Source organism: Paenibacillus radicis (ex Xue et al. 2023) (assembly GCF_024722015.1).
Classification (GTDB): domain Bacteria; phylum Bacillota; class Bacilli; order Paenibacillales; family NBRC-103111; genus Paenibacillus_S.
The window spans coordinates 1-57671 of the sequence record NZ_JANQBD010000012.1; the positions used below are offsets into that span (position 1 = coordinate 1).

General features: G+C 44.5%; 43 protein-coding genes and 2 pseudogenes (1 of these 45 running past the window's edge). 15 read left to right on the top strand and 30 right to left on the bottom strand.

Annotated elements, in window-relative coordinates; genetic code table 11:
• Positions 1 to 200, top strand: a pseudogene (locus NV381_RS16895) (IS256 family transposase); the annotation flags it as partial.
• Between the two features lie 566 nt (positions 201 to 766).
• On the opposite strand, the gene NV381_RS16900 reads toward NV381_RS16895, so the two are convergent.
• From NV381_RS16900 to NV381_RS16960, 13 genes are all read right to left on the bottom strand, one after another.
• A complete protein-coding gene (locus NV381_RS16900) occupies positions 767 to 1645 on the bottom strand; it encodes a carbohydrate ABC transporter permease (RefSeq protein ID WP_258214467.1) in 879 nt (292 codons plus the stop codon).
• A 55-nt stretch (positions 1646 to 1700) separates the two neighbouring features.
• Positions 1701 to 2666: an ABC transporter permease gene (locus NV381_RS16905; protein ID WP_419182277.1), complete on the bottom strand. Its 966-nt coding sequence runs from the start codon at positions 2664 to 2666 to the stop codon at positions 1701 to 1703.
• Positions 2667 to 2761: 95 nt separating this feature from the next.
• The gene (locus NV381_RS16910) at positions 2762 to 4267 is read right to left on the bottom strand and encodes an extracellular solute-binding protein (protein ID WP_258214469.1); all 1506 of its coding nucleotides are present in this window, start codon (positions 4265 to 4267) and stop codon (positions 2762 to 2764) included.
• Positions 4268 to 4306: 39 nt separating this feature from the next.
• Entirely contained in the window at positions 4307 to 5335 is a 1029-nt protein-coding gene (locus NV381_RS16915) for an Ldh family oxidoreductase (RefSeq protein ID WP_258214470.1), read from the bottom strand.
• A 12-nt stretch (positions 5336 to 5347) separates the two neighbouring features.
• On the bottom strand, positions 5348 to 6631 hold the full coding sequence (locus NV381_RS16920; RefSeq protein ID WP_258214471.1) for a hypothetical protein: 1284 nt from the start codon (positions 6629 to 6631) through the stop codon (positions 5348 to 5350).
• A gap of 36 nt (positions 6632 to 6667) precedes the next feature.
• On the bottom strand, positions 6668 to 7720 hold the full coding sequence (locus tag NV381_RS16925) for an amidohydrolase family protein (protein ID WP_258214472.1): 1053 nt from the start codon (positions 7718 to 7720) through the stop codon (positions 6668 to 6670).
• Between the two features lie 29 nt (positions 7721 to 7749).
• On the bottom strand, positions 7750 to 8160 hold the full coding sequence (locus NV381_RS16930; RefSeq protein WP_258214473.1) for a Rieske (2Fe-2S) protein: 411 nt from the start codon (positions 8158 to 8160) through the stop codon (positions 7750 to 7752).
• Between the two features lie 35 nt (positions 8161 to 8195).
• Positions 8196 to 9296 carry an amidohydrolase family protein gene (locus NV381_RS16935; protein WP_258214474.1) on the bottom strand — a complete coding sequence of 367 codons (1101 nt, stop codon included), beginning with the start codon at positions 9294 to 9296 and terminating at the stop codon, positions 8196 to 8198.
• A gap of 31 nt (positions 9297 to 9327) precedes the next feature.
• On the bottom strand, positions 9328 to 10161 hold the full coding sequence (locus NV381_RS16940) for a phytanoyl-CoA dioxygenase family protein (RefSeq protein WP_258214475.1): 834 nt from the start codon (positions 10159 to 10161) through the stop codon (positions 9328 to 9330).
• A gap of 163 nt (positions 10162 to 10324) precedes the next feature.
• Entirely contained in the window at positions 10325 to 11104 is a 780-nt protein-coding gene (locus tag NV381_RS16945; protein WP_258214476.1) for an AraC family transcriptional regulator, read from the bottom strand.
• Positions 11105 to 11139: 35 nt separating this feature from the next.
• Positions 11140 to 12669: an extracellular solute-binding protein gene (locus tag NV381_RS16950; RefSeq protein WP_258214477.1), complete on the bottom strand. Its 1530-nt coding sequence runs from the start codon at positions 12667 to 12669 to the stop codon at positions 11140 to 11142.
• A gap of 97 nt (positions 12670 to 12766) precedes the next feature.
• The gene (locus tag NV381_RS16955) at positions 12767 to 14602 is read right to left on the bottom strand and encodes a sensor histidine kinase (protein WP_258214478.1); all 1836 of its coding nucleotides are present in this window, start codon (positions 14600 to 14602) and stop codon (positions 12767 to 12769) included.
• Positions 14603 to 14604: 2 nt separating this feature from the next.
• Complete coding sequence (locus NV381_RS16960; RefSeq protein WP_258214479.1) at positions 14605 to 16083, bottom strand: response regulator transcription factor; 1479 nt, start codon at positions 16081 to 16083, stop codon at positions 14605 to 14607.
• Between the two features lie 221 nt (positions 16084 to 16304).
• On the opposite strand from NV381_RS16960, the gene NV381_RS16965 reads away from it, so the two are divergent.
• Positions 16305 to 17441, top strand: coding sequence for a Gfo/Idh/MocA family protein (locus NV381_RS16965; RefSeq protein ID WP_258214480.1), 1137 nt, complete (start codon positions 16305 to 16307; stop codon positions 17439 to 17441).
• Positions 17442 to 17502: 61 nt separating this feature from the next.
• On the opposite strand, the gene NV381_RS16970 is transcribed toward NV381_RS16965, so the two are convergent.
• Both NV381_RS16970 and NV381_RS16975 read right to left on the bottom strand, forming a co-directional pair.
• Complete coding sequence (locus tag NV381_RS16970) at positions 17503 to 18597, bottom strand: phosphotransferase (RefSeq protein ID WP_258214481.1); 1095 nt, start codon at positions 18595 to 18597, stop codon at positions 17503 to 17505.
• Positions 18569 to 19141 carry a serine/threonine protein kinase gene (locus NV381_RS16975; RefSeq protein ID WP_258214482.1) on the bottom strand — a complete coding sequence of 191 codons (573 nt, stop codon included), beginning with the start codon at positions 19139 to 19141 and terminating at the stop codon, positions 18569 to 18571. The genes NV381_RS16970 and NV381_RS16975 overlap by 29 nt, the downstream gene beginning before the upstream one ends.
• A gap of 196 nt (positions 19142 to 19337) precedes the next feature.
• Here NV381_RS16975 and NV381_RS16980 point away from each other — a divergent pair, with 196 nt between their 5' ends.
• The 3 genes from NV381_RS16980 to NV381_RS16990 are packed head-to-tail and all read left to right on the top strand — an operon-like array spanning position 19338 to position 23853.
• Positions 19338 to 20636: a glycosyltransferase gene (locus NV381_RS16980; protein ID WP_258214483.1), complete on the top strand. Its 1299-nt coding sequence runs from the start codon at positions 19338 to 19340 to the stop codon at positions 20634 to 20636.
• A 33-nt stretch (positions 20637 to 20669) separates the two neighbouring features.
• Positions 20670 to 22691 (top strand): CotS family spore coat protein, encoded by a 2022-nt coding sequence (locus tag NV381_RS16985; protein WP_258214484.1) that lies wholly within the window; start codon positions 20670 to 20672, stop codon positions 22689 to 22691.
• 19 nt (positions 22692 to 22710) lie between these two features.
• Positions 22711 to 23853 (top strand): glycosyltransferase family 4 protein, encoded by a 1143-nt coding sequence (locus tag NV381_RS16990; protein ID WP_258214485.1) that lies wholly within the window; start codon positions 22711 to 22713, stop codon positions 23851 to 23853.
• Between the two features lie 187 nt (positions 23854 to 24040).
• On the opposite strand, the gene NV381_RS16995 is transcribed toward NV381_RS16990, so the two are convergent.
• Positions 24041 to 24562 carry a hypothetical protein gene (locus NV381_RS16995; RefSeq protein WP_258214486.1) on the bottom strand — a complete coding sequence of 174 codons (522 nt, stop codon included), beginning with the start codon at positions 24560 to 24562 and terminating at the stop codon, positions 24041 to 24043.
• A 242-nt stretch (positions 24563 to 24804) separates the two neighbouring features.
• Here NV381_RS16995 and NV381_RS17000 point away from each other — a divergent pair, with 242 nt between their 5' ends.
• Genes NV381_RS17000 through NV381_RS17010 form a run of 3 tightly spaced genes read left to right on the top strand, consistent with a single transcriptional unit; the run spans position 24805 to position 28030 of the window.
• The gene (locus NV381_RS17000; protein WP_258214487.1) at positions 24805 to 25788 is read left to right on the top strand and encodes a sugar phosphate nucleotidyltransferase; all 984 of its coding nucleotides are present in this window, start codon (positions 24805 to 24807) and stop codon (positions 25786 to 25788) included.
• Positions 25785 to 27083, top strand: coding sequence for a UDP-glucose dehydrogenase family protein (locus NV381_RS17005; RefSeq protein WP_258214488.1), 1299 nt, complete (start codon positions 25785 to 25787; stop codon positions 27081 to 27083). The genes NV381_RS17000 and NV381_RS17005 overlap by 4 nt, the downstream gene beginning before the upstream one ends.
• Entirely contained in the window at positions 27080 to 28030 is a 951-nt protein-coding gene (locus NV381_RS17010; RefSeq protein WP_258214489.1) for an NAD-dependent epimerase/dehydratase family protein, read from the top strand. Before NV381_RS17005 ends, NV381_RS17010 begins: the two co-directional genes overlap by 4 nt.
• Before the next feature lie 165 nt (positions 28031 to 28195).
• Here the strand turns inward: NV381_RS17010 and NV381_RS17015 are convergent, their stop codons facing one another.
• Positions 28196 to 29560, bottom strand: a complete 1365-nt coding sequence (locus NV381_RS17015) for an MATE family efflux transporter (RefSeq protein ID WP_258214490.1) — start codon at positions 29558 to 29560, stop codon at positions 28196 to 28198.
• 327 nt (positions 29561 to 29887) lie between these two features.
• On the opposite strand from NV381_RS17015, the gene NV381_RS17020 reads away from it, so the two are divergent.
• The gene (locus NV381_RS17020) at positions 29888 to 30790 is read left to right on the top strand and encodes a right-handed parallel beta-helix repeat-containing protein (protein ID WP_258214491.1); all 903 of its coding nucleotides are present in this window, start codon (positions 29888 to 29890) and stop codon (positions 30788 to 30790) included.
• Between the two features lie 88 nt (positions 30791 to 30878).
• Here the strand turns inward: NV381_RS17020 and NV381_RS17025 are convergent, their stop codons facing one another.
• The gene (locus tag NV381_RS17025; RefSeq protein ID WP_258214492.1) at positions 30879 to 32408 is read right to left on the bottom strand and encodes a glycosyltransferase; all 1530 of its coding nucleotides are present in this window, start codon (positions 32406 to 32408) and stop codon (positions 30879 to 30881) included.
• A gap of 559 nt (positions 32409 to 32967) precedes the next feature.
• Here NV381_RS17025 and NV381_RS17030 point away from each other — a divergent pair.
• Complete coding sequence (locus NV381_RS17030) at positions 32968 to 33831, top strand: glycosyltransferase family 2 protein (RefSeq protein ID WP_258214493.1); 864 nt, start codon at positions 32968 to 32970, stop codon at positions 33829 to 33831.
• 154 nt (positions 33832 to 33985) lie between these two features.
• Here the strand turns inward: NV381_RS17030 and NV381_RS17035 are convergent, their stop codons facing one another.
• On the bottom strand, positions 33986 to 36343 hold the full coding sequence (locus tag NV381_RS17035) for an exosporium glycoprotein BclB-related protein (RefSeq protein WP_258214494.1): 2358 nt from the start codon (positions 36341 to 36343) through the stop codon (positions 33986 to 33988).
• A 67-nt stretch (positions 36344 to 36410) separates the two neighbouring features.
• On the bottom strand, positions 36411 to 36596 hold the full coding sequence (locus tag NV381_RS17040; RefSeq protein ID WP_258214495.1) for a hypothetical protein: 186 nt from the start codon (positions 36594 to 36596) through the stop codon (positions 36411 to 36413).
• A 503-nt stretch (positions 36597 to 37099) separates the two neighbouring features.
• Between NV381_RS17040 and NV381_RS17045 the strand changes: the two genes are divergently transcribed.
• On the top strand, positions 37100 to 37561 hold the full coding sequence (locus NV381_RS17045) for a DinB family protein (RefSeq protein WP_258214496.1): 462 nt from the start codon (positions 37100 to 37102) through the stop codon (positions 37559 to 37561).
• Positions 37562 to 37658: 97 nt separating this feature from the next.
• Here NV381_RS17045 and NV381_RS17050 read toward each other — a convergent pair whose 3' ends face one another.
• The gene (locus NV381_RS17050) at positions 37659 to 38168 is read right to left on the bottom strand and encodes a hypothetical protein (protein ID WP_258214650.1); all 510 of its coding nucleotides are present in this window, start codon (positions 38166 to 38168) and stop codon (positions 37659 to 37661) included.
• 57 nt (positions 38169 to 38225) lie between these two features.
• Positions 38226 to 38587 (bottom strand): annotated as a pseudogene (locus NV381_RS17055) (aromatic acid exporter family protein); the annotation flags it as partial.
• Positions 38588 to 38781: 194 nt separating this feature from the next.
• Here NV381_RS17055 and NV381_RS17060 point away from each other — a divergent pair.
• The 4 genes from NV381_RS17060 (at position 38782) to NV381_RS17075 (ending at position 41760) form a co-directional block, all read left to right on the top strand.
• Positions 38782 to 39354: a chromate transporter gene (locus NV381_RS17060; RefSeq protein ID WP_258214497.1), complete on the top strand. Its 573-nt coding sequence runs from the start codon at positions 38782 to 38784 to the stop codon at positions 39352 to 39354.
• The gene (locus NV381_RS17065) at positions 39354 to 39893 is read left to right on the top strand and encodes a chromate transporter (protein WP_258214651.1); all 540 of its coding nucleotides are present in this window, start codon (positions 39354 to 39356) and stop codon (positions 39891 to 39893) included. Before NV381_RS17060 ends, NV381_RS17065 begins: the two co-directional genes overlap by 1 nt.
• A 13-nt stretch (positions 39894 to 39906) precedes the next feature.
• Positions 39907 to 40506 carry an AAA family ATPase gene (locus NV381_RS17070; RefSeq protein WP_258214498.1) on the top strand — a complete coding sequence of 200 codons (600 nt, stop codon included), beginning with the start codon at positions 39907 to 39909 and terminating at the stop codon, positions 40504 to 40506.
• 255 nt (positions 40507 to 40761) lie between these two features.
• Positions 40762 to 41760, top strand: coding sequence for a hypothetical protein (locus tag NV381_RS17075; RefSeq protein ID WP_258214499.1), 999 nt, complete (start codon positions 40762 to 40764; stop codon positions 41758 to 41760).
• Positions 41761 to 41854: 94 nt separating this feature from the next.
• Here NV381_RS17075 and NV381_RS17080 read toward each other — a convergent pair whose 3' ends face one another.
• From NV381_RS17080 to NV381_RS17115, 8 genes are all read right to left on the bottom strand, one after another.
• Entirely contained in the window at positions 41855 to 49027 is a 7173-nt protein-coding gene (locus NV381_RS17080; protein ID WP_258214500.1) for an Ig-like domain-containing protein, read from the bottom strand.
• Between the two features lie 201 nt (positions 49028 to 49228).
• The gene (locus NV381_RS17085; RefSeq protein ID WP_258214501.1) at positions 49229 to 50794 is read right to left on the bottom strand and encodes a response regulator; all 1566 of its coding nucleotides are present in this window, start codon (positions 50792 to 50794) and stop codon (positions 49229 to 49231) included.
• A 52-nt stretch (positions 50795 to 50846) separates the two neighbouring features.
• A complete protein-coding gene (locus NV381_RS17090) occupies positions 50847 to 52553 on the bottom strand; it encodes a sensor histidine kinase (RefSeq protein ID WP_258214502.1) in 1707 nt (568 codons plus the stop codon).
• Positions 52554 to 52735: 182 nt separating this feature from the next.
• Positions 52736 to 54091, bottom strand: coding sequence for an ABC transporter substrate-binding protein (locus NV381_RS17095; RefSeq protein ID WP_258214503.1), 1356 nt, complete (start codon positions 54089 to 54091; stop codon positions 52736 to 52738).
• Positions 54092 to 54201: 110 nt separating this feature from the next.
• A complete protein-coding gene (locus NV381_RS17100) occupies positions 54202 to 55038 on the bottom strand; it encodes a carbohydrate ABC transporter permease (RefSeq protein WP_258214504.1) in 837 nt (278 codons plus the stop codon).
• A gap of 22 nt (positions 55039 to 55060) precedes the next feature.
• Positions 55061 to 55990 (bottom strand): carbohydrate ABC transporter permease, encoded by a 930-nt coding sequence (locus tag NV381_RS17105; protein WP_258214505.1) that lies wholly within the window; start codon positions 55988 to 55990, stop codon positions 55061 to 55063.
• A gap of 186 nt (positions 55991 to 56176) precedes the next feature.
• Positions 56177 to 57085, bottom strand: a complete 909-nt coding sequence (gene murQ, locus NV381_RS17110) for an N-acetylmuramic acid 6-phosphate etherase (RefSeq protein WP_258214506.1) — start codon at positions 57083 to 57085, stop codon at positions 56177 to 56179.
• Positions 57042 to 57671, bottom strand: the 3' portion of a protein-coding gene (locus NV381_RS17115) for an N-acetylglucosamine kinase (RefSeq protein WP_258214507.1). 417 nt of this gene lie beyond the right edge of the window; 630 of the gene's 1047 nt are visible here — the last part of the coding sequence; its start codon lies off the right edge, out of view; its stop codon occupies positions 57042 to 57044. Before NV381_RS17115 ends, murQ begins: the two co-directional genes overlap by 44 nt.

The following is a 57671-nucleotide window of genomic DNA, read 5'->3' on the forward strand; positions in this document are numbered from 1 at the left end:
AGTTCCGCAAGCGGTTAAAACCAATGAACAGTCTAACCAATATAGACGCTGCAGAAAAGATTGTTTATTTAGACACAATCGATTATAACGAAAGATTCGCAGATCGAGTCATCCGAGGATTTGGAGACCTTGAAGTCAAGAAGAAATTGACGGAGCTTTTTGAAGAACGCTATCCATCCTCCACACCTGAGGTGGAATAAAAAACCAGCTCCCGCGCCTTCGCTTGGGCTGCACCCTCACCCTTTATAACGTCTGAATATTCAAACAACTAACTTTTCTTATCCATCGTCCCGATGGATAAACCTACCTTACACAAACTTCTTGACGCTACCGCCTGAAATCAATCTAACTGGAAAAACTAACTCTAATAGAGGTGAAATGGTGGATATCAGCCAAAATACGTAGAATTAGCATGAGGAATTCCAGCTATAAGACTTGGAACGCTATTTTCGGAGTAACTAACTTGACATTTTCCTGATAATTGCACGAAGTGCGCCAGACTTCCATACAATGCCGTAACCGAACCCCGAACCCGGTACCCGCGATGAGTACGCGCCGGAAAGCGACCTCATCCTATTTATCACTAAGAATACACAAGAATGTGCAAAAAAAGCCTTCAATTATTAAAGTGGAATTGAGGGCTCTTTTGCTACCATCTATTCAGGATAAAATGGTGGAGGAGTTGTCTCAAAATGACTTTTGGGACAGCCCCTTATTTTTATTCACCGTCCAAATCTTTACCGTATTAGTGTCCACTATCTCAAACCTAGCCCTTTACAGAGCCGATCATAACTCCCTTGGCAAAATGCTTTTGCAGAAATGGATAGACGACAAGAATTGGCAATATGGAAAGAATAATCGAAGCTGAACGAACGGTTTCCGACGGCGGAGACGCATCGCCTATAGATGCTTCCATCCCAACGGTTTTGGCGCTATTATCAAGAACTAAAGATTTAACCAAAACCTGGAGCGTCCACTTCTTGGCGTCGGTTAAATACAGCAGTGCATTGAAATAAGTATTCCAATGAGATACGGCGAAAAACAGCACGAAGGCTGCCAGAGCGGGTTTGGATAAAGGCAGAATGATTCGGAAAAAGACGCCAAGCTCCGTACAGCCATCCATTTTGGCCGATTCGATCACCTCTGCCGGCAAGGAATCCATAAAGCTTTTTACAACGATCAAGCTCCACGCATTAGTGAGCGTTGGGATGATCAATGCCCAATAGGAGTTCATTAAGCTTAATTCCTTAACAAGCAGGAAGCTCGGAATAATGCCGGCACTGAATACGAGTGAAAACACAACAAGCCCATAAATCCATCTACGGTGAGGCAATTTGCGTTCCGTCAGTCCATAGGCCATCGTAAAAGTAAAGGCAACATTTAATAAGGTCCCTACAGCCGTAATGAATACGGTGCTCTGCAATGCGTTCTCAAAGCTGTTGGAGGACAAAATATAAGTGTATGCTCCGAGCGACCATTTTTCCGGGAACAGCTGCAGTGCATATGGAATATACACCGACCTGTGGGTTAATGATACGCTCAACACATAAAGAAATGGAAACAAGCACATCGCCGAGATGATTGCCAGCAGCGTGTAGTTGATGACATCAAATGCAGTAACCTTTTTCTGGTGTACAAAGCTCACGGGTTTACTCCTCCTAAGAACTTTGCTTTAGCAAAGTTTACTTCGTAAGCATTACTTAGTAAATGCCCTCATGTCCCATCTTTTTGACAACGTAATTGGAAGCCATCACAAGCGCCAGGCCGACGAGACCTTTGAAAAATCCTACTGCAACGCCCACACTGTACATTCCCCGTAAAATACCGTTGTTATATACATACGTGTCAAAAACATCTCCCACATCTCGCACCAGTGGATTCATCATCAGCAGAACCTGCTCGAAATTGACATCCGTCATATGCCCCAGCCGAAGAATGAGTAGAATGACGATGGTTGGCCGTATGGCCGGCAAAGTAACATGCCAGATTTGTCTGAAGCGGTTCGCCCCGTCCACAACTGCTGCCTCGTATCTTTCCGTATTCACGCCGGCGATGGCCGCCAAGAAGATAATGGTCCCCCAGCCCGCATCCTTCCATATGCTCTGAGCAGTCAGCAAGCCCCAAAATAAATTCACATCATTCAGGAAGGAATACGGCTCCAGACCGAAAAGCCGAATGAGCTTGTTGAGCAGACCTACATCAACCGATAAAATAAAAAAAGTAAGACTCGCAATGACTACCCAAGATAAAAAATGCGGCATATAGACCAAGGATTGATTAATCCGTTTAAAAACTTCATGCCGCACCTCATTCAACATGATCGCCAACAAAATAGGCAGCGGGAAGAAAAACACCAGCCCGAATATGTTGATCAGCAGCGTATTCCGCAGCATGATATAGAAATGCTCATCGGCAAACATCTCGTTAAAAAACTTCAAGCCTACCCAGGGACTCTCAGCAAACCCAACAATCGGATTGTAATCCTTAAAGGCGATGAGCAATCCCCACATCGGTACGAGCTTAAAGACGGCGAAATAAAGAAAGCCAGGAATAACAAGCAGATACATGTAGCGATATTTAACATAGTCCGACCAAAACGAGCGAGTACGTGTATGCGGTCGCTCTTTGACTACATGGCTATTCAAAACGGCCTCTTCCGTTTTCATTCGCATGCTCCTTTCATTGAGAAAATAGCGAGGGTCAACCCGCACAAGGCTACAGCCGCCCGTACAGGTTGACTTGTTGTTCCACAGGCTTCCAATTATTTGCCGAAATACTCCTTATAGCTTTGCGTTTGCTCCATAAAAGCTTTCTTGAGAGCTGCATTGTTTCTTAGCCCATCAACATATTTCTTGTAATCGTCCATACTGATTTTTCCCATAATGGCTTCGGTTCTCTTCTTTTCGAATTCATCCGAATATTTCGGCCATTCCGCCGTCCAGGTAGCCGAACGAATGATTCGGAAAGGATCGACCGTCAGCGTATCGTACACTACCTTCACTTTCTCGCGATTTGCTTTATCGACTTCAACAGGTGCGAGCGGACTGTCTACTTTATCCCATTCATTTCTTTTGATCGTAAAAGGGTCATTCGTAAAGCTTTGAATTTCTTTCAAACCGACGTCGGTCATAATGTATTTGCCATTTTCAACTTTATGATGCACACCTTCGTATCCATAAAACAGTGCCTTCGAATTGTCATCTCCAGCAGCAGTGTTGAATACCTCCAGTATCTTCTTCAGTTTATCCTCCGGAACGCTTTTCGGAATAAAGAGCCCTCCCGTAAAGCCTGGCTCCAGGTAGGCCGCCGCACCTCCCGGCCCTTTAATGAAGGGAACAATCTCTACTTGCGCATTGGGCTTCAGCTTTTTATTTTCTTGCTCCATCCGGTATTGATGCCAGTAATTTTTCGTGTGGAACACCGTTTTGCCTGCAGCGAAGAAATTATCCGGCTCTGCCCCCTTCACTGCTGAGAATTCCGGAGACATTAGACCGTCCTTGAATAATTTGCGGTACCAGTCCACCATGTTGGTGTAGGCATCCGATAAGATATTTCTGTAAAGACCTCCTTCAGCGTTATACTGCGGAGTGAAGGAACCGAAGGCGGAGGCCATGTTATCGAAGAAGAGAGTCCCAATCAGCTTGCCGCTCGTATCCTTGGCCTTGATTTGCTTGAGTGCGTTGTACAGCTCATCGGTAGTTTTGGGCATAGCTAATCCTGCCTCGTCCAGTAAATCTTTGCGGATCAAGAAACCCGTATTAATCTGTGACCTCGCTCGCGGGATAAAGTAATAGGTCCCTTTATATTTGGAATATTTCCAGGCTGCTTCGGGCACATTTTTTTTCAAATTCGGATACTTGCTCAAATCACCCAGAAACGGCCCCAAATCCCAGAACACGCCTTTGTCAACTGCATTCATCGTGTTAACATCATGAGGATTTTGTGCTGAAACTACGTCAGGCAGCTGCCCAGAGGCAATCGCTAAATTCAATTTCGTTTGAAACTCAGGATCGGGAATCCACTGAACATCCATCTCCAAATTATTTTCCTTTTGAAAGCGCGACCAGAACTGATTTTTCATATCCGGAACTTCGGCGAAAGTAGATACCATCGTGCTGTATTTAAAAGGTTTATTAGTCGCCGCCGGAGCATCCGTGCTGCCCTTCCCGTCACTGGCCGGCTGCGACCCCGAACATGCACTAACTACGGATGACATTAAAGCAACGGCAAGCAATGGAGCTGTTTTTCTAAAACCGTTTATTTGCATCCCATTCATCTCCTTATGGTTATCATCTTCCCCGGATTATTAGCATAGTGGAGCAATACCAAGCTTACCGGACCACTCATTGAGTTTAGCGACCAATTCTTCCTTTAAGTCAATAGCGCCCGCGCTAATGATCTCATTTCTGCTCCTGGCGGATCGCTGTCCTGGAAGCTGCAAGCCAGCCGCTCTGGCCTCCATCCTGTCTGCCATTTCAGTCGTCCGCTGCCTGAATTTCCGCTGACCGAGAAGTCCGTCCGCCTTGATGCATATTGCGGTATGCGAGGGAATGCCCACTAGACCGCTGCCTGCCTGCGGTTCATCAATGATTTGCCCCTCTGCAAGTATTCCGGTGATGACTTCGCCCAGTATCGTAAGCCCGAAGCCTTTATGAGCACCTACAGGAAGACGGGTTCCCTTGGATATTGCGGCCGGGTCACCGGTTGCTCTTCCCTGCGAGTCCAGCCCCCAATACGGAGGGACGCTTTCCCCCGCCGCCACTTTCTCAGCCAGCACCCCATTGGATGCATACGCGAGACAAGCATCGAACATGATGTGATAATCGTTGTCGGTAGGTATCGCATAACCCATTGGGCTAGTGCCAATCACCTTCTCTTTTCTGCCGGGAGCCCCCATGGTTGGTGCTCCCCTCGTTACGATATAGCTGATATAGCCATGCTCCGCAGCAGTCTCCACATAGGGCGTTGAAGCTAACAGATGATGGCTATTGCGTATCGCACACAGACCGATCCCATGCTCATCAGCCAATTGCTCCGCTCTTCTCATAATGAACATACCGCAAAGCTCCCCTAATCCGTTATCCCCCTCATAATTTTCCAAAGCACCGAACTTGTTAATCCGTGTAATGGATGGATTGGCCTTCACCTTGCCGGCAGCAAGACCGGCTAAACGCCCAGGGAGCTCATTCACATCATGGTGATTGACACCACGGTAAGTGGCCCTCATGAATACATCAGCTGCAATAGCCGCATTATCTTCAGTTAATCCCGATGCTTGAAGCAATTGAACCGTTATTCGTTCCAACTCCGTCAAAGATATACGTAAACCAGCCAAGCAGAGCCCCCCTCAATAAAGCAGCATTTCCGATTCTTCCATCCCCGCCTTCACCGCTTGCAGCCTGGAAAGTGTAGCTTCGTCGTAATGTCCCAAAGATAAACCATCGACCCCAAGGTTGCTAATCAGCTTTACGCTGCGCTTAATGATGTCTTCATTACTCTCTCCTTTGACACTCGGCCTTACATCGATTGCAGCAATGACATCCTTGTCGTAACCTATTCCACTGCGTATTTTCAGAATTTTCTGTCTTTTGGCAGCAAGCTGTTCCGTTGTTCCCCACATTTCCGAGTAATCGGATTCGCGAATGGAATCGATATAATCCCGAATGGCTGCAAAATCAAGTCCGGACAGTTCCGGATATTTCAAGTAAGTATTATAACGGAACTCGACTCGCGGGTTAGCCGACTTGACGGCCTGATGGATATCCTTGAATAAGGAGGTTATACTTTTTTGCCGGAATTCCAGCCATTGATACAAAGACGGCACCTGCAGCAGCAATGCTGTCGCCGATAAATTACTTTGCTCCAGCAATTTTTTTCCTAAGCCGTCACTCAATTCCACACCATTGCGAATTCTGGTCAGCTGCTGCAGATCCGAGACAATTCGGTCCCAGTCATACCCCATAGCCATTGCTTTAGCACTGCAAGCTCCGCAAAAGCAACCGGCATCGACCGTACTCAGGAGCACATGCAGTTCCTTTTCATCAGCAACGGCATGATTGTTCCAGCCCATCTTCCCTCCCTCAGCAAATAGGATGAGGCAGCTTTGAATAAAATCAATATCATGCTGCTTGACCGAGCTGTGGAACAGTCCTCGAATATATTCTCGAACATGCTCATGGTTAGGACATAGCAACGATAGCAGAGAACCGTCTATTTTACGCTGCAGCAGGTAAGGAAAATCTCGCTTTGCAATCGATGCATCAAAAATCGTGTGAGAAATCTCAACACCGACCTTCTTCTTTCTGCTTCTGGCGCTTTCGATCAGCACATCGAGCCAATCCGTATCCTTGAGAAAATCTACAGAACTGTAAATGGGTTTTAACGGTGTATTCGCAAAATCCGCTTGATCCAGCCTATAGTACACACAGCTATCTTCCGGCATATAAAATTTACGTTTTGGATTATGCGGATAATACAGCCCTCTGAGCGGGCGTTTCTCCTTGTGCATAATACCTACCAGATACACGCTGTTGACGTTGGCATGCTCCGCTAATGTATCGATACAATGATCAGCGCCCTCGTCATGAATGTCCCATGAATACAGGCTTGCCGCTACTTCTTTAATGAACATCCCTATCTCCCCCTCCCTAACAATTCCTTTAGCCTACTACAGTCTATACAATGCTCTTGCATTATCCGAAAATATGGATTTATGCAGCGCTTCCGGCAGCTTGGGAAAAGCAAACCGCGGTGAATCGAAATCCCAATGCGGATAATCACTGGAAAACATCAAGATATGCTCCGCGTCCATCATCTCAAGCGTTTGGAGTAAAAACTTATCCGGCTCCGGTCTCTCCAATGGCTGGGAGGTAAGCCTCACATGCTCGCGAAGGTATTCGCTTGGCCTCTTCTTCAACCATGGCACTTCAAATCGCAGTGCCTTATACTCGGCGTCAAGCCTCCACATCAATGCCGGCAGCCAGGCCACTCCACCCTCAACCAGCACGATTTTCAAACCGGGAAATCGTTCGAACACGCCTTCGGTAAGCAAGCTGACCAGATGCGCTTGAAAGCCTAGCGACAAACAGGTATGCCACTCAATATAGTGGGTAGGATATCCTGGTGTTGGCTGAATATTGATACCCATCCCATCCGTACCGGGATGAATCGCCAAAGGAAGTCCATACCTCTCACATGCTTCGTAGATAGGATAGTATTGTCTCTGCCCAAAAGGCGCCCTCGCACCCGAGTCGGTCATAACTTGAACAAAATGTGGATGATCGGCCCAGCGCTCAATTTCTGCAGCCGCCGCCGCAGGATCCTGATGAGCAATTGTAATGGACCCCTTGAACACGCCATCGCTGTTATACTTGCTTAGCCATGTTGCTGCAAGCCATTCATTGTAGGCAGCAGCAATGGCTGTTCCAAAATCAGGGTCGGGATGCAGGTTGCAAAAAGCGCGCGGCAATAAGATACAATGGTCGATTCCGAATTTGTTAATATGCTGTTCTCTCAGAAAATCAGGATCGGAGCCGCCAGGGCCTCCGCCGGGAGGACGGGAGTCCAGTCTCTCGCCATGGACCGGGTTTCCAAAAAAACCTCTGCCGCCGCTGCTGTACCTATCCTTCCAAGGCTGACTCAAGAAGGCTTTAATCTCATCCTTGTCCTTGGGATAGGGATGTACATCACAATCGATAATGCCTTGTTTGGTCTGTGACAATGGTACGCGACCTCCTTCAAGCTTGCCGTTTATCTGTTAATAGATACGATCACTTGCTCTTCTTCCACATTGACGGGATACGTTTCCAGCTTCGGAGGCTCCACTTCTGCTTGCCCCACTTCAACCTCGTACGTCTTCACCCAGCAGCGGTTGGGATCAAAGAGGGAATGACCGTTGGTCAAGTCGAACTCCCAGCCATGCCAAGGGCATCTCAATATTTCCCCCTCTCGTCCGTACAGAAACTCGCCTGGCTTGGACGGAAGCGTTGTACCCGATACTTTTCCCACACATAATGGAGCCTGCTGGTGCGGACAGCTGTTTTTCACAGCGTAATATTTGCCATGTACGTTAAAAACACCGATTGAAAGGCCCTCCAGCGATACGATTTTTTTATGCCCCGGTAAAATTTCATTTGTATTCCCAACAATATGTTTAGCCATAAGCCTTCCTCCCTCCTTAATTCAAGCCGGATGATTTACTTCAAGCCGTAGAACTCCTCCGCATTTTCGAAAAAGATGCGGTTATACAGCTTCTCCGGAAGCTTGGGGAAGGTCAGCTTCGGATTATCAAAGTCCCAGTGCGGATAGTCGCTGGAGAACATCAGCAGATGCTCGGCATCCATCATCCGAAGCATATGCAGCATATCCTCATCGTTATCCGGCCGTTCCAGCGGCTGTGAAGTAAGGCGAATATGGTCACGCAAATATTCGCTAGGGCGCTTCTTCACCCATGGAATCTCAACCCGAAGCGCCTTGTATTCCATGTCAAGCCGCCACATTAAAGGAACGAGCCATGTGGAGCTGCCCTCCACAAGCACGATCCGTAAATCCGGATAGCGCTCGAAGGTTCCTTCGGTGAGCAGGCTGACCAGATGCGCCTGAAAGCTGAGCGACATACAGGTATGCCATTCGATATAATGGCTCGGATTACCAGGCGACGGAAGAATATTAATGCCGATTCCGTCTAATCCAGGATGCAGCGCGAGCGGCAAGTTATGGCGGCAGCAAGCCTCGAAGATCGGGTGAAAATTCCGGTGGCCCATCAGAAATCTGGCGCCGGAATCGGTCGTTACCTGAATGTTGTGCTTGTGATCAGCCCAACGGTCGATTTCCTTGGCAGCATTAACCGGATCGCTATGATTGATGACAATTGATGATTTGAACACCCCATCATAATTATCCGGCCCGATCCAAGTATCGGCGATCCACTCGTTATAGGCGGAGGCTATCGCATTTCCGTAGTCCAGATCCGGGAATTGACAGCTGTTTTCCCGGGGGATCAGAATAGCCGTCTTAATATTGTTTTCTTCTATTAATTGTTTCCTGACAAAGCTTGGATCGGAGCCGGCCGGACCTCCACCCGGCGGATGCGAATCCTGGCGCATGCCATGGAATGGATTGCCATAGAACAACCCTCTCCCGCCTCCACGGAAACGGTCCCTCCAGTATTTAGGCATATACGGTTTAATTTGATCCAAACTTTTGGGAATGGGGTGCACATCACAATCGATAATTCCCGGCTTCGTCCGCTTCTTCTGTCCTGCCTCCGGATTTACAGTTTCTTCATTGATGGACATCTACTACACCTCCTTTGCCTTATATTCACCATTATTTCACCTGACTGGGTGAATACTCCTTAAGCCATTCTCTCAGCGGAACATCCTCTTCGGTAGGTGTATAATACCCGTTGCAATTCGTTCCCGCTCCCAGCAGCTGACGGCGAATCGGATCGGCTTTGGACCATAGGCTTTGAACCGTCATATCATCCTTCGTCCGGATCCAACGATAGCCGTAGCCGTAGAAGAGCACTTTCCGAGTAATTTCCGACCAGTTCGGACTTGCCGAATGCCATAGGCGCCGATCAAAAAATACGGCTGTACCAGGCTTCACACAAACCGGAATCGCCCCTTCCAGCTGACCGAATCCGCTTTCCGGACGGCTCATCGAATTTTTCAGATGACTGTTCGGCACGATCCAGAAATTGCCTCGTCCCGCCTCTGACAGATCGGAGAGGAAGTAAGCTACCTTAATCGACATACGCGGGCGCGGCTCCGACTCCATTTCCACATTCATCCGTCCGCTGTCCTGATGCCACCCGAACGTCTTATCCGTAGGCTGCTGCCCGGTCGGAGGCGTCACAATCATATGTGCATGATACAGATAAATATTCCAGCCCAGAATCCCCCAAACCTTCGGCAGTATTTTCTCATAATCAACGAGATCGAGAAACATCTCATGATCCGGAATAAAGTTAGGATGAAATAAAGCTTTGGTTGTATCGTGGCCAGCCTGAACATTTTCATCGAATATACGGTCAACTTCCTTGGTCAGCGCTGCCACATGCTCGGGGGATAAAGCGTTCTCCACGATCAAATATCCGGTTTCCTCAAAAGCCTTGCGTTCTTCCTCGGTTAAAGCGTACTGCAAGCAAGTTTGCTCCATTGGTGATACCTCCGTTTGAATAGTTTTAGCGAGGTGAGCGAGCCCAATCGTTCCGGGAACCAAGAGCTCATCCCTACACCGTAAGCATAGTTTCTTTTACCGCTGTGCACCATTAACGATCCCCGTACATTTGTATAATCCTACAAAAAATCAAAAAAATTTTTCAGCCCGATTTCTCATTTAAAAAGTCTGTAGGCGAACAGCCGCTCAGCTTTCTAAACACACGGTTAAAATAAGCCTGATCACAAAATCCGGTTTCCTCCGATATTTCGCGAATGGACATTCCCTTGGACAGCATCATATCCTTGGCCATCGATATCCGTACATCGTGAAGATATTCAATAGGGGTAAAGCCTGTCACTTCTTTAAAAATACAGGAAATATAATTAGGGGTTTTCCCGCCGAATTCCGATAGCTCCTGCAGCTTGATGGATTGGTTGTAATGCTTAAGAATATAATTTTTAATATCTTTTACAAGTTTCATTTTTTTAGAGCTTACTTCCTCATAATCCAAGTCATAATTAACCATACTGAGCATTTCCAGCAGGATAGCGTTACAAAATGTATCAAGATAAGCCCCTTTCATCAGCCAATGATGATTTAGCAAGGAAAATCTCTGTTTAAAGTAAGGGAAATTTTGAATTTTCAATTTGAAGGTTTTTCGCCTATTCAGTATTGGAAGCCCCAGTTTAGTCAGCTCATCTTCTTGCACACCGAAAAAAGTGGCATATCTTTGATGGTATTCGATAGCGCTTCCGCTGCGTACTGAACCGGCCGGAACAAACAAAACATCTCCTTTTTGCAGCGGTATAGTCTCATCATCAACCCAATAAATTAAACGGCCGCTTGTAATAAACAGCAGTAAATGGTAGGGATTGGATAAATGGCTCATGGTCCACTTACTGTCCAAATCCTTCACATAACATGATTGAAGCTCCAACATATACATCGCCCCTTCAAAGTTTATTCCTTTGTCCTTTAATTCATCATAAGCTCGTAGCTGTCCGCAAACTCTTTAAACGCCTTTTTGAACTCAGGCTTCTCCCTGTACTTTTTCACGAAGTCCTCGTACTCTTCCATCGGAATCAAGCCCATTACAGCCTGGGTTCGTATCGATATATAATCGTCTTGCACCTTGGGCCACTGCTTTAACCAGGTTTCCGACCTGATGACGCGGAACGGATCTATTTTTTCTTCCGCTTCATATAGTGTTTGGGCTACTGCTTTCATTTTATCGTTCCATTCCTTCGGTGCGGTGTAGTTCACGACCTTCTGCCATTCGTCATCGGCGTTCGGAAAAATTTGCATCACCGCATTATTAAGCTCTTTTTTAGCCAGCTCGGTTGGAATTCGTTTACCGTCTACCTTATTGTAATGAACCCCCTCAAAGCCGCGAAGCAGCTGATCCGTCACTTCCGGTGCGGCAGCCTGGTTGTACATTTGCAAAATTCGTAGAGCCTTATCCTTGGGAACGCTTCTGGCAATGACGAACCCTCCGGTGAAAGCCATTCCATATTCTCCCGAGTGTCCTTTGGGTCCATTCAAATAAGTGATAACGCCAGCCTCGTAGTTAGGGTCGATCCTCTTCAATTCCTGCTCATACGTATAGCTGTGATACATATTCCTGAAATAAGTGAGAGCTTTGTCCGAACGGAACATATTTTCTTTATCGCTCCCCTTTAAAATTGCAAATTCCTTGGACATCAATCCCATGCTGTAAACATGACGGTACCATTTCACAAATTCCGTATAGCTGTCGGTAAAATATTTGTAGATAAGCCCGCCTTCATTGTTATATACCGTTTCAAACCCGCCAAATGCATTGAAAAAAGCTTCTTCAAAATGCAGCCCGACATAACGCTTGTCAGGATTAGTATCCATGATTTTCTTTAAGGAATTTACGTATTCATCCAACGTTCTCGGTTGGGGAAGCCCCAGATTATTAAATAAATCGGGACGCCAATGAAGCCCTCCATCCAACAGCGGGCGTGCACGGGGAATCACGTAATTCCGACCTTCGATTTTCGTATATTTCCAAGCGGTTTCTGAAATATTGTGCTTCAAATTTGGAAAGCTCTCCAAATTCCCTGCCAATTCGTTGACATCCCAGAACAGCCCTTGCTTGACAGCTTTATTAAACACACTGTCATCAATCGTATTCAACACCATAACCTCGGGCAAATCTCCAGATGAAAGCACCAGTCTCAGCCTTCTGTCGTAGTCGTCAAGTGGAATAAATTCGGCTTGCAGCTTTACTTGAAACATTTCCTGTATTCGGGTCCAAAAGCGGTTGTTCAAGTCCGGCGTTTCTAGCGGAGTATTCGATAATGCCTTCAATGTAAACAGCTCATGGTGACTTGGCATCCTTTCCGCAACAAGCAAATCCTCATCGCTTTTGCTTCCATGACCCGCTTTGTCGGCAGAATTGTGCCGATCAGCAGTGCTGCACCCGGACATCATCGCAGTAAGCAGAACTATAGTCAGTGGCAATACGAGCTTTCGGCGCATACAGTCCCTCCCTTTTATTACCGGAGAAAATCATCTCATCATTCATGTGCGGATTGCGTACATATACCATTAATTGTAACCGCTTTCTAAAATTGCGCTACCGATTCGTTTCGGAACATAGGGTACTATTTTCGGAACTTGCTTCCAATCGGTTTGATACAAGCGGGATATGTAAAATGACTTGTGTACCCTCGTTATCGATACTGTAAATCTCAATGCCATACTGTTCTCCGAAAGCAAGCCTAATGCGCTGATGAATATTAAGCAAGCCCAGCCCTCTTGAAGCGATGTCTCCCTCGGTCGGATCAGCTGCGCGCAGGGAATGCCTCAGCTTCTCCAATTCTTCCGCCTTCATTCCCTTGCCGCTGTCTGATATTTCGAATCTGACCGTATGATCGGCTGTCACCAAACCGGTTATGGTCAATACTCCTTTTCCGTTTTTCCGTTCAAGCCCATGATAAATAGCATTCTCCACAATCGGCTGCAAAATCATTTTGGGCATTCTCATTTCCAGAATATCCTCATCCACACTAATAGTGACGTTAAATTTATCCATATAACGAATCGACATAATACGAACATAGTCCTGAATACATTCCAGCTCGTTTCTTATGCGGACGAAATTTTCCTCTTTGATACTGTATCTGAAAATTTTGGCCATCGAGGTAGAAATTTCGACAATCTCCATCACCCCGTTGGCTAAACCGATGCTTCGGATGCATTCCAATGTATTATAAAGAAAATGCGGGTTTATCTGGCTTTGCAGAAACGATAATTCCGCCTGTTTTTTGGCAATTTCCATTTGGTATAGAGAGGTTTGGGCTTGAATGAACAACTCATTCGTCTCATCCAGCTTGTCCAGCATCTTATTAATTTCTATGGACAATATCCCTATTTCATTTTTTACAGGCAGCTGCAATCTCTGCTTTCCCCCATTGTTCCCTATGTAATTAACAAAACGGACAATTCGGCCAAAAGGAACGGTTACACTACGGATAAAAATAAGGCCCATAATTAAAATTAGCAGCGTCATCACAGCACCTATAATAAAACCAATGTTTCGGACCAAACGAAGCTCATCTGTCATCTCATTCACAGGAATGAGGCTTACAATTTTCCAATTCAACTGCTCGATATCTTTAGCTTGAACATGATTCAGCTTTTCCCGAAATTGTATTTGCTGATCCTTAATATGGCTATCAATGCCTTTAAGAATCTCACTATCAAACAAGCTGCCTTTCATAAACCGCTCATCAGCCGAAACGACATTGTACTCGCTATCAAGAATCAGCAGCAGCGAGCTTGGAGTCGCTTTGATATCCGTCAATATCCGGTCCATAATTTCCGTCTTGTAAACAACAATAACCATGCCCAATTCAGTAAAGCCATTCGTTTCATTTAAAGAGGAAAATACCGGATGGACATAGATATAGGCTAACTTCTCCATCTTCTCGGGATTATAAATTTTACCGAAAAATTGCGATTCCGGATAGCGCATATCGGGATGGTACTTCTTCTCAAGCTCCCCAAGAATGAGATAATCAAACGGACTTGAAGCGCCGACAATATTCCTTTCTTTATCTACTAAAATAATCGATTCGATATTTTTGTTGGAAGCTTTGATTCCCGATATAATCTCCAGCACATTTTTATTCAGCTTAAGCCTGTAGATAGGATCATCCGAGCCCATATAATCATGAATGACTGTGTTGTAAGAAGAGGCCAAGGCGGCATCTTTAATATCCTGTGTGAAGGAGATAATATTCTCCTCTACTTGCCTTATAATTCTTGAAGTATGCACATTCTCCTTATCTTCAGCCAGACTGTAAAATTTACTATAGTAAAAAATCTGCAATGAAAATATCATCAACGTAGAAATTGCTACGAGCAGCAGCAGCTGATTCTTAAGGTTCAATCGGGAGATGATTCTCATCCTTATCCTCTGCCCTCTCCATAGTTTGGATCCGTCTGGCTCTTCTTGTAATTTGTAGGTGTGATTCCGTACCACTTTTTAAATACTTTGTTAAAATAATGGTAATCCTTATAACCCGTTTCCCGGCAAATTTCCGAAATTGTTAAGTCACTTTCCCTTAGGAGGCGCCCCGCCTTTTTCATACGCAGACGAGTTACGTAATCCGTAAAGGTAACTTTGGCCGTTTTCTGGAACAAATCGCAGCAATAGGTATAATTGATATAAAATTTATTGGAGAGCTCTCTGAGATGAAGGTCTTCCTCATAATGAAGGTTTACAAACTCAAGCAGCTCCTTGAAATTCTCATTAACCGTCGGATCCGGCTCAGGCAAGGCAGATTCAATGCCTGATTGAATAAAATGCTTCAAGCATTCACACAGCTCCTGCAGGTTATCGAATTTATTGACAAGGGCTCCGTAATCCATAAAGCTTAGCTCCTCATGAGAATGAACCTCTCCTCCGTTATATTTATTGTTAAATGTAGAGATAATCTGGTTCCACAAATATACCGCATCCTTCATACCCGCCCCTTCTTTTCTAAAAAGCTCGAGAATATCATCTAGCAGCATGCTGACCTGATCAGGAGAAGAAGGATGTACAGCGGCACAAATGACTTGTACGGCCTTTCGTACCATTGGGTGAATTTCTTTGCTCTGCTTGTACACCCCGCCGGTTAAGTAGATGAAGGAGGAATGCATAGCAACATGAGCTTCCTCAATAAGCTTCGAGATTTCTTCCCGCGAAGAGGAGGTTTCACTGACTCCTATGTAGAAACGATCCTTGATATGGGCTGAAGCCGCTTCATATTGGGCTGCGAGCAGCGGATATTGATTATCGGAGCAGCCCAGTATTAGGATCATTTTATTAGGGTCTGCACGGACAATGATGTGCTCTATATTCCGGACCCATATTGCAGCCTGTTCCAGTTGTTCGGGTGCAGTAGCTGATAAATAAACCGTTTGGAATTGGGTCGACGTAACCCCCCTGCTTATTAACAGCTGTTTGATCATGGTATCATCCGCATGATTCAGTGTGTCCAGGAAATCCATGTCCTTCTGATGTTTGACCCGCTCCAGATGCCGCAATAGCCGCTCAAGCAATGCTTCTGCTTCTTCAAATTGAAGCGGTTTCAACAAATAATCGAAACAGCCGAGACGGATCGACTCTTGGGCATAATGAAAATCGGAGGCACCACTTATGATGATAAATTCCGACCTTATCCCCTGCTCTCTGCACTGCTTCATCAATTCGATTCCGGACAATTCCGGCATTCTGATATCTGTCAATATAACATCCGGCTTCTGACGGACTATGATGTCGAAAGCTTCCAGGGAATCCGTCGTTTCCCCGATGACCTGGAACCCAAGCTTATCCCATTTAAATGTGCTGCGTATTCCCTTTAATACCCAAGGCTCGTCATCCACGATCAATACACTATACATGCCGCATCCCCATTTCATGTACGAATGATAGAATCAGTTCATGCCTTTCATCAGCTTCCATTTTTTTGATTATATCCTTTACTGATTCATTTGCATAATGCTTTCCCAGCTTTCCTAACGAGTGAACAAAAGAAATTTTCGATTGACTTGTATACAAGTACACATGTATACTCTGGATAGTCGGGTTTATGAATAATCCAAATATATGGAGGTTCTATACGATGTTAAAAGTAGCTATTATCGGGGCAGGTGCGATAAGCAGGGCTCATATCGAGGCTTATCTGCAATTTCCTGAACGCTGTCAAATTGTTGCGATTGCAGACATCTACGAAGACAAAGCGCAGGATCGCATTGCTACATACAACCTGAATGTTAAATCGGTAAAGGATTATCAAGAACTGCTGCAAGAGGATATTGATCTCGTATCCGTATGTACCCCGCCTTATACCCATGCTTCTATTACTGTAGACTTTCTTCGTTCAGGCAAGCATGTCCTGGTAGAAAAGCCTATGGCTTCTTCTTTGCAGGAATGTGATGAAATGAATCAAGCAGCTGAAGAAAGCGGGAAAATCCTCTCTGTTGTAGCGCAAAACCGCTTCAAAACACCGATGATGAAGCTGAAATCGGTGCTCGAAAGCGGTTTGATGGGCCCTATCGTTCACGCCCAGGTGGATTCCTTCTGGTGGCGAGGACATTGTTACTATGACCTATGGTGGCGCGGCACATGGGAGAAAGAAGGCGGAGGCTGCACTCTTAACCATGCCGTTCACCATATCGATGCGTTCCTCTGGATGATGGGGCGGCCGAGTGAACTGCAGGCATTTATGAGCAACACCTCGCATGATAATGCCGAGGTCGAGGATCTTTCGATCGCTATGCTGCGTTTTCCAACAGGCGCCTTAGCTCAAATTACAAGCTCTGTCGTTCATCACGGTGAAGAACAGCAGCTCATCTTCCAAGGGAAAGATGCACGAGTCTCTGCTCCGTGGAAGCTAAAAGCCTCAAGCTCAAAGAGCAATGGATTTCCTGAACCTTATCCGGATTTGGAGAATCAAATACAAGAATTATACGACGCCTTGCCCGAGGTACAGTTCGATGGACATACCGGACAGATCGATAACTTCATGTCCGCTATTGAAACCGGCTCCCCCATACTCATTGATGGGGCGAGCGGGCGCAATACGCTTGAATTAATTATAGGAATTTACAAGTCAGCCAGCACTGGAGTGAAAGTACAGTTTCCGCTGAGTCCAGATGACCCGTTCTATACGCGTGAGGGTATTCAGGCGAACGCAACTCACTTTTACGAGAAGAAGGCTTCGGTTACAAACTTTCAGGATACAGCCATTACAACCTGAAGCAGCTACTTGAAATAATTGTAGTTAAGGCCGTGACCGCTTCATTAAGGTTACGGCCTTTTCATTCTAATTCAGTCCATTCTGACTGTGGATCAGATTCAGGATCAGCCTCGATAATAGCATCCGGATCCGATTCTTCAGACTCGGACTCAGGGTCAAGCTCCGGATCAAGAATCGGTTCTTCTTTTTTACCGTGAACCGCTTCATACATTCTTCGCTCACCGTCCGCTAACAGCCATTCCATTAATGGCATCTGTCTGCGATATTGCTTGCGCCACTTCTCAGCCGGCGTGGAAGAATAAGCAGCTTGGCATAAGAAAAACAAGCTCACCTTGGCAATAGCGATGGGAAGAATTTTTAATTCCTCCTCTGTCAGGTTTGCGTAGCCTTTAATAAAAATTTCATCAAAGGTCTTGGCGTAATCCGGCAGCAATATATAAATCGCCCACAGCGCATACGCAATGTCGTGAACACGTTTTCCCTGCTGAATAAAGTCAAAATCCATTACACAATACACTTCATCGGATTTATACAGCTGATTCCAAAAATGCCAATCCCCATGTATAATCCCAGTTGGTAAATCATCCTGGGACTCCTCCCAGGTTTCCAATAGGTGTTCGGCCAGCTTCTCCACTCTTTTAAGCTCATGCTTTGGAATGCCCTCTATATTCTTCAATAGATCGATGGTATTCATAAAGTAATGGCGTGAGCGATAGAAAGACCAGTCAGGCTCAGGCCCTGGTCTCGTGTTTTGCAGCGATTGGTGAAAAACGCTAAGGGTACGAGCACTTGCTCTGACTTGATTATGCCGACATTGAAAAGCATCTGCTCTTACAAAGGGCGTTACCTGCAGCAGCTTATCCTTGTAGTTAATAAAAGGATCCCCGCTTGATGTAAGAATCGGATTTAAAACCGGTACCCCATGTTCGCTCAGCGTTGCAAATACTTTTTGAGTATAATGCAAGTGCTCCTCCGTATTGGACCGATTCAAGATTCTAACTACAAATTCACCTCGACTCGTTTCCACCTTAATATTGATATTGTAGGATCCCCCTAATTTACGCCCTATCCCTTTAAGCTTCCCTATCGGGAACCATTCGGACAAATATTTGATCGCAAATAAAACGTCATTCGATAAATGCCCGGAGGTTCCCATAACGATCGCTCCTTGTCACGATATGATCTATCCATGTTGTGTACATATCAGGGTCCAGCTCTTTGATATGCCGCAGGAATGGAGCCAGCAAACTCATTTTCGACAATCCTTTGAGCATAACTTTTGGAATATCATACTCCCTGTTGTAGGAATTGACCAAATCGATAATTTTGCCGGACTGCCCCTGCTGAATATAAATGTGAAATAATGCAGCATCAATTCTTGTAAAGCCCAAGCGCTGCATTTCATAAATAATGTGTAAAATTTGCTCAGAATCGCTTCTTGTAATGGTTCCTCTTTTGGATAGTAATTTTTTTAACGGCTCCCCATGAATGAACTCAATAATCAAATAATTAGGCCCATTCTCATAAAGTTTAGGTATAATCGGGGATCCTTCGGCAAGGCGATATGAATTGTATTCCATTTGAGCATGTTTTTCATTGTTATAAAATTTAATGCATCGGTCAGATGAAAGCTTATAAACCGACCCTTGTTTTCCCCGCCCTATTAGAACCGCGCCGGGAGGCAGCTGATTAATATCCAAGCTTCTCACCTCATAATCAACATTATTTAAACTCCACATTTATACACATTATTCGTGAAACGGAAAAAGAATATGGGATTATGACGGATTTAAATTGCTTTTGACTAAAATCCACTATTGTACATATCATCCATTCACCTAATGACATATGCTTAGAACTAGATGCAAACCAAACCTGCTTAATGGAGGTGATTCCATGCTAAAGAAAAAACGGGGAGCACAATCCTTACTGCCGAAGAAGAAGAAACAAACCGCAGTCATGCTAAATAAAATCCACGTTCCTAGCCCTGCAACCCTGGAACCCCCTATCCTTTCGAAGCTTTCAGTACCCATGCGTATCTTAATGGTGATCGATCAGTTAAACATAGGTGGAACCGAAACCTATACTCTTTCTATAACAAGAGAACTCATAAAAAAAGGAGCTATTGTAGTTATTGCTTGTAAAAAAGGGAAGCTGCTAGAGCATTTTCTAGGATTAGGATGCCCTTTCTACGAAATTGATTTTGTCCTGGATAATTATGAGCTTGATCATGAAAACCATATTAAAAATTTGCAGCTGCTTAAATCCGTCATTCTATCTGAGCGAATCGACCTTGTGCACGGACATCAAATCCCTTCGGGCAGCCTGGCTCGGACAGCCGCTGATCAAATGAACATTCCTTATGTATTTACGGTTCATGGCGCTTACTATGATAAAGAATTTTTAGATAGCGCTCAAAAAAACTCAACGATTACTTGTGTAAGTCCTTCCATCAGAAGACTGTTGAAATCGAAGGGGATCGACTCCAAAGTAATTGCCAATGGGATCGATACACATGAATATCATGCGTACGGCTCGACTTATCTGGATCATTTCAGAGACAGACTAGGCATTCCTCACTTCGCGACTATTATCTTGTACGCAGGTCGATTATCTTGGGAAAAAGGGGAGATTGGCGAGGAAATCATTCATACCATTGATGCCATGCGGAATAATGGTTACCCCAATTTGCACCTCATTATTGCAGGGGGAGGGAACAAGCAGGAAGATATTATTAAGCTTGCTACAACTAAACAGCAGCCCGGGTTCGAAACGTACATTCATTATGTCGGAGAGGTAATGAACATGGGTGCCTACTATTCACTAAGCGATTGTGTAATTGGCACAGGGAGAGTCGCACTCGAGGCTATGTCATGTGAGCGGCCGTTAATTGCTTCTGGAAGCAGAGGGCTTCTTGGGATCGTCAAGCCGGAAAATTATGAAAAAGCATGGGATTGCTGGTTTGGGGATCATGATAGTGACAAAAAATTATCGAGAGCCTTGTTAACAGCCCACTTGAGGAAAATTATTAATATGGAGCCCAAAGCCAAGTCACATTTAGTGCAATCCGCCAAAAAATTCGTCAATGACAGGTTTCAAATCTCACAAATGGTAGAGCAGCTTATCGATATTTATCGACAGTCTATTCAGTTGGGTATGGAAGATGAGCACAAGCGCATTGCACAGCAGAAGTAATCTTTTATTAAACCATGTTATGGAGTGATGGTGGTGGATAATTATCAAATCGTTCCGTGGATCGATCATATTTTATCTCCGGAAATAGTTCATGAGCAATATGTCCCGCCTGAATTGGAGATATTGGCCAGACAGGTGATGGAGCTTTACGATATGCAGGTCAATGAAATGATTCTCATTACATCGAAGCCTGACAAAGGCGGGGCTATTTGGAAAATCGGTACTAATAAAGGAAACCGCAGTATTAAGGTCCTGCACCGTCGTCCGCAAAGGAGCCTCTTTAGTATCGGAGCTCAGGAATATATGGCTGGTATAGGAGCACGGGTCCCATCGTTCATTCCAACCAAGGATGGCAATAACTATGTTGAAGCCGGTGGAAAGATGTGGATCGTAACCGAATGGATAGAGCCGCTGCTGCCTGTATCCAAGATTGACCTGGAAGGCGCTGCTTCACTTTGCTACGGACTGGGAGAGTTCCACAAAAACTCCAAGGGCTACGTTCCTCCATTTGGTTCGGAGGTATCGTCCCGGCTGTACAGCTGGCCCAAATACTATGAGAAAATCATTGCCAAAATCAGCTGGTTTCGAGATATCGCCAAAGCTTATGCCGACTCTCCGGCCAGTGCAAGCTTACTTGCTGTTGTTGATGATTTTGACAGGCAGGCTCATGAAATATTGGAGCGCTTTAAGCAATCCCCCTACTCCAAAATGCTAACCAAGGGTGAAGCTCATTGGGGACTCGCCCACCAGGATTACGGTTGGTCCAATGGCCAAATGGGTCCGGGCGGTATTTGGGTTATAGATTTGGATGGAGTATCCTATGACCTGCCCATTCGCGATTTACGCAAACTGATGACCAGTACGATGGATGACATGGGAACTTGGGACATCACCTGGATTCGCGGTATGATCGATGCCTATCATCAAGCCAACCCAATAGATCAGGAAACGTTCGAAATTTTATGGTTAGATATGGCTTTCCCTAATGAGTTTTATAAGCATGTTAAAGAAATTGTGTTTGAGCCGACTCCATTCCTTCAAACTGAACTCGAAGCGATCCTGCAAAGGGTTATGGCAACAGAAACGAGTAAATGGCAGGTTTTAACCGAGCTCGAAAACGATAAATCGAAGTATCCGGTTGGAGATTACACGATGGAGGAAAGCGAAACCTTATACAACTTTGATCGTCCAGACCGCTCTCTTCTATTGCCTCCACAAAAAGACTTTTGGGAGACGCCATTTGCTGTGAATGACCCGTTCTCTGTTCAGCCTGATCTTGTATCGGCAGATGAGGAAACTCCTTTTAACCAGCAGCCCGATCTTGTACCGACCAATGAGGATACTCCATTAAGCCAGCAGCCTGATCTTGTACCAGCCAATGAGGACACTCCATTCAGCCAGCAGCCTGATCTTGTTCCGGCCAATGAGAATATACCTTTCACCCAGCAGCCTGATCCCGTATCTGCCAATGAGAATATACCTTTCACCCAGCAGCCTGATCTCGTATCTGCCAAGGAGGGTACTCCTTTCACCGTCCAGCCCGATCTAGTCTCTGCATATAAGGATACTCATACTCCTCTCATACAGCAGCCTGATCTTGTTCCGGCATTTGAAGAAATTGCACCCCAATTTTCAGAAGGAAGAACGGTAGTACAATTGCCTGTCTATTCGGAGGCTTCTGTAAATATCCCAACTGTTCCAGTAATTGAGATGCCACAGCAAGCGGCTGTTAACCAAGATCCTGTACCCGCTGCCTTAATCCACATACCAGCTCCTGCACCTAACAGCTTCACGCTTCGAATACCCAAACGAAAAACCAAGAACAGTAAAAAAACAGGCAAAACCAAGAAAAAATTCCGCAAAAGAGTTCTCAAAACCAAACCAGGTTCCCGTGTCAAACTAGTGCGGAAGCTAAAGAAACCGCTTTTGAAGAAATCAGTAAAACCGTTACTAAAATCAAAAAAGAACATTTCAAAGCGCATAAAGGGAAAAGGCAACAAGAACATCTCACATCCATTGAAAAGGCAGAATAACCCCAGACCAAAGACTGCTTAGGAAAGATAGGTGTTAATTCGTGAATATTTTGATGATTTGTACGGAAAAGCTGCCAGTCCCAAATATTAGAGGCGGGGCCATCCAAACCTATATCTGCGGAGTGGCTTCTCTCTTAAGCAAGCATCACAGAATAACAATTCTCGGCCGAACGGATCCCGATTTGCCGTTGGAGGAAATTGTCGACGGTATTCGCTATATTCGTATTGATTCTGCCGGATTATTGGATGTTTATTCCAGAGGCGTGATCGAATTCCTTGAAAACACTCGGGAGCAATATCATGTCATTCATATCTTTAATCGCCCTAAGCTGGTCCTTCCTGTCCGCAAGTATGCTCCTAACTCCAGAATTATATTAAGTATGCACAACGATATGTTTAATCCTGCCAAGCTTCGCAGAGATGAAGGTAATGCGGTTGTGGCGCAAACCGAACGCATTATTACAATAAGTAATTATATAGGCAGCGCTCTACTTGATTACTTCCCCCAAGCCAGCCCCAAATTAAGAACTATTTATTCTGGGGTAGATTTGGCTCGTTTTGCCCCTTGGGTGGAGTCTTCAAGCGCATTAAAAGCCAGAGAAAGCATACGAGCCGAATATAACCTATCGAACAAGAAAATAATTCTGTTTGTCGGCAGGCTTTCACGTAATAAAGGACCCCATGTGCTGGTGCGGGCGATGTCCGAATTACAGCATCAGGATGCTGTACTTGTCGTAGTAGGCGGCGCCTGGTTCAGCGATAACACCGTAAGCGATTATGTTGCATACGTTCGGGCGCTGGCTGAGCGTGCCCCCTTACCGGTCATCACTACCGGGTATGTGCAAGCTCATGATGTGCACCGTTGGTTTTGTGCAGGGGATATATTTGTGTGCACCTCTATTTGGCAGGAGCCATTGGCTCGGGTTCATTATGAGGCCATGGCAGCCGGGCTACCTTTTCTCACAACAGCAAGAGGAGGCAATCCGGAAATTGTAAGAAATAATAATGGAATCTTAATTTCCGATCCGGAAAACCCTACGGAATATGCACGAAATCTGAACACTTTGCTGTCAGACATGAAGCAAGCACAACAGATGGGAATCAATGGCCGACGTTTAGCCGAGCAGCATTTTACCTGGGATCGGGTGGCCAGCGATATACTATCCGTGTGGGAAGAAGGATAACCCGCTATTCACTAAATCGAATTATGCTTGTACCCTCAGAAAAAAACGCTGAAATCATATCAAGAATAATTTAACCCGGTAAATGTACCGGGTTATTCATTATTCATTTTAGGTAACACAGCTGAATAAGGTGAGGCATTATGTTTACGATAAGACGGGACTTGTCTGTTGCTTCAGAAACATCTTACTAGTTGTCTTCGTCTTCGTCCTCGCCACCATCTTCGTCCTCTTCGCCGTCTTCGTCTTCGTCCTCTTCGCCGTCTTCGTCCTCTTCGCCATCTACGTCCTCGTCGCCGTCTTCGTCCTCTTCGCCGTCTTCGTCCTCGTCACCGTCTTCGTCCTCGTCACCGTCTTCATCCTCTTCGCCGTCTTCGTCCTCGTCACCGTCTTCGTCCTCTTCGCCGTCTTCGTCCTCGTCACCGTCTTCGTCCTCTTCGCCGTCTTCGTCCTCGTCACCGTCTTCGTCCTCTTCGCCGTCTTCGTCCTCTTCTTCATCTAATTCATATTCTGATTTGGAACCATCGGCATGCTCCAGCTCAATTTCCTCAACCTGATCCCAATCTACATCTTTAAGCATGCTTTTGATTGCCTCTTCTCTGGAATCCTCGTCCAAAGAATAATCCATCTTATCACCATTAAGGTACTCAACTTGAACCTCTACAATCTCATGATTACTTTCCAGCATTTCTTTTAACTTGTCTAAATTCAACAAAAAAACCAATCCCTTCGGTTTAAGTTTAGAACCTTTTCAGGTTTCCATCCATACTATGAATTTCCCCAACATCATGCTATAGGCCGTTGATAGAGTAGATAAGCGGATATATGAATTTTCATGAAAAAAAGCATATATATAGCGGATTATTTTCCCTATTAGCAGATAATCGCCCTTACACTTAAAAAATTTCATCATAAATTAATAATGTCTTCATATAGACAAGGAGGTAAAAACTTATGAAGGGATTAATTCTCTGTGCTGGCAAGGGCACAAGGCTCCAACCCTTTTCCAATCACAAACCTAAAGTGCTGCTTCCCGTAGCGAATAAACCCATTATTTACTACTGTATCGAAATGCTTGTTGAATTGGAGATTTACGAGATTGGCATTGTAATACGTCCGGATCATTCGGCTGTATTTATGGAAGAAGTTGGTTTAGGAGAGCGTTGGGGGGCACAAATCACCTATATCTATCAAAACGTATCCTTAGGTATTGCCGATGCGGTAAGACATGCTGAAACCTATCTGAATAATCATTCATTCGTCCTGCTGCTGGGAGATAACTTAATAACACAATCTCTGGAGGGGCTATGCCACTCTATTCTTATGGATAACCATGATGCAGCTATTCTACTGGGAAAAGTATCGAATCCCCGTGATTTTGGTATTGCAGAGGTCCACGAAAATCAGATTATAGGGTTGGAAGAAAAACCTGCCGTACCCAAATCTAATCTTGCTATTCTTGGCGCTTATGCCTTTAACCCATCTATATTCGAAGCTATTCACTCGATTTCTCCTTCAGCCAGAGGTGAATATGAAATTACCGACGCCATTCAATGGATGATTCATAAAGGATATGCTGTTGTCTATCAAGTTACGGAAAAAAACTACTCGGATGTCGGTACTATGGAACGTTGGCTTGAAGCCAATCGTTGGATGCTGCAGCTCCTGAACGATGCTGGGCAGCTTAACATCGAGAATCGGCATAAGGGCTGCACCTTCATCTCTCCAGTATTAATTGACACTGATAGTGAATTAATAGATTGTGTCATAGGCCCCTATGTGACCATCGGCCCCCATACAAGACTGGAGAACTGTACGATTGAAAATAGTATTTTACTCGATGGATCCCAACTCACACATAGTTTGGAAACTATATCAAATGCGATTATAAGCCCACAGTCCATTTTCGTTCAAAACACTGGGGGGTCTCACAGATGAACATTCTAATCATGGGTACAGGATATGTCGGCGTAACTACGGGGCTGGTATTTGCGGAGCTTGGGTGGAATGTAACCGGACTTGATCCAGATCAAAAAAAGACACAATCGTTATCTCAAGGCGAGCTTACCTTCTATGAGCCGGGGTTAAATACGTTATTGCGGGAGCATCTCCAATCAGGCAGAATCCGCTTCACCTCCGAACCTGAGATGGCTGTACGCGACAGCAACATAATCTTTCTTTGTGTCGGCACTCCTTCGGATAGAGACGGAAATGCGGATCTTCAGTTTATTCGCCAAGCTTCAGAAAGCATTGGCCGGTATATGCAAGAATATAAGGTAATTGCTATCAAAAGCACAGTTCCCATAGGAACTAATCATAAATTATCGCAGTGGATCACAAACGCTCAAACAGTCCCCGTTCCGTTCGATGTCGTTTCCAATCCGGAATTTCTTCGGGAAGGCTCTGCCTTGCATGACGCGCTTCATCCTGACAGAATTATCATTGGCTGCGAAAGTGATCATGCGATTGATGTAATGAAAACCTTATATGAGAAAATACAATCTCCCTTTTTCGTTACAAAGCCGAAAACCGCGGAGATGATCAAATATGCATCAAATGCATTTCTTGCAACAAAAATTTCGTATGTCAATGAATTATCAAGGTTATGCGAAAACATCGAAGTGAATATTTCAGATGTTGCTGAAGGGATGGGAATGGACCATCGGATAGGCCCCCATTTCTTAAGAGCCGGCATTGGGTACGGGGGGTCTTGTTTTCCAAAAGACATTAATGCGATGCTCTATATGGCTAAACAGTATGGGGCCGAGCTGAGTATTCTTGAAAAGGTTATCCACGTCAATCAGACCCAATATTCACATTATTTGAAGATTTGGGAGCAGAAATTAGGCACCTTTCGGGATAAAAAGATTGCCATTCTTGGCATTTCGTTCAAGCCGGATACGGATGATTTAAGGGAAGCTCCCTCCATATCTATCATTGAGCACTTGCTCGAAAGCGGCGCTGCGATCAGAGTCCACGATCCTGCTGCCAAGCTGCCCCCCGACCTGCTGTCTGAACAATTGCTGCAGGTAGATCTTTTGGAAGAAGCACTAGAGCAGTGTGACGCCATTATACTATGCTCGGAATGGGAGCATTACAAGAAGGCAGACTGGACCCGACTCAAAGCTTTAATGAACCAGCATTTCGTTTTTGACGGAAGGAACGTTCTGGATGGCAACCAGATGACGATTCTTGGCTATCACTACTATGGTATCGGGAGGCATCTTCATTGAATATACTAGTAACAGGCGCATCAGGGTTTATCGGTTCGCATCTTTGTGAACGACTGCTTCAGGATGAAAATAATAACGTCATAGGATTGGATGCTTACATCAAATCCTCTACACCTGTGAAGGCAAGAAAATACAATCTATCTCGTATCCTCCAACATCCCAGGTTTACTTTTATTAAACAAGATCTGTTGAAAATCAACTGGGAGAATCTACTTCCAAATATCGATGTCGTCTATCATTTGGCAGGGATACCTGGGGTGCGGTCGAGCTGGGGAAAAGATTTTAAAACTTACATTAGGAATAATATCGAAGCTACTCAGCATTTGCTTGAAGGCTGCCGCCAATTCCCTGTCAAAAAATTCATCTACGCATCGACTTCATCGGTTTATGGTGAAAAAACAGGTCAAGTAAGCGAATCAGCTTCTACAGAACCTCTTTCCCCCTATGGGGTCAGCAAATTAACAGGTGAACAGCTATGCAAGGTCTATGCTCATAACGATAACATTCCCGTTGTCATCTTAAGATTTTTTACCGTATACGGACCAAGACAGCGTCCAGATATGGCCTTTCATCGATTTATTAATCACATTCTGCAAAATAAACCCATTACCATTTACGGGGACGGCAATCAAACTCGTGACTTTACTTACGTAGAGGACTGCGTTACAGCCGTTGCTGCAGCTGCCACAGCCGAAGGGATAATTGGTGAAACGATTAATATTGGCGGCAAAGAACGTGCTTCAGTCTTAGAGTGCATATCCATCATCGAGGAGATATTCGGTACAAAAGCGGATCGTCAATATATGGGCAAAGCCTATGGTGAGCCCCGTCATACGTGGGCAGATATCAGTAAGGCACAGTCGCTGCTGGGCTACGAGCCCAAAATAGATTTACGTCAAGGACTTAAGGCTGAAATCATGGATATATGCAATAATCCTTCTCTATAGGTGATCTAACCTTTTAATTACGAAATGATTATGCTCTGATAGATTTGATTCGCAAATCTATACAGAGAGGGTGTCTCAGCAAGGTCAAATACAACCTGCTGGACACCCTCTACATTCATGTTCGTGAGAAGCACTGCCGCTGCAGCCTTTCTCCCTTGTACTCTCCTAAATCGGTGCATGAGCACCCTTTTTATCCGGTTGAACCAATACTTTCTTTTCCCATGCTCGACTTTTCCATCGATATAACAGAATTAATCCCCGTGCCCATTCATCAAGAATGAACACTGCCCATATCCCGACAAGTCCATACGCGAAATGGATCCCCATGAGATAGGTTAACGGAATACACATTCCCCATATGACAAAAATACCCGTAAAGACGATAAAACGCGCATCTCCTGACGCCCGAAGGGCTTCTCCAATAACAATATTCAAGCATCTGCCAGGCTCCAACATAAACCCCATTGTAAGCAGAGCCGCTCCTAATGCAATAATCTTAGGATCGCTTGTAAACAGGCTGAGCAGCTTCTCTCTAAAAAAGACAATCAGCGTGACACATCCCATCGAAAGCAGCAAGCTCAGCCCCAAGCTTCTGAACAATTGCCGATATGCCGCCTCTTTCTCCCCTGCACCGACAAGACGCCCGATAATGATTTGTGTCCCCCTGCCCAAGGAGATGGAAAGCACCATAATGAAATACATAATATTCTGGGTGTAAATACGGGTTGAGAGCATCTCCGCTCCAAGCGATGTAATATAATAAGTCGTCACAATTTGGCTGGCAGCGTAAGATAATTGGTTGCCAGCTGTAGGAACGCCGATTCCCAGTATCTTTTTCATATGTTCGACTTTACATTTCACCAGGTCCTTCAAGCCCAAATTCAATTTGACCACCTTATGTAATATGAACACATATACAATAAGCCCCAGACATTGGCTAATCGCAGCAGAAATCGCAACACCTGGAACCCCCAGCTTAGGAAATCCCCATGGTCCGAAAATGAATAAATAATTACCCGCCAGGTTAAGAAGATTCATTCCAATGCTTACCAGCATGGTGTACCTGGTGTAACCATGAACCTGAGTAATCGCTGAAATCGTCAAATTTACGGCTTGAATAAATAAGACTCCACCTACTATAGACAAATACATTTGGGCCTGGGCAAGCAAATCAAGCTCCAACCCGAACATTCCAAGCAATGGCCTGCTGAACACTACCATAATAGCGCTAATCATGAGCCCGAAAAGAAAGTTAAGCGTTATCGCACCAGCCGCAAACCTTCGAACATCATCCGGCTTATTCGCGCCCAAATACTGTGAAATAACGATTGCAGAACCCGCAGATATTACTTGCAGCAGCAAAAATGTGAACATAATCAATTGGTTGGAAACACCTACAGCGGCTACCGCTGCATCCGATACATGGCTGACCATGAACGTATCCGCTGTTCTCATCGACATTTGCAAAGAGGATTCGATAAATAATGGCCAAGTTATGGCAAATAATCCGAGCTTCTTTATCTGTGTCATTTAGAGGCCTCGCCTACTTGGAACATACAACCCACATCGTTCTAACATACAGCTCCCCCAATGAATGCGCATTCATTTCCATTTTCATGGTACTAATCACCCCTATTGTATTCCGAAAAATGCATCCGGTCAATCCGCACTAACCTTAAAGTAACTATGCCTAAATCCAGAAACTGACCTCCGTTTAGTAACCATATTGCTGTTCACGGAATAAACTAGTGGTAAGAGTACATCAAAAAATGCAGAATCCAGCGAGCTGCCTGAAGCTGGAGGAATTAATATAGAACCTAACAATAAATACTATGATGAGGCTTTGGGGTGATTCTAATGGCTGTCATACGTGTTCCCCTAGATCAGTCGACGATCCAGTCGGGCGTAAACGCTGCGCAGCCAGGTGATGTTGTACTGGTTCATAGAGGGATATATAAAGAAGTCGTACATGTTACAAGCAGTTCTATTCGAATCGTTGCAGATGACAAGTACGAAGCTGTTCTGGAAGGCAACAGCTTGCTCTCTAATGGCTTTATTCTGGATAATACCTCGGACGTGGAGATATGTGGATTTAAAATTAAAAACTACATTCAAACCGGGATTTTTGTGCATGCTGGCGGCTGCCATCGCCTCTTGGAAAATTCATGTGAAATGAACGGACTGCATGGGATTGGACTTAACTCAACTAACAATTTCATATGGAAAAATAAGATAACAACCAATACCTTTGGGGGTATATCCGTTTACGGAAGTAATAATTGGATCGTCGATAATGGAATAAGTGCGAATGGCTTCGATGGTGTGACTATCTACAATGGCTCACATAATGCAATGATGAATAATGTAACATTTAGTCATATCAACGGCTCAGGGTTCTACATATTAGGGCCAAACACGCTTCTGTACGAAAATGAACTGAAAAACAACCGATGGGGCATTGTCATTCACCCTACGGCAATCGTCAACTCCCCCATTGCCGATAACAATGAAGCCACTTACAACAAATTAAAAGACATCGTTATATTAAGTGATTCGGATAACCCTGTAACTAGCCATGAAGAAACAACAGCCCCGATGAGCTCAACTAATAAGTATGTACAATTTATTAACTATGTCAACGACCAGTTGGCAAAGATTCAGCAAAGTCTTGACCTAGTACCGGATCAACAATCTCCTTCACAAGAAATGAGCCTAATGATCTTTAGACTTTACCTGGACAAACTGCAGCGACCTCTATAAGCTTTGGAATCAAAAGTGACTATGTCCCAATTCAATTTCGGGGCATAGTCGCCTTTTTTTCCACGTTATTGTTATCATTTTTAGATATTCAGGGCAGCACTACTACTTTTTCCTTACATGAGGAGCAAAACTTGGCATATTGAATACAAGCTTCTAATGAATCATTCAGCTCCATCGGCCACCATCTGATGGCCCCTAGAGGCGCCTGCGATGCGAAGATCTCAACCTCCGCAGGAATGCGGCCAACTACTACTACTTCTACCTCATTGAAATTGGTTTCTGCACCCCTTTGAAGCGTCTTAAATAATTGCGAGTGCTCAACCGTCGGACTCGAATAGGGAATAGGAAACAGAATCGAAACCTTAGATACCTTTTCATCAATAATATGCGCGGTTTTCCTAGCAGGGTTATCTACCGCTGTCTCCCATACCCGATTGTATGGTAAATCTTCGAGCAAACCGAGCTCCTTCACTCTTGCGGAAATTCTCTGACCATAAAACTGGTTTAGTTCTTTTACGAGAATCTGAATCTGTCCATTCCTTTGAAACGTAGAGTTATCTCCATTTTCATTCCGATATTGGATATAAAGCAAATCCGGAATCTCTACATACTTTGTGCAAAGAAACGTCCGAACGAGCATATCATAATCGTCTGCAACCAAGAGCTCTTCGCGGTGGCCTCCAATCAAATGGTAACAATCCCTCGTCCACGCACGGGGATGATTCGGTAAACCGACCAAATGTCGAATGGTACTGCTGTTAATAGCCGTATTCTTCAACACATTTTGCCATCGGCTCATTTCATGAACCCACACCCGGTAATACACACCGTATCCAAATCCGCAATCCCAACCATACCAGTGAGCAGCGTTGCTCCCTACATACACCTCTGTAAAATCCCCATAAGCAAACCCGCATTCAGGATGTTGCTGAAAAGCATCCACGATCTTCTGAAGGCAGTCAGGAGTTAGCTCATCATCATGATCCACTTCTACTACAATTTCTCCTGTACACAAGCCGGCTGCATACCGTTTGGTTGCCCCGATGTAGCCATTACGGGAATCCTGACGATACCTTCTTACACGCGGATCTTCTAAAGGAAGCAGATCCTGGTTGTATGTTTCATCCTCATCTCCAGAATCATCTACAATAACCCATTCCCAATTCGAGTAGGTCTGATTCAATAATGAACGATACGGGCGCTGAATTTTATCTTTGGATTTGTAGCTCGCTGTGAACACGGATACTAAGGGAAAATCGGATGAAAAACGGTTCGGAAGGATTGGTTTATTTTCGGGGAGAGGATCAGTCCGTTTGAGCCAACAGTAGTATAAGCCGGACGGTTTAATTTCTTCTGGGGAACCGTAATGCAACCACCTTTGTCTCTCGTGAATAGGTAAGGCATTCAGTGTTGTGAATTGTTTCCAATCCGTTCCTAATGAAACATAGACTCGCGGATCTTTAGGATTTATATGCATCAGAGCCTCATTAGGTCCATACAGCCTCACAGTAATGCCGCTTTCAGTCAGTAACGTAACCCTTTCTTCTAATCCATCCCGTGAAATTTCCTCTGAAACGAATAGATGAGCTGTCAAAAGCGGAGTATGATTCGATGCCATGGCCAACCCCCTTTACTATTATCCATTACTTCATCCTCATTACATTTTGAACATCGGTATATATATATGTGGAATATAGTGGAAAACATTACTCCCTACAAGCTCTAAGTCACGAGTGTTCATTTACAAGGAATATCCACATATTTTTTATTAGCCGGAGTCTATTGCCTAAACGGTATCCATATATATTTTAGGTAAAGTGAGAAGCTATCCATGCATCAGAAACGATTCGCCCATATAAAACCTAGGATCAATGCTGATATTATAGAGGCTCAACCTCAAAACCAGTACTTGACCCTCCCCCTACCATTAGTCCTCACAAAATCCTGCAAAAACGCAGTTATTTTCCTACTGGAATTGCTGTAGAGAGAACAAACCTGCAAAAGTACAGCAATTTTCATGGAAAACGCTCCAGTTCAGCTAAGAATGAAAAAATAACTGCACATTTGCATGAATTCAATAAGACTTCGGATATACCGGCCAAAGGCTGTATAAATGCAGTTTTTTGGGAGCAGGCAATGGCTTCGAGTCGAATCAATTATAGAAAGGAGCAATTAATGTGGAACTCCCATTAGTTAGTGTAGTCATACCTGCGTATAACCGCCCGAATACTCTTCAAATAGCTATCGACAGCGTGTTAGAGCAAACCTACCCCCAAATCGAAATCATTATTTGCGATGATAGCACGGACGATCGTGTGCACGAGATGATAATCCCTTATTTACAATCATTTCCTCAGATCCAATATCATAAAAACGAACGGAATTTATTTCTTGAAAATTGGCATAAGTGTTTTGATCTGGCGGCTGGAGAGTATATTAATTACTTGATGGATGATGACGTTTTTCATAAAGAAAAAATCGCCAAAATGATCTATTTTTTTAATGAATTCGAAAATATTACACTTGTCACTTCTTATCGGCAAACCATCGATGAATCCGGACAGTTGCTCCCTCCGATTTATGCCACTGCCAAGCTCTATGATGAAACAAGAATTATGGACGGAAAGCTGCTGGGAGACGTTGCCTTAACCCGTTGTCTCAATGTCATCGGCGAACCGACAACCGTCTTATTTAGAAAAAAAGATCTTACCGAGCTATATGGAGTATACAAAGGGAAACAGTATTCTCTTATCAATGATATGGCTGCCTGGCTGCTGCTGCTATCCAAAGGAAAAGCTGTATATATTCCAGAAGCGCTTAGTTATTTTCGAAGACATCCAAATCAAAATAACAATACGTTAGGTCTAAAAGCGTATAGCGAATGGTTAGATATTATAATCGCTTCTCGTGATGGCGGATTTCTTGACACGAACGATTTATTCAAAATGGCTCTGCACTCTTATCTTGAACGTGTAAGTGGTTATGAGCAATTTGCAGAAGATATCAAGCGGATTGAAACTATATTAGCTTCCTTGGATTAAATTCACAATGCTCATGTGTTTTATAGGTGAATAAAAAATGGGGCAAACCCATCAGGCCATAGACCTGAGGGAGAGCCCCATTTTTTTGTTATGCCGAACAGGTACAACCTCTAACAATGTGAATGCTGGAATTGACAGAGATAACCATTAACGTTTAATTTATTGCTACACCTGCACTTGCATAGCCTGCAATCGTATTAACTAGCGATAATCCTGAAGCTGTAGCTGAAAATACCATTAAGTGCCGATCTTGAGGATTCACAGCTATATTCAAACCAGTTGTTATGCCGCTGCTGATTGCCCCTATTGCAATTAAGCCTGTAAGCGGAGGAGCTAATGTAACAACAGCCCCTGGGATTGGACTAAAAGTGTTGTCAGGCGTTGTAGAATGATATAATTGTGCAGTAATTGTTAATGTTGAACCAGTAAGAGACAACGCTGCAGTAACACTAAAATATGCAGCAATCGAAGTAATTATCCCACTGCGTGGCATGGAATATGAGAAGTCGAGAAGTGTGCCGCCGGCTCCTGTCAGATCAATTGTTCCCCCTCCAAGAATGGATACACCGGTAACTGAGTTTCCAAAGCCGACGAGACTCGTAGTACCAACTAATCCCCCCAAAACAGTGGTGAGTGCCGTAGGAAGCCCTGACGCGAATGGGATTATTGCACCAGATCCTGCAACGCCTTGTGCTCCAGTTGTGCCTTGCGGGCCTTGACTACCTTGTGTTCCTGTAGCCCCTTGCGTCCCGGTTGCCCCTTGTGCTCCGGTTGCTCCTTGTGGGCCTGCTGCTCCTTGCGCCCCGGTTACTCCTTGTGCTCCTGTTGCTCCTTGGGCTCCTGTATCTCCTTGTGGGCCTTGAACTCCTTGCGCTCCTGTAAGTCCTTGCGGACCCTGAGTTCCTTGTGGACCAGTTGCTCCTTGTGGGCCTGCTGCTCCTTGCACTCCCGTTGCTCCTTGCGCTCCGGTTGCTCCTTGTGCTCCTGTATCTCCTTGGGGGCCTTGGGTTCCTTGTGGACCAGCAGCTCCTTGCGCTCCTGCTCCTTGCGCTCCTGTTGCTCCTTGCGGGCCTTGCGTTCCTTGTGGACCAGTAGCTCCTTGTACTCCTGCTCCTTGTGCACCTGTTGCTCCTTGCGGGCCTTGAGTTCCCTGAGGACCTGCTGCTCCTTGTGCACCCGTATCACCTTGCGGGCCTACTGCTCCTTGTGCACCTGTAACTCCTTGTGGGCCTTGAGTTCCTTGTGAACCTGCTGCTCCTTGCGCTCCCGTTGCTCCTTGTGCTCCTGTATCTCCTTGGGGGCCTTGGGTTCCTTGTGGACCAGCAGCTCCTTGCGCTCCTGCTCCTTGCGCTCCCGTTGCTCCTTGTGCTCCTGTATCTCCTTGGGGGCCTTGGGTTCCTTGTGGACCAGCAGCTCCTTGCGCTCCTGCTCCTTGTGCTCCTGTTGCTCCTTGTGGTCCTTGAGTTCCTTGTGGACCAGCAGCTCCTTGTGTTCCTGTATCACCTTGCGGGCCTACTGCTCCTTGCGCTCCGGTTGCTCCTTGCGGGCCTTGCGTTCCTTGCGGACCTGCTGCTCCTTGCGCTCCAGCTCCTTGGGCTCCTGTTGCTCCTTGTGGACCTTGCGTTCCCTGAGGACCTGCTGCTCCTTGTATTCCTGTTTCACCTTGCGGACCTACTGATCCTTGGGCTCCTGTAAATCCTTGTGGGCCTTGAGTTCCTTGTGGACCAGCAGCCCCTTGTGCTCCTGCTCCTTGCGCTCCTGTTGCTCCTTGCGGACCTTGAGTTCCTTGTGGACCAGTAGCTCCTTGCACACCTGCACCTTGTGCTCCTGTTGCTCCTTGTGGACCTTGAGTTCCCTGAGGACCTGGTGTTCCTTGTGTTCCTGTTACTCCTTGTGGGCCTTGAGTTCCTTGCGTACCTGCTGCTCCTTGTGCTCCATTAGCTCCTTGCGGGCCTTGTGGTCCTTGTGTTCCTTGTGGGCCACCTTGCGGACCTATTGGTCCTTGAGTTCCTTGTGCTCCTGTTACTCCTTGCGGTCCTTGAGTTCCTTGTGTTCCTGTAGCTCCTTGAGCTCCTGTTACTCCTTGCGGTCCTTGTGTTCCTTGTGCTCCTGTTACTCCTTGTGCTCCATTCGCTCCTTGCGGGCCTTGAGTTCCTTGCGGACCTATTGGTCCTTGAGTTCCTTGTGCTCCATTCGCTCCTTGCGGGCCTTGGGTTCCTTGCGGACCTTGTGAACCCTGCGGACCTTGCGGGCCTTGTGCGCCCTGGTCTGCGCCATCCGTTTTAATTTCGATCTCTGTTCCGTTATACATTTCTATTTCAACTTTTCTTACTTGAGTCCAATCGATCGTAGAAAAGAAGCTTGCAAGTGCTGCCTCTCTCTCAACCTCGCCCCAACTTTTTTTGAATTTCAACTCAAACTCTTCACCATTAAAATATTTCACTTCAATTTCTTTCATATCCTCCATATCTAGAGACTCTATGACTGCTATAACCTTCTGATATATACTCAAGAAACTTGCCACCTCCTATACATAATTGAAAAACTTAGTTCTCGTCATCTTCATCCGCTCCAGTTTTCTAACAATCACCATGCGGCAGCTTAATTTTGACTTCTACACCGTCTGCATACTTGAATTTTATCTCGGCTATGTGATCAAAGCCTAATTTCTTCAACCACTTAATAAGCGCTTTTTCATCATGATCGCCTTTATACGTGATTTCGTCTCCGTTTCTGAGTTTAACTTCAATTTTAACAGGATCCATGTCTAACAGAGCTTCTAATAGATCTTTTATAGTCTCCAAAATATTTCACCCCTTCCATGTTAAAATTGAAACATCTTGGTTTCACTACGTATTATATGAATATTTAAGAGGCATGCTTGGGCGAATGAGAGAAGACAAATGCTCATAATAGTAAAAAAATGGTATTTATTTCAGTATATTTACATGACTACAACGAAATGCATCAAGCAAAAGAAAGAATCTATCGCCATTGTTTGCATAGAAAATTCTCTTCCGTTATATAGCTCGATTCCCCAACTTCATAGAGTTACGCCCTTCCTCATGCAGCAAGCACCTCCCTATCTAGGAATGAAGTTGAAAGAAACAGCCTCACTTTGCAGTATATGATTACAATAATTGGATGCTTGGACGAATGAGAGAGAGCAGCAGCCCGAAAATAGCAAAAACGAAAAGCAATATTTAGTTGAAGCCTCAGCATAATCGGTATACAATATACTAAAAAGCTAAGATAGGGGTATTTAACTATGACGAAAGAAACTCTATTTTTACAATTGGATCTTGTAAGAGAACGTACGCTTCAGCAGCTAGATTTGACCTCAGAAGAAACTGCCGACGTAATGCCTCCGGGATATAGAAACACACTGCGTTGGAATTTGGGGCATATTTTAACGGTTCAGGAAAATTTGGTGTTTAAACTTTGCGGTGAACCGTTTAGCTTACCGGATGAATACCCCGGCCTCTTTAACAATGGAACGAAGCCTGCAGATTGGCAGACAGAACCCCCTACTCTTGAATTAATCAAGCAGCAGCTTACAGAGCAAGTGGAGAGAATTAAGGACAAACTCTCGTTGCGTTTGGACGAAAAGCTTCCTCAACCTTTTAAAGGTATTGATACCGTAGGAGGAATGATAGGATTCAGTCTTTACCATGAAGGTGTTCATACAGGTTATATGATGAGTCTGCGCAAATCGATACAGCCCTCTTAGTTTCGTAATCAAGCGGCAGAACTGTTAGTTAAAAAACACGAACAAACGCCAGCAATTCGTAAGCCTACGAATGCTGGCGTTTTAATTGGGCGACTTTTCATTTAATAAGATTTATAAATATCTCCAGTTCATTAGCTACAGCAAACAAGCTGGCCCTGTTCTCAAATTCGTTTCTGTTCTCGGGCATAGGCAGCTGTTTATGATATTCTCTAATACTTTGCAGGCTTTCATGAAAATACTGTATTTGGTTCACAGTCCGCAAGTGTGCGCTTAATTCCAATACAAAATCTCCAATCCGAACCCCCTGCTCCAACTGAACGGTAATACGGGATACATAGGGCAGCATCCGCTCCAACACCTCGTACTGCTGACGCTTCTTCTCAAAGTAATCGTAATAGGATCCGTCCTTCTGATGCAGGCTGTTTTCCCAATCCAATAATGCCAACGATTTCGCATGGTTCAAGGCTGCAGCGAGCTGTAACAGCTCCTTTCCATCCCACAATGTGTATCCATCCTTTAAATAAGCGGCAATCTCATTCAAAATAGCACCGATTAGTCCGTCCACTTCTTCCTTGCTCTCATTTAACTTTTTATCAGTACTAGGCATGTAAGCATTAATAAGTAGTGCTACTCCTAAGCCAATTAATACAATTAGAAACTCATTCAGAAAAAAAGAAATATTTACCTGCTTATTCATATATACATGCATCACGATAACGGAGCTGCTTGCAATCCCCTCTTGAATCCGCAATCGCACACATAGGGGGATAAATAGAAGAAGGAGAATTAAAAAGGTATAAGGCCAATAGCCGATTAGAGAAATACCAGGCTCGAGAAAAACATTCCCAGCATACAAGCGCAAAATCGGCTAATTGCCGCTTGAAGTGATTGCTTGCGTGATTTCTGGATACATAGCAGAGTAAGAATGCCCGCCGATGTAAAATATTCCAGCTGTATAAATTGTGCGAGCAAAATGGCAATACTGACTCCAATAGCTGTTTTAATAGTTCGAAAGCCGATCTTCATGGATGCCACCCTCTGACGTTGGAATACTTATGTTGTGGCTTCATTTTACATTATCCCTCACTTATATGTAAACATAGTTCACATATATATAACAATTGCCCGCAATCCATCCGTTTAACAGGTACAATTCTGTTCAAATTGAATGACAAGTTTTAAATTCAAGGATACAATGTTCTATAGAATGGAGGAGTAGAATGAGTTACAAGGATATTACAATGGGCATGATAAGAACTGGTATACTTGGATTTGGCGGAGGTCCCTCTGTGATTCCCTTAATCCGTTATGAAGCTGTGACTCGGTACAAATGGATTGAAGACGATGAGTTCGGAGAAATATTGGCCATTGCCAATGCCCTCCCTGGACCCATCGCAACCAAAATGGCTGCATACCTTGGGTACAAGCAGCACGGCTGGCTTGGTGCAATTTGGTCCGTTTGCGCTCACATTTTACCAACCAGCCTAGCTATTGTAGCTTTGCTTGGCGTTCTTTACACTTTTAGCAGCTCCAAATATGTAGCGGGTATGATCTATGCTGTCAGACCGGTTATTGTTGTTATGCTTGGAATGATGGCTTATGAATTTATGTCCAAAGCCTGGAAGGGGCTTGGCAAAGGCTTTGCAATAGCATTCGCTCTAATTGCCGTACTGTTGCTTTCAGTGCTTGATATCCATCCTGGACTCGTGATAGCCGTATTTTTAGCTTACGGAGCCTTCCATTTAAAGTGGTTTCAGCGTAAGGCTGCACCGGACAAGGGGGGCTCGCGATGATGGAATGGCTAACCCTGTTTTGGGGATTTTTTGTAGCTAATGTGCTGGGATATGGAGGTGGCCCTGCATCAATCCCGTTAATGCAGGAGGAAATTGTAAATCATTACGGTTGGATCTCCAATGAACAATTTGCAGATTTATTAGCGGTAGCTAATGCGCTTCCCGGGCCGATTGCGACGAAGCTTGCAGCTTTTGTAGGCTACCAGCAGCTCGGATGGGTCGGCTTTCTTATCGCAACTATCGCTACGGTTGTTCCTTCGGCAGTAGCATTAATTGTTCTGCTTAACATTCTGAACCGCTATCGGCAATCTCTTATAGTTAAAGGCATGACGCTGTTAGTACAGCCTGTCATAGCGGTGATGATGATCATTTTAACTTGGCAAATGTCTGAGGTTTCCATTCAGGGCATCGGCTTCTGGCATTCACTTGCCATAGCGGCGCTGGCCTTCTGGGCTATGACCAAAGGAAAAATCCACCCTGCCCTCATTATTGTTGTCGCTTTTCTTTATGGTGGATTGGTTATATCGCATATCATTTAATGGGAGGTCAAGCATGAAAAAGCTGATTTTTTTCGTGGGTCCCGCGGGAGCCGGGAAGACAACCATCGCGAAAGCATTGGCTCGCAAGCGGCGCATAGCTTTTTTGGATATGGACACGTTATTACGGCCCTCTGCAGAGGTTATTATGAGAGTTTCGGGGAATGATCCGAACGATCGGGATTCACTTGTTTACAAAACGCATTGCCGGGATTTGGGCTACCGTGTCACTATGGACGCTGCGTTAGAAAACGTGGAGCTTGGAATAGATGTTATAGTCGTTGGACCCTTCACCAAAGAGATAGGAAACCCTTTGTGGGTTGAGCAAGAGCTCGAGCGGATCGGTGCTACAAGGCATGATGTCGATGTTAAAGCAATATTCGTGTCACTACCCGACAAGGAGCTTTACCGCCAACGCATCGAGCAAAGAGGCCTAGAGATGGATGAATGGAAGCTGGCGAACTGGAGCGAGTTCAGTCATAGCCTCATGCAGCGGCAAATTAAATGGCCCCTTCCCGCTTCTTCGATACATTATTTGGATAATTCAGGACCGCTTACCGAGAACAAAATTTCTCTTGTCGAACAGTTTGTTTATGGAGACGGCCATGATGTTTAAAACCAAAAAAGCGTTTATACCTGCGGTCTTTGCCGTCAGATATAAGCGCTTTTCATTTTTATTGTTGTTTCAGCTATAGGATGAAGCATATGAAATAATTAACATAAATTGGAACTATAAAAACGGTAATAATAACACACACAATAGTAAAATTTTAAACCTTGAATAAAGCTTGAAACCTTATATAGTGAAATCAGCATGTTTAAAATGCTCGTTTCACGCCATATTGATTTCTTATCCCCAGGAGGTAATAATTTGAGCCGCAAAAATATTTTACTGGTAAGCACAGCTGCAATAATCTTGCTGATCATTCTCTGCACGGCCAAGCTATACGCTAACAACGTAAATAATAATGATTTTGTCTTTACTATTGATGGAGTACCTGTTGCAGAAGAAGAATTTTACATTTTTTACCAAAATAATAAAGCGATGACGGCAAACTATTTTAAAACAAAATATAATATCGATTACAATGCAGCTTTCTGGACAAGCACCTACAATGGCGAAAATCCCTCCGATTACGCTAAACAGAAGGCCATAGACGACTTGAAAAAATATAAAATCGAACAGCTTATCATGAAAGAACACCAAATAATCAAAGATCTTAGTTTCGGTCATTTCACAGAAGATTTAGAAGCTGAAAATAAAGAAAGACGCCATAAATTGGAAAATAAAGAGCCCATATATGGACTAACGCAATTTACTAAGCTGCAATACTACTCTTATTTGCATTCCAATCGTTACGCCAATTTGATTAATTCCTTAATGGATAGTCCTGCCTACAGTTTAAACGATTCTGTGTATCGGGAATATTACGAAAAGCAAAAGCAATTTTATAGTAAAGGTTTTAAGCTTGAAGGCCAATTGATCACAACAGCTAATGTCGCCTACCAAACAATCTTTAATTCGGTTAAAGATGGGAAACAGGATTCTAGTAACAGTGTTGTGATAGAGAGCATGGCATTGGACTTGCAAGAAATATCCAAAGAAGATCTGATTAAAAGAAGCCTCTACGAATTAGCGCTTAAGCTGAATGAAAACGAGTTTAGTGAAATTTTCCCCTATAATAACATGAATGCCATCTTTAAACTCACAAAAAAACAATCACTAGGCTATAAGGGCTTTGAGGATGTGAAATCAGACGTAAAAAAGCTTTACATTAATGATAAAATACAACAACAAATTGCAGACCGTCTTAAGACGGCAAAAGTGATAATTAATCAGCCGGCCTATGATAAGCTTATGTTGAAATAGCCTGAACCATTTTCCATCTCATCCTATCATCGCACCTAATTCACACAAAAACTCCTCCCTGGCAGCATAATTGCCAGAGAGGAGTTTTTTTAGTTTAAATCAAGTTTATTGCTCTTAGAAGTCTCAGCATAATAGCTGCTGCTTGGGCACGTGTTGCCGTTTCACTCGGCGCAATCGCCGTTTCACCTGTCGTTACATCCACGGTTCCATTAATCAGTCCATGTTCTATGCACCAAGCAAGGTCACTTCTATCATTTGCCCGTACTTTGTCTGCATCTACGAACTTACTTAATCCTGTCAGATCGGCATCTGTAAGACTGCCATCCTTCAAATATTGGGCCGCGGCAACCGTTGCTCTTGCCATTTCAGCTCTTGTAATCGGTGCATTCGGCTTCAGGCTATTTCCTTCAATCCATTTAAGAAGCCCCGCCTTACGGGCAATTGCCATATTAGAAAAGTACCAATCACTTCTCCGGACATCTTCATACGAATCTTGAACATCCGTAGTTATAGGCAATCCCAACGCATGAATCAGCATAGTCATGTACTCGGCTCTAGTAATTTGTGCATCTGGATTAAATCTTCCTTGACCCACTCCGCTTACTAGCAATCGCGAGCTTGCTTCTTCTATTGATGCTTTAGCCCAATGCTCCAACGTTACATCCTTATAGGCCGCGTGATACTCTACCACCCCATATTTACTATGGCTTGCCGTTTTGATTTGCATATAGGACTTTCCATCTATTTCTACGTACTTGGCCGTTCGTATACCTGCCGTCTTCTCCCCGTTTTCTCCATCGCTTATCGATATCGCTGCTGCTACTTTATCTTTGAATGATGGACTTACCTCAATAAGTATAGTCCTTTGGCTATCGAAAGCTTTGACATCCATAATCTGACCATTGGGCGCTTCGAGTCTTAGATGAACATTATACATACCGGACACGAGATTGAAGCTATCCAAGCCTGAATCCATACCAAGTGCATGTTCAAGGACCTTTTCATCCTCAGGGGTTAACTTGGAAGCTTCTACCTGAACATTAACCTTTAATTGCTCCTTAGTTGTTTGGTTATTTTGAAGAAAATTATCGATACCTGCAACCTTACTTGTTACATTGGCAGCTAACTCATAAATAAATCCTTTTAAACGGATTAAAATTTTCGCCCCATCGCTTACTTGCTGCGACTCTTTAAGTTCACTGATGTTAAACGTCAATGACACCCGTTCTTTATCCTCAGCATGTATCGTGATCGTAGCTGCCGCAGAATCGATATCATACCTGGCTACCGAGCCATCATCTGCAAGCACATTCAGAACTCCCCCGCCTTCTGCAATTCCAGATGGTGCAGTTGAATGATGAGAGCTTGAATTATTGCGATAAGGAATTTTAGCGCTGTCGAAAGCCGTTATAGCAGCCGTTAGTTCTACTTCCGCCTTATCCACTTCCTGCTGCGCTGCTTCCGTATGGCTTACTGTTGTTTTAGCATTTGTTACTGCCTGCTTCAAAGTATCCACTGCGCTTTGCGGATATTGGCCTGCTTGCGATCCGACTACAGCTGCGCCTAATTTGCCTTCAGCTTCGACAATCGTGGCTTTCAATGCGTCTTTATTTGCTTTTGATTCATTAGGCTGATCCGTTACTTTCTCGCTGTCAAATTGGGCTACCGCTCCTGCCAATTCGATTACAGCTTGATCCACTTCTTGCTGTGCTGCGTTTATATTGCTTACTACTGCTTTCGCAATCGTTACTGCCTTATTCAGATTGTCTACCGCATTTTGCAGGTATTGGCCTGCTTGCGATCCGACTACAGCCGCGCCTAATTTGCCTTCAGCTTCGGCAATTCTCGCTTTCAATGCATCTTTGTTTGCTTCTCCAACCTCTATCGGTTTTCTTGTTATGTTTATCCTTTTGCTTCCAACCGTTCCCCATGCATCTTGAGCTGTTGCAACGACCGTCACTTCACCTTCCTTATCTCCTGAGGAAAGCACTCCTTCAGTTGTTATGGAGGCATTGGTGCCGTTCTTATTGATAACGGACCAGGTTACTGCTTTATTAACTGCATTATCAGGCGTTATAACCGCTGAGAAGGCTAACCTGCTTCCTACTTCCAGAGAGTTTTCACCATTTTGAGATTTCACTTCTATCGCCCCAACAAAAGCCGGTTGATTCGTAACCGTAATATCAAGAGGACCGTCAAAGTTTCCGTCTTCTGAAATGGCGTGAACTCTTGCCGTTCCATTCGCGACAGCGGTCACAAGGCCTGTATTGGAAATCTTGGCTACTTTGGTAGAGCTACCGTCAGTATTAAGAATTTTCCATGTAAGCTTCTTGTTTGTGGCATTAGCCGGAGAGACCGTAGCAATAAGCTGTAAGGTGCCGCCTGCCACGTCGATACTGTTCTTATCATTGGTTCCTCTGGTACTCACTTCTGTTACAGGAACATATTGATTGGATATCGTGACATACATTTCTGCCTTAATCGAAGGATTGGCCGCCGATTGTGCGATGACCTTGATCCTTCCATCTTTGACAGCAGTTAAGAGACCCGTATTTGAAATCATCGCTCTTCCCGTTTCTTCTTCCAAGCTCCAGATCAAGCTGTAATCAATACCCGGTAAATGATTCGGGATCAAACCGCCTTTGATTTGAAGCGTACCTTTATCGGTTGTAATCGATGCGGCACCGTCCTCTCCCCATATTCTAATCCCGTCAATTTGAGTTGGATTTACTTTGACAGTTAGAGGAATCGCCATCACATTTGTTCTCGGTACGACAACCCGGATATCATCATAATAGAAGTTGCCTGCAGAGCTGTTCCATAAATTCATTAGAGAAACGGCTCTGAAACTGGAAGAATTAAAAGTACCTGCAGGCTGATCATCAATAAACATGTTAACCGTCGGGCCTGTATAATCCCACTTTAATTCATGCCAGCCAACGCTGCGTGGAACATTGGACACGGACCAATTTGTAGTTTGGAATCTCGTAGCAAAATTAGAAGCAGAACCAAGTGAACCATCGTAGAATAAGCCCAGCCCCATAATTTTGCTATTATCTTTAAGAGCTCCAACACTTCCGACTGCCCGGTTCGCCTTGGTCGTTCCATCGTCATAAATCCACATCGAAGCTATGGCCTTCATGTCGGTAGAGAACGCCTTACTCATAACACTTTTGACTGCATTAATACGTTTCAAGCTGTATGCACCGGAATGGGCTTGCTCTGTAGAAGATTGCACGGAAACCGCATAGTCTGTTCCGCTATCCATAACAAAGTCACCTAGCGTACCGTTCTCAAATCCTTCCGAATACACTACATCTTCGTACGAAACATTTGCCGATACATGCACTTCCGTAGTGCTGCCTAAATCCCCTGTAACGGTCATCACACCATCTGAATCGATGGACACATTCGGATTGTCCGAGCTGTAGGTGACGCTGTTCAATTTCGGCTCGTTTAGCTCGGTTACTGTCTTCTTAAGTTCTCTAGTGCTCCCATCGCTCATCACGTTAGCAACTTTCAAATTAATCTTGCTGTTGGTTGCATCCAGGTAAGGATAGTTCGCTTCGACTTTCATATCGCTAGTTGTCGTAATAGGTGACTTAACCGTAATTTTGGCAATTGCGGTAAGCCGAGGATCTGCTGTACTCTTTACCGTAATATTCGCTGTTCCTAAAGCTACAGCTTTAACAGCCCCATTGGAATCAACTGTCGCCACAGATGGCTTATCGCTTTCCCATGCCAGTGATTTATTCCATGCTGCAGCAGGCTCAATTATCGTACTAAGAAGTGCTGCTTCCCCTACAAGCAATGACACATTGGCCTGGTTAAGCGCAACTGACGTCGGTAATACTTCTGTAAATATTTCTGTAGGAGCATCATGATTGTATTGATGAATCCCGATATCACTTGTGCTTCCAATAGAATTACCGAACATATCCTTGGTGACTTCTGTAAAAGTAGCCGGTACGTCGACCTTCCAGCCAGCGCCAATCGCAGGTGAGGTTCCTAAAATTTTATAAGCGTCCAGCTTCGTTACATCAAATTTATTTTTAGCTGTGATCACATTTTTAGGGATTTCTCCGGGTCTTGCCAGCTGAGGATTCACATACAAGTTATTGGCAACCTCTACACTTCCTGCAATCCCGCCAGTCGTCAGGATGTTCGGGTAGAAAATATTATTCTTAATATACCCTTGTGTCAGATCCACATTAGCAAACCTTTTCACTTTCCCCAGCGTCATCATGATGTTGTTGGCAAACTTGATATAAGGTGTGCTGTTATTAAATACGGTTGTAGTTATATCTTTCCCTGTAAAAATCGTATTGTTGTAAATCCAGGGCGCTTTAGTATAGGAGGACGGATGGTAGAAGAACAGCTCAGCCCCATTGCCGTCGTTCACACTAAGATTATAACGAAACACGGATTGCCCCGTACCCATGAATAAGATGATACCGCCTCTGTTTTCATGACTGTAGTTGTATTGGTAAACAATATTGTCACTATACAGGTCGACATCCCACGCCTCTCCATCATTGTACCCGTATATGCCACCAAAGGTTTCATTATATTGGAAAAGCGTATCCTTACTGCCATAAACCCAGTTTGCTGCATAGTTCAAGGAGCCGACATTCGTGTTGGCATAACGCAAAATCGTATTATATTCGACGATACCATTGTAGACATCTTTATCGCCATTGTCAGCAACGTTGCTAATGACCATTCCATCGCCTTGTACATCTTGAATATAGTTGTTCTTAAAAACTATATTGTTCATAACCTGTGGCGCTCCACCGTTCGGGGAACCGCTTGGAGCCATTCCGCCATTTCGAATCCCTTCTATTGCGACATTGACCACTTTATTTCCTTCAACTAATACGTCGGAATAATTGCCCAATATTAGGATACCGCCTGTTAGTTTGAAAGCGGAGGGGTCTGAATTTACATCATGCACATAGCAGTCACGGATGACGATGTGCTTAAGCTGATTTTGCTCCCATTCGGTTACCGTAACTCCCTTTTCGTTCAGTGCGAGGATACCGGCTCTCATGTTTTTCGTAGCTGCATCGTAGTTGGTAACCTCCAGGTTGCTAATCTCCCAGAAGCTTTGGTTTCTAACCTCAACCGTTGCAGCATAATGTTGACCGGCGATGGTGCCTAACGGCATTGTCAAGTTGACTCCATCAGCCTCATCTGTTCCCATACCATTAAAGATAGGTCGTACTTCAGGATCGTTGCTTCCATATTTATCTACAAGAATAGGAAGTCCCTCTGCCCCGCTTCCATTCAATCTTAGCTGACCGTTCCAGATGTCGCCTGCTTTGAACAAAATTTTATCGCCGGGACTGAACGTGGCTGCATTTACTTTATCCAAGCTTTTCCATGTAGCCGCTTCACTTAAACCGTCATTCGCATCATTACCGGATGTAATGCTTATATAATAAGTATGATAAGTTTGTCCGGAAATAGTAATCACGCATTGTCCTGTAACGCCGCTTCCATCTTGTGCTGTTGCTTTTACCGTTACGGTTCCATTGGAAATGGCTCTTAACAGGCCTGTGCTGCTGATCGTTGCGCTTCCCGTACCATTTTCCACGGTCCAGACTACGTTTTTATTTGCTGCTTCAGCTGGAATACCAACGGCCTCCATTTGAAGAGTACCGGCTAATGCAGTTATTGCTGTGGCACCTCCTACGCCTACTACGCTTACAGCTGTAAGCTTTACAGCAAATGTGAGAGACAATGTATTGCTTTTTACATTACTCCCGTCCTTCGCTGTCGCCTGGATTTGAACGATACCGCTTTTTAGAGGCGTCACTACACCTGTATTCGATACAGCTGCGACATCCGCACCTTGTATAACAGACCATGTAACAGCCTGGTCTCCCGCATCTGCCGGCAATGCCGCTGCGTTCAGCTGAACAGGATCCAAAGTTCCGAAGCTTGTCGCTCCCGATGGCGCTTGTATGGATAATTCAGTAACTTTGACGGATTGTCCTGAGATGGTTACCACAAGGCTATTGGATACAGCCGGTTTGACAGCTGACGTGGCCGTCACCTTTACGGTACCGTTTCTAAGTGCCGACAGTACTCCATTGGAAGATATAGAAGCTTTGTTGGTCGGAGTGCCGTCTTGATTTTCCACTTTCCATGTAACCTTAGAAGATGCGCTCGAGGGTAATACAGCTGCTGTCATTTGAAGACTGCCTGCATCTGCTGTAATAGCGCTTGCTCCTCCTTGTCCAGATACCGTTAGACTATCAATATCGCCCGTACCCGCTGTAACGGGTATCGATAACACAGCCGATGTACTTGTCCCAAGCTTTGTTGCTTTTATGTCGTCATAATAAGTACTACTGTTATCGGGTTTCCAATTTCCAACTAAAGCTATGTATTGATACTGGGCCTCCGCTCTCGTAGCTGCTACTTGGATACCATCAATATACATGGTGGCGCCTGTACCTGAGGTGAGATCCCATTTGAACTCATGCCAAGCCGGCGTCGCTCCGCGAGCTACCGAAGTTGCGGTAAACGACGAGGTCATAATTCTTGAGACGAATTGGGTGCCTGATCCTGTGCTTCCATCCCAATGCTCTCCAAGGAGCAAGCCATTGGAAATGTCCACCCCATTGGTAGCGGCATTAAGCTTTGTACCGACAAAAATATTATTTCGGGAATTTCCCGCAGGTGTACCGTTATAGACCCAGGCCGTAACCGTGCCTTTCATAGGTGCGCCCATATCGGCTCTCAAGGTGTTATTCGTGGTCCCGCTGTTATTCCGGTTTGCGCTGAACGAACCGCTATGTGCAGGGACTCCTGTTTTAGCGACAACCGAAGTCGTGGACGTATTGGTAGCACCTGGGTCATGTGTAAAGCTCCCTAGCGTACCTCCTTCAAAGCCTTCAAAATAAACAACGTCTAAATAATTGACACTGGCCCTAACATCTACAGGAACTTGTCCCGACGAGCCGTCATAGGTCAAAACGCCCGTCGCATCATCAATCCTTACCCCAGCAATTGTTGATGAATAATGAACGCTGTTAAGCTGCGGATCTGTTGAGCTGGACGCTGTATTTTTCTTAAGCTCTTTGTCAGGTCCGCTGCTCATCTTGGCCATTACTTTTAAGTGTACTTGCTGATCGTACGCAGAAATCTCCGTCTTATCAGCAGCAACATAGGTACTTACCACCGTCGGTATAGTCGGAGTAACGACTCCTGCGTGAGCGAATTTCCTCTCATTTGGAAAATAGACCATATTCACAGCCATGAGTAAAGCAATTCCCAAGGACACTGCACGTTTAAGCTTTTTACCCAGTTTAATTATAATCAACCCCTTCGCAATTATTATGAAACGCTTACATTGTTGCCTGATTCGTCCAGTCGCATTAATCATAATAACCGAAGCTGCATAGAAAGAATGTGCACGATGTTTACTATATCGTGCACAATTTTTACTCAATCCGTATGTTTACCTATAATCCTTTGGACTGACACCGACATACTTTTTGAATACCTTGGAGAAATAGGTTCGCTCCATATAACCAAGCTTGAATGCAATCATTTCGGTACTCTCCATACTTTCTTTAAGCAGCTTGCAGGCAATGTTCATTTTGTAGCGATGTACATAATCCGTAAAATTCATGCCTGTCTCCAACTTAAATGACCTGGAAAAGTAACTTGGATTCAAAAACAAGGTTTCTGCCATATCGACAAGGGTAATATTCTCGGACAAGTGCTCCGAGATGTACCGGTCAATTTGCTTTAGCTTCATATTTTTCTCTGAACTGGACGGGCCGCTAATCATGATTTCTTGAATTCTCGATTTCATCAGTTCAACAGCCGCATCCCATCGTCCGCATTGCTGCAAACAGCGGTGAAACGAGTCTTCTCCCTTTAGATCACGCTCGAACTCCATCACTCTAATCCATTGTGAGCATTTTCCCAGCAACTCGACAGGGTCCAACTGCTGATGCTTAGCCTTCTCCTTGATCTCCTCCAAAGCGGTTGTGATCCCTCTATCCTCACTGTTCTTAAATGCCTGTACGAGACGCGCCCAAAGCTCTTCTAGCGTCACCGTGATCTCATGGTTCCATAGCTTCAGACCGGATGACGGCAGTACGCCAAAAGAAATGTCACTGTAAAAAGCTTCACGGTTACCCTGCTTTAAGCTGCGCAGCTCCTTCGCAATATTAGATATCCCTTTAATAGGCAAAGAATAGTGCACATGAATATCAATCCGCAGAAAGCTGTATATTTTCTCCCGAAGAGAGCCGAGAAAGCTCGAGAAGCACTCCACTATATTGCAGCTCAAATTCGGTTGATAATTAAGTATGCACAAGAAATAGGACTCCTGGTCCGTCAAGATCGTTATCGCCAAGTTATCATTTTGCATTTCCTCTGCAATATTCGAAATCGCATACAACAATATAGGCTCATCCTTATACCGGTATCGTTTGGGAAAGGAGGCATAATTTAAATTACCTATAGCTAACATAAAATGAGAATGCTTCCACTCAATTCCGAGCCGTTTACCTGAGGCAAGTAAATCGTCATGTCTATCCTCTAGTGTTAATTGCTTCAAAAACTGTCGTTTTAACACATCCTTATTCATGAAAATTTCCTGCTTGTAAGATATTTCCGCGAGCTGATTCTGAACAGACTTTAGATCTTGAACCGATTTCCGCAAGCTCTCTTCCAGCTGCTCAGCCGTTATCTCGTCTTTAATAAGGTAATCATCGGCGGCAAGCTGAACTGCTTTTCTCGCATAATGAAATTCCTGGTGACATGTCAAAAACAGGATTCGAACTTCAGGCTTGATCTTTTGCAGCTCAGCAGCAAGCTCCAGCCCATCCATTAGTGGCATGCCAATATCCGTAATTACGATATCGGGATTGGTCTCCCGGAACAGCTGAAGCGCCCGCTTGCCTGAATGAGCTACTGCCGCGATTTCCACTTGCAAATTACCCCAATCAATAAGCTTTGACAAATATTTGATCATCGGCACATCGTCATCCACCAGCATTACTTTGTACATCGCCCGCTACTCCTTTGAATTGCCTTATTTGAAGTAATTGCATGGTTCCCGCTTAGGATAATATCGGAATACGAACACAAACCGTTGTTCCTCCATCATCATTGGCAAGTAAATGCATGGCCGCATCAGTGCCAAACGTCAGCCGCATCCGCTGCAGCACGTTTAGAAGCCCAATTCGTTTATACGACGCTTGATCCTCTGTACTTCCGCCTTTCAGCAATAAGTTCAGTTCTTCCCGTTCGTTCAACGGAATGCCTCCCCCATTATCGGAAATCAGAATTTCCACTTGATTGGAAATTTGATGTGCAACAATGTTGATACTTGGATTACTGTTGGTATTCTCCGCAAAACCATGAACGAATACATTCTCCACAATAGGCTGCAGCAGCAGTTTCGGGATTTCAAGCTCTGCGCATTCCGGTGCTACACGTATATCTAAATTCAACGAAAGATCACTTCTCATCTTCATGATTTCTACATAATCACCAAGCAGTTTGCACTCACTTCGCAGGGACAATGGCTCAGCCATCTTCATGTAAGCACGCAGCAGACTCATAAGCGATTCAATTAACCTGGTGTGAACCTGGTCGTCGGACAAGCTCAAGTTGCATTTAATAGAATTGAGCGTATTTAACAAAAAATGCGGTCGAATCTGTGCATACAAAGCTTGAAGCTCCAATACTCTCTTCTGCTCCTGCTCCTGTTCAATGTCGATAATCAGCTTATCGATTTGCTCGACCATTCCATTTAGCGTTTTTCCCAGTTCAGCAATCTCGTCCTTACCGTCCTCCGGAAAAGTGATGGTGCGGTTGCCTTTGCCAAATTGCTTGATACTGCGCTGCAGCCGCAAAATCGGATAATGCAGCCGCTTCGCTACCACTATCGAGATGATAGAAAATAACAGAAAAAAGGGAAGCATCAGCAAAAGTGACAGGTAGAAGGTTTTTGATAGCTCCCCTGTCAACTCCGATTCGGGCGTCTCATAGACGAGCTTCCATCCGGCTTTCTTGATCAATACTTCATTGCGGATATTCCTGTTCGCCTCTGAAGTTCGCTCATATGGAATATTAACAGCTCCGGCAATTCGCTGCCCCCCCGCATCAAACAAAGCGAGATGCTCCGTTGACACCTGCTGAAACAATTTCTTGAAGTAAACCTCCGGCAAGCCGATAAAAAGTGTCGCAAGCAGCTTGTTGTCAACCGGATCGCGGATCACACGAGACAAATAGTAGGTCTTATCACTTCCGGATTGCACCATTCCGAGCCATTGAATCTGTTTGGGTTCACTCTCATCCACACGAGACTTGACACTTTCCCACTGTTTCATAACTTGCTCCGGTGTCGGATACATATCATACGCTTGTACGATAAAGCCCGCATCGTTGACCAAGTACATGAAGATCTCATTGTTCATCGTTTTTGCTGCGACAAGGCTGAAAAAATCTTTAATCAGCTTATACTGCTCCAAATGGCTGCCATTTTCAATACGTTCTACATTTGAAAATATACGAAGCGTATTCCTAACACTCACATCCTGAACAAAGAAATGGGACGCAAAGGTCAGATCATCCATCATTTTTGAAATATCTTTGGACATAACCGCCAATATGTTGTCATTACTGAGCATCAGCTTTTCCTTCACTTGACGATTCGTCGTTGAGTAGTTAAGAAAGGCAACCATGATCGTGGGCAGCAAAATAAGCACCAAAAACGAAATTTGGATGCGTCGGTAATAAGTAAATCGAAACAGATGCCTCATGTAACTGTCTCTTCTCCTTCGTCGTTTGCAAGTATTGGTGATATCTTCCTACCCATATTATTATAATGGCTCTCGAATCGCCATGACCAAGAAATGGAAGATATACCTTGCCAGATTAATGGACGGTTATGCGCAAAGAGGACGCTAAATCAGCGTCCTCTTAACGATTCGTTTTATTTGCGTTACTTTGTATTTTGCTTAATGAGTTTGTCACCTTCAGCCATCATCCATTTTTGGGCATCCTCGGAGGACATATTATCCAACAGCACCTTGGATAGACCGCCTTCTAGAACCGCTTTTAGTTGACTTGCATAAGACACAGCAATATCCGATGAAACTGAAGTTCTAACACGCTTGTCATATAATGTGCTCGTAAGGGACGGCATATCTATCAAATCCTTCATATTTCCGAATAGTCGTTCAACAATAAGCTTTGAATCACTCTTTTTCCAACCGGACAATTCAATTCTAGCTTCTTGTTCAGTGGACATATAGCGGATAAACTTATACGCTTCTTCCTTATATTTTGAATTTGCTGCTACTGAAACATAATTCCCTCCGATATTTGTCAGTCCCGGCTCTGCATCCTTGGAAGAACGCGGTAGAGGAGCCACAACGGTTTTGAAAGTATGCGGATATTTAGCCGTATCGCCAATGTTTGGCAGTGCGAAGGTTGCTGTCATCAACATAGCCGCCTTGCCGGTCAGGAATTCATTGTTGTAATTAAGCTTCGCGCCGATAACATCCGCCAGCGGCTTAACCGACTTATCGTCCTTTTCCATCGTTTTACGGAGATTGAAGAAATATTTGAAAGAAGCATCATCAAACTGCGGTTTGAGATCAGCTGTCAAGAAAGGGTTTTTCTTATCCGTATAGGCAATTGGATTAGCGTACTCACCCCAAGAATGGAAGTACGCTCCAAAACGCTTATTGTTGTCGTCACCTTTGCTCAGCTTTTTCGCATAGTCGCGGAAATCGTCCCACGTCCAATCAAAAGACGGTACAGGTAGGTTAGCTTCTTTCAATGCTTCTGCATTCAACAATACCAGCCAGTTGCTGGAATTATTCATCAGCGCATAGCTTTTTCCTTTAAACTTCGGATTTATGTAATATTCTTCATCCGCATTAACATTATCCTTCTTGTAAAAATCGTCAAGCGGAGCCAGAACGCCTTGAGCTGCTCGTGCAACGGTTTCTTCGATGCTAGGGAACATGACTACATCGACCTGTTCTCCGGACGACATCGTTACGTCAAGCTTTTTCAAAGTCTCCACAGAATTGCCGGGTACGAGAGGAATAGACTCAACCTTAATAGTAGGATTTTTAGCTTGAAAATTTGCAATAATTTTTTGGGTCGCAGCCTCAGCTATGTCCGGATTCCAGTTATAAAACTTGAGCGTCACGTTTTGAGCGGGCTTGTCTGCTGATGCCTGAGATGATTTATCTCCACCAGCATTATCTGATTTTGAAGCGCATCCACCTAATACACTTACGGCAACCAGAGCACTGCTTAATAATACGGCACTTGTTTTTTTCATATTTTTTCCCCCTAGAAATGATTGTTTATAATTGCATGTTACAATAGCTGCATTCCAAATGATGTGCAATATTTTGTGGCGTTTGTGCATTTTATCGACCTCGATCGCATCTAGCCCTTCACACCGCCCAGCGTAATACCCTTAATAACCTGCTTCTGCAAAATAATGAAAACAACTAGCAATGGGACAATCGCCGCTAGTGATGCCATCATTAGAACCGCGTAATTGTCGGCGTAATCGTTTTTGAACATCTGAATGCCGAGCGGAATAGGAAATAATTTCTGCTGGATCAGGAAAATAAGCGGTCCTTGATAATCATTCCAAGACCAGATGAATTTGATAATGCCAACGGTAGCCAAAATCGGCTTGCACAGAGGTACCATGATGCCTGCATAAATTCGCCAATACCCTGCTCCGTCGATCTTCGCTGCTTCTATATACTCACTATGGATACCTGCCATAAATTGGCGCAGAAGGAATGTAAAATACATGGAAAACATGCCCATCAGGATCAAGCCCTCATGAGTATTATAGAGATGAAGCCATTTCAATAACAGGTACCTTGGAACAAGTGTTGATTCAGATGGAATGATCATTAACGCTAACAACAGCCCGAACACATAATCTCTTCCCTTGTATTGCAGCTTCGTAAATGCGAAGGCCGCCATGGATGAAAAAATTAATGTGAATACGGTCATAATAACAGCTAGCTTCAGCGAATTCCAATAAAACAGAGAGAACGAAACTTTACTGAACCACACTTGCTTGAAATTAGCGATAGCATTCCATCGCTCAGGGATCCATTGAATAGGGTAAGTAAGAACATCTGCCTCATATTTCATGGCTGCTGAAACCATCCACAGCAATGGAATTAAAAATAATAATGAAAAAATAGCTAGCACAATCGTTGTCAGCCATTTAGAAACATCGAATTTTGTAGTGAGCAACTATGTCACCTCCTGATTAAAATCACTTCTTGCTATTTTGCAATTTCCATGTCAATAAAGTCACGATCCCTACAATCAGGAATAATACCCATGATATTGCCGATGCATACCCCATTCGGAAATTACGAAAGCCTTCTTCATAAATCCGATACACAAGGACTGTAGATGAATCATTCGGACCGCCTCCCGTTAAAAAGGAGATCAAATCGAACACTTTGAACGACGACATAAGGGTCGTAATAAATAAAAACGATAGTGTAGGAGCCAGAAGAGGCAGCGTTATACGGAAAAATTGCTGCAGGGAATTGGCTCCATCAATACTGGCCGCCTCGTAAAGCTCATCGGGAATGTTAGTCAGACCGGCGATAAAAATAATCATTTGGTACCCAATTGCTGCCCAAATCGCAATAATAATGATGGCTACCAATGAATAGTGAGTATCCGCAAGCCACTTTGGAGGTTCCGAAATCCCAAGGCTAATCAGAAATCTGTTGACCGGTCCTGAAGACGGATGATACAACGCGCTCCACACTGTCCCAAGGGCTATGATGGAGGAAATATAAGGAATAAAGAAGACAACTTTAAAAAAGCTTTGACCGTATACACGGGAATGGACAAGCACGGACAACACCAATGCAAGAAATAACCCTACCGGCACAACAAAAATCGTATACGTGAAGTTGTTTTTCAAAGCCATGAAAAACTTCTCGTCTTCCAGCAGCATTTTAAAATTATCCAATCCTACGAAATTAATAGTCGATAGCCCACCTACCAAATTCCAATCGCAAAAGCTTAAATAAAGAGAAAATAGAATCGGGAACAACCCCAGCAGAAGTAGTCCGATCAATTCCGGGGCTGTAAAAAGCCATCCTGCCAATGCTTCTTTTCTAGCTGTGTTCCAATATTTTTTTCGTAATGCGGCAGGCCTGGACGCCGCTTCCACTTTGGCCATACTTTTAGTCACCTCAACGATAGATTTATTAGTATTACTATAACGTGTTCTCGGAATCTACACCCGCACACGATTTTTACTAATGTGTGCACTATTTTTACCTGCGTACTCTTGGAATTGATGTTTAAAACCAAAAAAGCGTTTATACCTGCGGTCTTTACCGTCAGATATAAACGCTTTTCATTTTTACTGTTGTTTCAGCAATTCGATTGTTTTACCGAAATGTCCGCCAGTTTCCTGTAGCGCTTGAGCCGCTTCTTGCTGGCTAATGTTAAACTTCAGCATAAGGATGGCCACCCGAGCATCCCCTTTGGCAGAGTTCACAAAGGCTTTAGCAGTCTCCTCATCGCTATGCGTCGCATCCTGCACAATCCGGACTACACGATCCTTCAGCTTGGCATTCGTCGCTTGAACATTTACCATTAAATTTCCATATACCTTGCCAAGCTGGATCATCGCTCCCGTGGTGATCATATTTAATACCATTTTCGTCGCTGTTCCAGCCTTAAGCCGTGTCGATCCTGTAATAATTTCAGGCCCGACAGGAACCTCTATCGGATATTGAGACGCAGCGCTCATCGGGGCATTTGCGTTGCAGCTTAGACTCACCGTCAGAGCGCCTATGCGGGCGGCTTCCTGAAGCGCACCTATCACATATGGCGTCCGTCCGCTCGCGGCAATACCGATCACGGCATCACGAGAGGTTACTTGAGCGGAAGCCTCCAATTTACCGGCTTCGGCATTATCCTCTGCGTTCTCAATAGCTTGAGTCATAGCTTTCTCACCACCGGCAATAATGCCAATGACAAGCTCTGGGCTCACCCCGAAGGTAGGAGGACATTCGGATGCATCCAGAATTCCCAATCTTCCGCTAGTACCTGCCCCAAAGTAGAATAATCTGCCGCCTTGCTCCATAATTGGGACAATTGCTTCAATGGCCGAACCTATTTGAGGCAGCGCCCTGCTTACGGAATGAGCCACTGACTGGTCCTCTTCATTCATTATTTCAACAATTTCACGAACGCTCAGTTGATCTAATTGGCGGGAACGCTCATTGGTTTGTTCCGTTGTCATTTGCTTTGTGAGCTGTATCATCGTGCTTTTCCCCTTTGTCATTGCATTGTTGTTGAATGGTATTTATCATCTCAGGCGTAATAAGCAATCCTGCCTGTTTAACAGCAAAGTAATAGCTCCCGATTACAGGAGGGACGTTCAAACAACGGATGTCAAGCGATAATGCACGTATCTGAGGCCATTCAGTGAATGCCTCCAGGAAATACGGCTCCTGAAATACGCCTCCGCTCAAAATAAGCGGAGTTTTATCAGTTCCATGCTTCAGCTTGCAATGAGTCGCAGCTGCAAGTGCTGCCAGCTCACGAACCGCTTCAGACACAATAAACTCTGCTGCAGCGTCTCCTTCCTTAGCCGCTTCAAATACTGCCGGCGACAAGGAAGCTACCTTCGCTCTCATATTATCTGCTTCATAAATAGCCGTAATGAGTTTATCCGGGCTGGCAAGCGAGAGTCTTGCCAATATCTTGTCCGTCAACAAAGTAGGGGCCGTTCTTCCGTCATAGGCTTTCATTACGGCTTGCAGACCTCTTTTACCAAGGTCGAAGCCGCTCCCCTCATCTCCAAACACATATCCCCATCCGCCCACACGGATATATTCATCCGTAGC

Coding starts and splice junctions, on each gene's coding strand:
- NV381_RS17095 (WP_258214503.1), bottom strand. CDS start 54,091: ATGAAAAAAACAAGTGCCGTATTATTAAGCAGTGCTCTGGTTGCCGTA.
- NV381_RS16980 (WP_258214483.1), top strand. CDS start 19,338: ATGCTAAAGAAAAAACGGGGAGCACAATCCTTACTGCCGAAGAAGAAG.
- NV381_RS16960 (WP_258214479.1), bottom strand. CDS start 16,083: ATGTATAGTGTATTGATCGTGGATGACGAGCCTTGGGTATTAAAGGGA.
- NV381_RS17050 (WP_258214650.1), bottom strand. CDS start 38,168: ATGCCTAGTACTGATAAAAAGTTAAATGAGAGCAAGGAAGAAGTGGAC.
- NV381_RS16945 (WP_258214476.1), bottom strand. CDS start 11,104: ATGTTGGAGCTTCAATCATGTTATGTGAAGGATTTGGACAGTAAGTGG.
- NV381_RS16950 (WP_258214477.1), bottom strand. CDS start 12,669: ATGCGCCGAAAGCTCGTATTGCCACTGACTATAGTTCTGCTTACTGCG.
- NV381_RS17065 (WP_258214651.1), top strand. CDS start 39,354: ATGGAATGGCTAACCCTGTTTTGGGGATTTTTTGTAGCTAATGTGCTG.
- NV381_RS16920 (WP_258214471.1), bottom strand. CDS start 6,631: ATGTTCATTAAAGAAGTAGCGGCAAGCCTGTATTCATGGGACATTCAT.
- NV381_RS16970 (WP_258214481.1), bottom strand. CDS start 18,597: ATGGGAACCTCCGGGCATTTATCGAATGACGTTTTATTTGCGATCAAA.
- NV381_RS17085 (WP_258214501.1), bottom strand. CDS start 50,794: ATGTACAAAGTAATGCTGGTGGATGACGATGTGCCGATGATCAAATAT.
- NV381_RS16930 (WP_258214473.1), bottom strand. CDS start 8,160: ATGGCTAAACATATTGTTGGGAATACAAATGAAATTTTACCGGGGCAT.
- NV381_RS16940 (WP_258214475.1), bottom strand. CDS start 10,161: ATGGAGCAAACTTGCTTGCAGTACGCTTTAACCGAGGAAGAACGCAAG.
- NV381_RS17025 (WP_258214492.1), bottom strand. CDS start 32,408: ATGGCATCGAATCATACTCCGCTTTTGACAGCTCATCTATTCGTTTCA.
- NV381_RS17060 (WP_258214497.1), top strand. CDS start 38,782: ATGAGTTACAAGGATATTACAATGGGCATGATAAGAACTGGTATACTT.
- NV381_RS17015 (WP_258214490.1), bottom strand. CDS start 29,560: ATGACACAGATAAAGAAGCTCGGATTATTTGCCATAACTTGGCCATTA.
- NV381_RS16955 (WP_258214478.1), bottom strand. CDS start 14,602: ATGAGAATCATCTCCCGATTGAACCTTAAGAATCAGCTGCTGCTGCTC.
- NV381_RS17105 (WP_258214505.1), bottom strand. CDS start 55,990: ATGGCCAAAGTGGAAGCGGCGTCCAGGCCTGCCGCATTACGAAAAAAA.
- NV381_RS17005 (WP_258214488.1), top strand. CDS start 25,785: ATGAACATTCTAATCATGGGTACAGGATATGTCGGCGTAACTACGGGG.
- NV381_RS16965 (WP_258214480.1), top strand. CDS start 16,305: ATGTTAAAAGTAGCTATTATCGGGGCAGGTGCGATAAGCAGGGCTCAT.
- NV381_RS17040 (WP_258214495.1), bottom strand. CDS start 36,596: ATGGATCCTGTTAAAATTGAAGTTAAACTCAGAAACGGAGACGAAATC.
- NV381_RS17080 (WP_258214500.1), bottom strand. CDS start 49,027: ATGGCTGTGAATATGGTCTATTTTCCAAATGAGAGGAAATTCGCTCAC.
- NV381_RS17020 (WP_258214491.1), top strand. CDS start 29,888: ATGGCTGTCATACGTGTTCCCCTAGATCAGTCGACGATCCAGTCGGGC.
- murQ (WP_258214506.1), bottom strand. CDS start 57,085: ATGATACAGCTCACAAAGCAAATGACAACGGAACAAACCAATGAGCGT.
- NV381_RS17045 (WP_258214496.1), top strand. CDS start 37,100: ATGACGAAAGAAACTCTATTTTTACAATTGGATCTTGTAAGAGAACGT.
- NV381_RS16910 (WP_258214469.1), bottom strand. CDS start 4,267: ATGCAAATAAACGGTTTTAGAAAAACAGCTCCATTGCTTGCCGTTGCT.
- NV381_RS17090 (WP_258214502.1), bottom strand. CDS start 52,553: ATGAGGCATCTGTTTCGATTTACTTATTACCGACGCATCCAAATTTCG.
- NV381_RS16935 (WP_258214474.1), bottom strand. CDS start 9,296: ATGTCCATCAATGAAGAAACTGTAAATCCGGAGGCAGGACAGAAGAAG.
- NV381_RS17000 (WP_258214487.1), top strand. CDS start 24,805: ATGAAGGGATTAATTCTCTGTGCTGGCAAGGGCACAAGGCTCCAACCC.
- NV381_RS17070 (WP_258214498.1), top strand. CDS start 39,907: ATGAAAAAGCTGATTTTTTTCGTGGGTCCCGCGGGAGCCGGGAAGACA.
- NV381_RS16905 (WP_419182277.1), bottom strand. CDS start 2,666: ATGAAAACGGAAGAGGCCGTTTTGAATAGCCATGTAGTCAAAGAGCGA.